The following is a 57,671-nucleotide window of genomic DNA, read 5'->3' on the forward strand; positions in this document are numbered from 1 at the left end:
TTTGCTCCCTCTTGTTTAATTGAACGACTGCATCAATGCAGGCACCTGATTCTCCGGAGCCCGACCATGTTTCCTGTACCGTGAGGTATTCCCGGAAAAGGTCATGCACAGGGGCAAACTGGGCGTCATTTGTATATAGCGTGTTGAGGAATGCATCGAAAAAGATAAACATACCCAACGCTCCGGAATCGACAACGTGAGCATTTTTGAGGACCGGAAGTGTCTGCGTTGTTTGCGATACTGCGGCATGAATTCTTTTCAGAACACCGGGTATCCACGTCCCCCGGTCATCTATGCTGGATTCCTTCAATGCGTGGTTCAGTTCGTCGAAGACACTCAGCATTGTGCCCGGCCGGGGATCCGCTATGGCACGCCATGCCCGTTGTGTCCCTGTTTCAACGGCCTGCGCAAACTGCCCGCTGTTTTCGTAGGACAAAAATCCGGTAAAAAATTGTGCGGCAATGTTTCCGGAGTTGCCGCGGGCCGAGACAAAGAGTTTTTCAACAATCGCAGATCGATCGCGGACCGGAGATTTCAGCGGCAAAAGACTGACCAGCAGGTTGCGGCCGGTGTCGCCGTCTGCAACGGGGAATACATTGATCCTATCCAGAAGGTCTGCCCATACGGAAATCCTTTCAGTACCAGCGCGCAGTGCATCGAAAAAATCAGCGTTCATGGCTGGAGTCCCAGAGCCTCGAGGATTTCACCCGGAAGTTTGTACTGGATTTCTGCTTCCGGCATTTTTAAAACAACTTGTTCCGTGCTGCCGGTTGTGCACCGCTTATCACCGGATTCCATGGTGATTTCGTAACCGATCACAATTTTTTTCTTGGCCTCCAATGCCCGCGCAGTACACACGAATATATCTTTATAACGGAGAGGACGTATAAATTTTACTGCCCCCCGGATAACCGGGAAAATGTACCCGTATTTTACATAAAAACTCTCAAGGTTGATGCCAAGACTTTCAAACAGGTTATCCCTTGCAGCCTCAAAATATTCAAAGTAATGTCCGTGCCATACGACCTGCATGGGATCAACGTGGTGAAACGGCACACTGAGCCTTACGGAGAATGAACGTACTGTTTTGTCTGTCATAGGGAACGCACCAGCTCCGGTAATGCACTGGCGAGGACTTCGATATCTTTATCCATGGGCCGGTCGAAAACCGTGTCTTTTACCAGTTTCCGGACTTCCTTTACCACGGATACCAGTTTCGGTCTCCCGGCCAGATCACCCCGCAATTCGCATGCCTGCACAGAGGCCATGAGATGTATGGCTACAACACGGCTTACCAGTTCACACTGCCATGCAGCATCTCGTGCAGCAATGGTGCCCATGCTCACCTTGTCCTGATTATGAGATTCCGTGGACCTGGAAAATGATGCCGCTGGCATGGTGTTTTTCAAAGCCTCTGCGGTTAAGGCCGATGCTGTAATCTGCATGCCTTTAAACCCGTGGTTGAGGAGCTGTTTTTCCCCTGTTACTTTCACGAGATTTGCCGGGAGTCCCCGGTTGAACCTCTTGTCGACCAGGAGTGCCATCTGGCGGTCCGCCATATCTGCAACCGAGGCAAGTGCACTTTTCAGTGCATCCATGGCATACGCTATATGACCGCCGTAAAAATTGCCGCCCATGAACATCTCGCCGTTCTCTCCGTCTGCCAGCGGGTTATCATTGGAACTGTTCACCTCCCTGTGAACCCATTGCTCAATCCAATCGAAAGCATCATATACAACGCCGAGGACCTGCGGAGAGCAGCGTGTGGAATAAGGGTCCTGCAGATCGTCTTCCTCTCCCGATTCCTTGGGGCAATCTGTGCAGGACAGAAGATTGCGCAGTTTTTCCCCGGTCAGCTGCTGGCCCGGGTGTGGTTTTGAATCGGTTACAGTGGGATGAAAATGCCGTTCATGCCCCATAAGCGCGTGCAGCGAAAGCGCTGTTGCCGCGAGTGCCGCTTCAGCAATGGCCCTGCTCTTTTTGATAGCGATTACGGCAATCCCTGTCATGATAGATGTTCCGTTCATCATACCAAGAGGTTCTTTGGGAAGAAAGCGGTACCGTGAAAGTCCGGCCAGAGAAAGTGCCTTGCCTGAACTCATCCTGCGTCCTTTATATATGGCCTCCCTGTCCCCGGCCAGGCAGGCTGCAAGATATGACATCGGGGTGAGATCACCGGACGCGCCGACAGAACCAAGGGATGGTACAATAGGTGTTATGCCTTTATTGAGCAGCTCCGCCAGGGCGTGCAGCAGGTTAATAGAGACACCCGAATATCCGCGTGCAAAGCACGCCAGCCTGCAAACCATTGACGCACGCGTTTCTTCTATCCCGAACGGGTCTCCGGTACCGCAGCCGTGGTATTTTATCAGATTATTGCCGAGTTCTTCTGTATTATGTTTCTTGATCCTGTTGCCGCAGGCCGCACCATATCCGGTGGTTACTCCGTATATCGGCTCATCAGCATCAAGAGCATGCTGCAGGGTAGTTTGGGACTGCTTCATCCTCTTTATAAAATCTTTTTTTGTGCTGATTTCCACGCGGGCTTTACCACGGGCAATGTCAACAACCTGATCCAGAGTAATGTCACCTTCTCCGATAACGATTTCTTTTTGTAAAGCGCTGTTTCCCGAACGTATATTATGCATAACGACTCCTTCGTTTGTTAAATTCCTTTTATTCCCGCGTCAATAAATTTTTGATGCAGGGTATCGTGTCCGATCAGAGGAGCAAGGACACGGAGTGTCCCCAATGCCGTACCCAGGATACCCGGGGCAAAAACGCTCTGTCCAACCAGATGTAAACCTTCTATTGGGGTACGGTGCAGTGCAGCAGTTTTGAACTTCTGGCTGACCGAGCGGCACACACCATAAGCACCGCCCTCTGGACTGCCCATCCAGTCAAGAAATGACAACGGGGTAAAAGAATCCACGACATACGCACCGGGCATACGCCCCAAAACGTTCGCTGCCTTATCGAGAAGAATATTGACTTCGCGTTCCTTGGTTTCCCGGTAATCACGGGAACGGTGGTCCTTTGTCGTGTTTTCCCATCCCATCCACTTTTCATAAGGGCTTTCTTCAAGCACGGAAACGATGTTCCATCCCTGCTTTGCGGATTTATTCATAGTGATGAAAGTCACCCCTCCATGGAGGGCATGGGCATCGTCCAAAACAAAGGTGTTGTACTGCCGGTAAGAAACCTTGTCATCCGGTACCGCTATATGTGCGGCAAATATTCCGGGTGTTTCCTCCAGTGATGCAATCCTGTTCTTGAATGCAGGCTTGTACGAGTCCTCCGGCAGCATGCGGATCATTATTTTTGGATGTATTGCAGCTATGACCACCGGAGAGTCCAGTGTCTTTCCGGACTTCAGAACAACGCCTTGAACAACGTGATCCCTGACGAGGATCTTCAGCACCGGGTCATCACAGATGAGTTCTCCTCCAAGCTCCCGCAGCCTCGCTGCAAGCGTGTCCGCCATGTGAGCACCCGGATGCACCGGTTTCCATGAGGACATGAGGTATGAAGATATCGAGGAACTCCAGAGGTACAAAGGACATTCCTCCGGGCCAACACCGATCCACGCCAGGGGCACGGACAGTATACCGCGCAACTTCTGCGAACACCCGAGTTTGTCGAAGTAACTTTCAAGCGGCTGCAGTTCCGTGGAGAGATTAAACTCTGTCTTTTCCCCGAAGAGTATTGACGAGAGAGAAAAACGCTGAATTGTACTGCGAATCGTAGCGATAACCCCGGCTATCTGACGGTTTTCCTCCGGAAATGCCCTGTGCAGATTCTCCTCAAACAGATCAACCCCCGGAGGAAAATCGAATGTCATGTCCGGAAGGATGTATCTGTCCACAACCCCCCCGTCTCCCAGGCGAAAGAACGGTATGCGGCCGGATACGCCGAGAAGGTCGAAGATCTGCCGCAACGGCTGGCCGTCATCCATTGCTCCGACATAGTGGACCCCGACTTCACAGTCCATACCTTTTCTGGCATAACTTCTCATCAGACCGCCGGGGAGCTTGTTTTTTTCCACGACCGTTACGCGGTAGCCGAGCTCCGAAAGAACAATCGCAGCGGTCATTCCTCCGATACCGGAGCCTATAACAATGATATGATCCACGGGCTGCATAAATGCCTCAATTATGGATACCGATGGCGGTACAATAAGGGCCGAAGCCCATCACGAGAATACCATTTTTACCAAGAGAAACTTCTCCCGTACCGGTTAATCCGGCAGAAAGAAAACCTTTTTCAATGGTTTTAATCGCCAGGACTACAGCAACCGCAGAGGACGCTGCATATTGTCCTGTATACTTCCGGTAGTCGATAACAGGTCCTCGAAATCCCGAATGAGAAAGAAAATTTGTTAGCTGGTTTCTCGCCATTTCTTCGTATGCCAAAGGAATACCGTAAAAGATTGCACCGTAATGTGCATTGATGTCATCCGAGATATTAAGGTCGTTCATTATCGTCCATCCGGCATCCTTTAGTGCCATTACATATACAAGGGGCGTTACAGTTGGCCCGGATGGTTTGGTGGTTGCAATTGCCATAATCGCACCACCTCCGTCAGAGGGCGTTGTATCAAGAGCTACCGACGGATCAAAAAGCGGAGATAACTCCTTGTGCATCTCGTCTGCCCCAAAAAGCAAGAGCGCTTCTTTCTCGGACGCCAGAAGGCTTGAGATCCAGAGAGCCTGTTCAAAAGAATAATCACCGCCCGATGCCGTCATATTGGCACCTGTAGACTTGAATTCCATGGCAACCTGCCCTGCGGGCGCATTGTGCACAGAATTGATGAAGTCGGTCGGGCTGGCAAATCTCATATCGGACTCGAAAAGTTTTGTTAGAAAATCATACGTTTCAGACAATGGACCCCAGCCTGTTCCAAAATAAATTGAGGAAGGCTTTCCCCCACCGCCAGCATTCTTATGGGCTGCAGTTGCCAAGGCAAGCGCCATGCGTGAAATTCGTTTAAGACGGCGAACATACCTCTGTGACAAATCTTTTGAGATTTCTTCGTTATTTAAAGTACCGGCTATGGAAATACCCTGTGAAAATTTTTGAAAAGAGGCATCCATATCCCCGGCACCTGTCAAACAGGCGAGCCCCGTAACCTGCAGACTTCTGGGATGTGCTTCAGGACGGTCTGGCGGACGTACATCTACAGAGCCGATTATAACTGAGGCATTATTCCCTCCAAAACCAAAAGAATTGGACATGGCAATCTTAACAGGACGGCTTTCCGGTTTCAGAACAGGGAGTATGCCAAGAGAAGAATCGAGATTCATGCATCCTATATTGCCAGGTATTATCCCTTCTGACACAGACAGTGAGCATATCGCGAACTCAACCGCACCGGCTGCACCAAGGGAATGACCTGTCATACCTTTGGTTGAAGACAGCGGTGGAATACGATCACCAAACAGTCTCTTTAGAGCCATTGCCTCCGAAGCATCATTATCCATTGTTGCTGTTCCGTGAAGGTTTACATATCCTATATCGGCAGCATCTATGCCTGCGTCCGCAATTGCATCACGCATTGCTTTTAGTGCGCCATCTCCGGTGGGATGCGGTGCTGTAGGATGATATGCATCGCATGAAATACCCCCGCCTAAAACCTGTGTGACAGAACCTGGCGGCGGATTTTTCGCCCTCTCAATAAGGAACATAGCTGCACCCTCACCAAGGGATATGCCTGCCCGATCCCTATCCAGTGGACGTGCACCTTTAGGATCCAGTAACTGCAGTGATAAAAAACCGAAATATGTAAACCAACACAACGCATCAACACCACCGGCAAGCACTCTATTCGCCTTGCCCTGCCTTATCAGTTCCAGAGCGATTTTTATAGCTACTGTACCGCTGGAACATGCTGTTGATATTGTGAATACCGGTCCATGACATGAGAAATGCTTTGCCAAATATGTGGCAACCGTTCCTGTACCATGGTAAGCAAACTCTTTTGGAGATTTCACACCGGAGTTGAGCAACACTTCGCTTTTAGACATTCCTCCAGTCGTAACTCCAATGACAATGGCGTCCGGCGTACACCTGTGACCTTCCATTGCATCCTGTGCTGCCGCGAGTGCAAGTGCGTGGGTTCTCGGGATGCCGTCTTCAATCTTTAATGGAGTATCAATGTTGGCAACAGGCATGAGTTGATCTGCAGCTACCTCAAAAAGATTGATATTGCGAATGCCGCGTACGGAATTTTTCAACGAGCGCAGTGTTGAAAGATGGCCTCTTCCAAGTGGATTCAGGATGCCGGAACCTGTGATGAATATACCTTCAGATGCCATCATTGGCACATTAAATCAATGTCCTGTTGTCGTATATATATTGTGCCAAAGAGGCAAATGATGCGAATACCTTCTGTCCCAATTCTTTATTATCGATCCTTACCCCATAATCCTTCTCTATGACAGTAACGAGCTCAAGGATGTCAATTGAATCTATGCCCAGTTCGTTGCCAACCAGCGGGGCATTATTATCTATGTCACTCAGGCTGATATCCTGAATGTTAAGGATATCAAGAACCTTTCTTTTTAGTTCATCGATCAATTTTCCAATTAATATCTTTTCGTTAGACAATTCTTCCATTTTCCATTTTCTCCTTAATATACTCTGATATGAGCCGAATATTGGTTAGTCTGGGATAATCCGCCTCTTCTATATTGATGGCAAACTCTCCCTTCAGAACCAGCACTACAGTTATGAGATCCATGCTGTCAATCCCAAGTTCTTCCATCAGGTGCATTTCTGTATCCAGTGTCTCAGGTGTTACATCCTCTAGTTTAAGTTCATCGATAAATATCTCAGAAACCCTTCTCTCAATATCTTTGACGGTTAAATTATTGGTGTTTATTGCCATACTATCTCCTCATTGTTACAATTTCTTTTAAGTAGTTTTTATAAAAAATGTAACGCATTGTCAAGTATTGCGGTGTTACCGCTCCAGTAAAGAACTTAAAGATATTTATAGAGATGGAGGGATGCCGAAAAATTTTTTAGCATAATCCCGTTATGCATGTATGGAAATGGCGGTAATCATTTTAAGGGATCTAAATTTTTCTTGACATAGCTAATCTTAAATATTAAATTTATATTATAAACAAAGGTTAAATAGACAAAAAACCTTATTTTATAAGCCCAGTAAGATTTAAAAAGATGATTAGTATGACAAACAGCATAAACAACAAACATAAGGAGGCTGAGGAACATGCTTTACAAGAACCCCTACAACCACTACTTTGATTATGTAGTCCAGAGGGACACTGACAAGTGTATAAGATGTAAAGCCTGCGTTACACAGTGCTCGTATGGTGCAAACTATTATGATGAAGACAGGGACCTCATCTACAGCCTTGATTATAATTGTGTCGGCTGTATGAGATGTTCAACATTCTGTCCGACCGACTGCATAAGCATTGTGCGGAATCCGGACGCGTTCCGTCTCAATGCCAATTGGAAAGACAACAACATAAAAGACCTCTATAAACAGGCAGGAACAGGCGGGATCATAATCACAGGCATGGGCAATGACAAACCGTTTACCAATTACTGGGAACACATGGTAATAGATGCATGCCAGGTTACCAATCCATCTATAGACCCGCTCAGGGAGCCCATGGAACTGAAGACATTCCTTGGAAGAAAACCGGATAAGCTTGAGGTTGATAAAAAAGGCGACATCACAACAAAGCTCGCGCCACAGCTTGTCCTCGAAACGCCGATCATGTTTTCTGCAATGTCTTACGGCTCGATCAATTATAATGTGTGTGAATCCGTTGCCAGTGCCGCAAGAGAACTGGGCATTTTCTGGAACACGGGAGAGGGCGGACTGCCAAAGGCACTTTATGAGTATGGAAAGCATACGATAGTACAGTGCGCTTCAGGCAGGTTCGGCGTAAGCCCAGAGTATCTGAATGCGGGTGCAGCGATAGAGATAAAGATCGGTCAGGGAGCAAAGCCCGGCATAGGCGGACATCTTCCTGGAGAAAAGGTACTTGAGGGCATATCCGAAACAAGGCTGATCCCTATCGGCACGGATGCAATTTCTCCGGCACCGCATCATGACATCTATTCCATAGAGGACTTGAAGCAACTCATATATGCGTTAAAGGAAGCTACACGCTATGAGAAACCCGTATCCGTAAAGATCGCAGCGGTGCACAATGTTGCTGCAATAGCAAGCGGTATTGCAAGAGCTGGTGCGGATATTATTGCTATTGACGGTTTCCGTGGTGGAACCGGTGCAGCCCCAAAGGCTATCAGAGACAACGTCGGTATACCAACAGAGGTCGCAATAGCTGCCGTGGATGAGAGATTAAGGCAGGAAGGTATAAGAAATGAGGTATCGCTTGTTGCTGCCGGAGGTTTCAGGAACAGCAGTGATATTATAAAGGCAATTGCACTCGGTGCTGATGCCGTATATATTGCCACCTCTGCACTGATGGCTGTCGGCTGTACCCTGTGCCAGCAGTGCCACAGGGGAAGATGCGCCTGGGGCATAACGACAAACGACCCTGAACTCGCAAAACGAGTGAACCCTGAGATCGGGGCAGAGAGACTGGTTAACCTTATAACTGCATGGTCGAATGAGATCAAAGAGATGCTCGGTCTTATGGGTATCAACTCAATCGAGAGTCTGAAAGGGAACCGTGACAGACTAAGAGGTGTCGGGCTGTCGGAGATAGAACTCCAGACACTGGGCATAAAACAGGCAGGCATGTGAGAGGATGATATGAAGGTTGTATATCCAAGAGAACAATGGTGTGTCGCATGTAACCTGTGCGAGGTCGCGTGCATAACGGAACATTCAAAAACAAAGGACCCGTTAAAGGCGTACCTTACAGAAAAGCCAAGGCCGATATCCAGAACAAGGGTTGAATATAAGCCTCCGCTTGCCGTTTCTATCATGTGCAGGCATTGTGAAGAAGCAGAATGTGTTGAGGCATGCAAAAACGGTACACTTACAAGGAATGAAATAACAGGCAGAATAGAACTCAATCAGGATAAATGCCTTGGCTGCTGGATGTGCGTAATGGCGTGTCCGTACGGCGTAATCAGTCAGTTTACCAAGGATGACAGGCCAGTTGCAAACAAATGCGACCTCTGTCCTAACAGAGAAATCCCTGCGTGCGTGGCAGTTTGTCCCAATCGCGCTCTGGTATTTGAGGATAGGGGTTAAAAATGGAACATAGAAAATATGTTATAATAGGAAATTCATATGCAGGTGTGTTCGCGATAGAAGCTATACGCAGGCATGATAAAGAAGGCGATATTACCGTTGTCTCAAGGGAGACTTATCATGCTTATGCACGTGCAGCCATCCATGAATATATGGACGGTATAATCGGTGACAGCCAGATGTATTACAGGGACAGGGATTTCTATGAAAGACACAGGGTAACAACTATACTCGGCAGGGCAGTAACAGGTATTGAACCCAGGGAGAACAAGGTTGTTCTTGATAACAGGCAGAAGGTCGGCTTTGACAGGCTTATGATAAGTACCGGAGGGATCCCTATAACCCCTCCTATCGAAGGTTCGGCAGGACCGGGTATGTTTACCTTTACAACATGGGATGATGCAAAAATATTAAGGGACTGGGTAAAAAAGCAAAAAGAACCGAGGGCGGTTGTCATAGGCGGAGGGCTTATCGGATTACAGTGTGCAGAAGGCTTGAAACATATGGGTGTTGACGTAACCATTGTTGAACTTGCCGACTATGTTCTGGTAAAGGCGCTGGATCAACTTGCGGCACACCGCGTGCAGAAATGGCTTGAGAAAAACGGATTGAAGATTATTACCGGCAGTACCGTTGAATCCGTCAACAGGGTAAAAGGTGTAGTAACCGGCGTAAAGCTCAAGAACGGAGAAAAGCTAAAATGCAACACGGTTGTCCTCAGCATCGGTGTGCGTCCCAACACAGGCTTTACCGAAGGCTCCGGTATTAAGCTCAGCAGGGGTATACTTGTTGATAACGGAATGCAGACAAATATCGAAGGCATATTCGCTGCTGGGGACGTTGCAGAGGCTGAAGATTTCCTAAGAAAGAGGCAGGATGTTATTCCGATAATACCCGTTGCGACCATGCAGGGCAAGATTGCAGGCTCAAACATGACGGGTAAAAAAAGGGCATACCCAGGCGGGCTGCCGCAGAATGCATTTCAATTCTTCGGCAAAAATACCGTTTCAATAGGTAATGTTATCTACATAGATAAAAACGACGGATTTGAGGAGATTATCAGGGATGAAGGAGATGTTTATAAAAAGGCCGTTTTACAATATGGAAAACTGGTCGGCATTCTTTCAATGAACTATATAACGAGAATAGGTATATACAACAGCATTATAAGGGCAAGGATGGATATAAGCGGGATTAAGGACAAAATTTTATCGGATAACTTCGGATTTCTCGATCTTCCAGAGGGATTCAGAGATGAAATGTTAACAAAACCAGGGTAATATTATGGGAATAAAACCTTCTACACCTTATGGAAAAGATTTTGGCGGTTGCGGCTTAGTAGGAATAATAGATAGAAGCGGCAAGTCTGTCTCAGGGAATATGATCGTATCCTCCCTCTGCTCTATGAAGGACAGGGGAAATGGACTCGGCAGCGGATACGCTGTTTACGGTGCTTATCCCGATTTAAAAGACAGTTTTGGTATGCATGTTATGTACAATAACATCGGTGCACGCGGGCCCGTAGAGGAGTTGTTAAAGAAAAAGTTAAAGCTTGTGCATGCAGAGCCTGTACCTGTAAAGAAAATTAATTCAATAAACAATCCGCCCGAGTTCTGGAGATACTTTGTAAATCCAGTTGAAGAAAAAGAGGAAGATGCCATTGATGACGATATCGTTAATATTGTTATGGAAATAAACGAGCGAATAGATAATGCGTATGTTATTTCAAGCGGGAAGAACCTTGCAGTATTTAAAGGTGTCGGACATCCGGATGCGATCGCAGAGTTTTTCAGGATGCAGGATTATTCGGGTTATCTACTGCTAGGGCATACGAGGTTTCCTACGAACACGCCGGGATGGTGGGGAGGTGCGCATCCATTTACCATACTCGACTGGTCGATAGTGCATAACGGAGAGATCTCTTCGTACGGTACGAACAAGAGGTATGTGGAGATGTTCGGATATAAATGTACGCTGCTCACCGATACCGAGGTTGTGGCATATCTGCTCGATCTCCTGATCCGGAAAAAAGGCCTTTCGCTTGCAGCCGCTGCTACGGTGCTGGCGCCTCCGTTCTGGAAAGACATTCAGGAAATGAATCCCTTAAAGAAGGACTATTACACAGCTTTGAGGGTATCTTACGCAAATGCATCTTTAAATGGTCCGTTTGCAATCCTCATGGGTTTTGATAACGGTATTCTTGGACTAAATGACAGGATAAAACTCAGGCCCCTTATTGTTGGACGCAAAGACGACATTGTTGCAATTGCAAGCGAGGAATCAGCAATAAGAGAGATAATCAATGACCCCGAGGATGTATGGGCTCCTAAGGCAGGGGAACCTATTATAGTAACGCTCAAGGAGGACGCAAAACATTAGTATGCCGGACAGAATAAAAATTGATGCACATGGCATGCATTACAAAATCCTGAATCAAAAGATCCATGATGCACTCGGTAACGGTGAAACAGATATTGAACTTTCTAATATTAACGGACAGCGGTATATTGCCGATGGAATTAAAAAAGATATCAGGATCACCATAAATGGCGTCCCGGGAAATGACCTTGGAATTTTTATGAACGGCCCCGTTATTACGGTAAACAGCAATGCTCAGGACGCCGTGGGCAACACCATGAACGGCGGAAAGATCGTCGTAAAAGGTATGGCAGGTGACGTGTGCGGTTATGGCATGAGGGGCGGGAAGCTTTTTATATTAAAAGATGCCGGTTATAGGGTAGGCATTCACATGAAGGGGTACAAAACACTGAATCCAATAATAGTCATAGGCGGGAATGTGGGTGATTTTCTTGCAGAATATATGGCAGGCGGCGTAATTGTATTACTCAGGATGTTTGGCAGACAGAGAGAAAACAACACTATAGGGGATTATCTTGGTGCAGGCATGCACGGCGGAACTGTATATGTAAGGGGCGGGGCAGACAGGAAAAAACTCGGCAAAGGCGTGGCCGCGGCAGAGCTTACGGAAGCAGATAAAACCCTGCTTGAAGGAATAATAAAAGAATACGCTGCGGATCTTGAACTTGATGCAGATAAAATATTAAACGAAAGGTTTGAGAAGCTTGTTCCCCTCAGTACAAGACCCTACGCAAAACTGTACACGTATTAGAGGAAACAAAGGATTCGTCTTTGACACGGTGATCCATAAAATAAATCCATGTGCCTGGCGCGACTTGAACGCGCGACCCACAGCTTAGAAGGCTGTTGCTCTATCCAACTGAGCTACAGGCACATTATTAATTTTTTTAAACATAAAGAATACTTTAAATCAAATCGGGGCGGGTCGATTCGAACGGCCGACCTCTTGCTCCCAAAGCAAGCGCTCTAACCAGGCTGAGCTACGCCCCGTTATAAAATTCCATAACGAACGATTATTTTAATGAAAAAAGATACATATTGCAAGATAAAAATGAGTATATGCTTGCAGTGAACAAATGGACCGCTGTTTGCAGTTAATGAACCGTTACTATTTTAAATGAACTTAGGCTATGAAAGCTTTTCTAATTTATTGACTTTAAACTACAGATATTATTTAAATATGCCAATGCCTGGGTGGCGGAACTGGTAGACGCAAGGGACTTAAAATCCCTCGGGGCATAAACTCCGTGCCGGTTCGATCCCGGCCCTAGGCAGATTTCATATTCTCTGATAATACCTGCGAAAGGAGGTTAATATGAAAAACAAGATCGCATGGCTTGGGCATTCAAGTTTTAGAATTACAAATGGAAAGGTTATTTATATAGATCCATGGCAGTTAAAAAACCCGGAGCCAAAAGCGGACATCATCCTTGTAACGCATGATCATTTTGATCACCTCTCTATCCCTGACATAGATAAAATAAAAAAGAGCAATACCATCATTGTAACGACTCATTCAACAAAACCTAAATTGAGTGGAGATGTTAGAGCCGTGTCACCCGGCGATAAAATAAAGATAGCTGGTATAGAAATCGAAGCAACTTATGCTTATAACCCGTCAAAACCATTTCATCCGAAGGAAGCAATGAATGTAGGATTTATAATTACCATGAACGGAGAGAGTATATATCATACTGGTGACACGGAGTTTATAAATGAGATGAAATCGATAAAAGCGGATGTTCTATTGGTACCTGTTGGCGGCAAATATACATCTGATGCAAAAGATGCCTCAAAAATAGCAAATACCATAAATCCATCGGTTGCTGTTCCGATGCACTGGGGCACGCTTGATGATGTTGCAGGCAAAGAAGCGGCAGATGAGTTTAAGAAATTGGCATAAACAAACGTAGAGATCTTAAAACAAGAGATATAAAGTGATAGCCGTCTTATAATCCGTAATGGTATATTTGTATACCGACCCTGAAATGCATGTATACTATAATACCGTTAATTTAATGAAGATTTGTTTTGCGAGTCTTGAAAAAATGATTCCATCTATGGATGAATAGCAGTATTCCTTTATGCCATCTTTAGAAGCTGATAAAAATGGTTGACATTTATGTCAATATTTTTAATATAAACTTATAGAAAGGAGGGGCAATATGGAATTAGATTATAAAGATTTGAGGGAGCTTGTTGAAAAACGGGCCGAAGAAAGCAAGGACAAACCTTACATATATTTTTATGATGAGGTTATTAGTTTTACACAGTTTAACGAACGGGTAAATCGCTTTGCAAATGGATTGAAATCAATAGGCGTAAAAAAGGGCGATACTGTACACATCTACATTAACAACTCACCCGAATTCCTTTATGCGGCACTTGCCGCAAACAAACTTGGGGCATTAGCAGGCCCTATAAATTGCTGGTGGAGTCCTGAAGAAGTTAAGTTCCTTCTAAACGATTCAGAGGGTAAGTATCTTATAGTAGAATCATCTTACTATTCCAATGTGGAACAAATAAAACCGGAACTTAATTATCTACAAAAGATCGTTTATCTTGGAGAAGATCATCCGGAAGGGGTTTTTCCCTATAAAGAGCTGATGAAAAATTCTGAATTCCTTGAACCGGTTAATATATCTCCTGATGATGATGCATATCTTTTTTATACATCGGGAACCACGGGTAAACCTAAGGGGGCTTTGCTTACACATTCAAATTCGCTGTACGCGGTTATGGGGGTTAGATCGGTGCTTCACTCTGATGAAGAAAAGGGTGATGAGGTCGCACTTATATTTCTACCTTTATTTCATGTTAATGCAATGATGTCCATGATCAGTGCCCTGTATTCCGGTGTCACGGTAGCATTAAGATTGACATTCTCTGCTTCAGAGTTCGGTGAGGTTGTAGAAAAATATAAAGTAACATTTTTTAGTGGAGTTCCTGCGGTATATAATATACTTATCTTTATTGCAGATGATGTGAAAAAACATGACCTGAGCAGTCTCAAGTTTGGGGTATGCGGAGCAGCCCCTCTGTCTGAAGAAACATTCAAGAAGTTTGAATCAACATACAACATAAAGATCATAGAGGGCTATGGGCTTACAGAAGGCACTGTTGTAAGCACATTAAACCCCTTAAACGGTGAACGTAAAATTGGTTCCATAGGTAATGCCTTGCCCGGACAGGATGTAAAAGTTGTAGATGATGATGGGGCGGAACTGCAGAACAATCAGATCGGTGAGATAGTTATAAAAGGTGGTGCGGTGATGAAGAGATATCATAAGAGGCCTGAAGAAACTGCACAAACAGTTATTGATGGATGGCTGCATACGGGCGATATCGGGTATAAAGATGACGAAGGTTACTTTTATATAGTTGACAGAAAAAAGGACATGATCATACGCGGCGGTGAGAATATCTATCCAAAAGAAATAGAAAATATTCTATTCGAGCATCCAAAGGTTATGGAAGCCGCTGTTATAGGTATTGAGGATAGTGTTATGGGTGAAGAAGGTAAGGCATTTATAGTACTCAAGCCGGGAGAAAACGCAACTGAAGAAGAGATTAAAAGCTATCTTAAATCAAGATTGGCTGAATTTAAAATACCAAAATATATTGAATTTATTGACGATCTACCTAAAAATATTATTGGTAAGGTATTAAAAAAAGAACTAAGGGCAAAGGAAAAAGAGAAAAATATAAAAGCAAAGAAGGCTTAATGAAAGATATCTTACAAAAAGCTGCAAAAGCGATAGTCAATAAAAGACACATCGTGGCGTTCACGGGAGCCGGCGTTTCACAGGAAAGTGGAATCGCAACATTCAGAGATCCCGGTGGGTTGTGGGATCAGTTTGATCCCATAGAGTTTGGCACATTAGAAGGCATCGTTAATCTGATAAAGCATGATCCGCAGAAGCTTATTGATTTCCTTAAAAATTCCATTTCCTCGCTTACAAATGCTAAACCCAATAATGCTCATATAGCGATTGCAGAGTTTGAGAAGATGGGTTTACTTGACGGTGTTGTTACCCAGAATATCGATAACCTTCATCAAGAAGCCGGAAACAAGGATGTATTAGAGGTGCATGGAAACATATATAGATTCAGATGTGCAAAATGCGGTGAAACGGTAAAGCTTACAAAGGATAATTTCATAGGTTTGATGAAAAAAGCGATCATCGAACTCAACACCGGCTCTTTACAGGATGTTATAGACATAATGCCGACGTGCAATAGGTGCGGAGGTAAAATGAGGCTTGACGTTGTTTTATTTGGGGAAGCAGTGCAGATGATACCAGAATCATATAAGGCAATTGAACAGGCATCCGTTGTTCTGATAGTAGGGACGTCTGGTACAGTATACCCTGCATCAGAAATACCAAGATACGGCAAAAGTTCGGGTGCCGTGCTTGTTGACGTAAATCCCAAAGAAACATTTTATGCGGATATTGACAATTATTTTCTGAAGGGTCATGCAGGGACAGTTCTGCCGCAATTATTGGAAGAGGTTAAGACATTGATTCAATACGCATGAATGGAGGCTCATATGGAGCTAAGTTATAATCCAAATAATTCGGTATACCATGTAAGCCTTGATCATTGCTTCAAAATATCACTCAATGGAAATGCGCGTATGATTCTATAGACGATATCTATTTATGGATACTATAGAAAAACTTAAGCTCCTCTCGACAGACGCACAACACGATCTTGCGTGTGCATGCGCAACCGGCAAAGAAGATCGCAGAAAACGCGGGCTTGAGGGCAAGTGGCTTTACCCTGTAACGCTTCCGGACGGCGGGTATTCTATTCTTTTAAAAACCCTGCTGTCCAATGCCTGTTCTAACGACTGCAAATACTGTCCACTGCGATCAGAGGCAAATATCAACCGTTGTACGCTTCTGCCTGAGGAAACAGCGAACATCTTCATGGAGTATAAAAGACAAAAAAAGGTATTCGGTTTATTTTTGAGTTCGGGTGTAATAAATAATCCGGATTATACAATGGATAGAATCAATGCTGTTGCCCGTATTTTAAGATATAAACACAACTATAAAGGGTATATACATCTTAAGATTATTCCCGGCGCTTCTGATGCTGCTATTGAAGACTCTATCTCTCTTGCAAGCGCCGTATCACTAAATATAGAGGCCCCCGGTAATACGCACTTCAAAATTCTTTCTAACAGAAAAAATTTTATGAATGATATTATTCGTCCCATAAAGCTTATGAGTAAGCTTACATCAAGAGGAGAAAGGCTTTCGAAAGTAAAATGCACCACACAGTTCGTTGTTGGAGCTTCTGACGAGACTGATTCGGAGATCATAGATTATGTGTTCGGTTTATATAATCGCTTGAACTTTCACAGGGTGTATTTTTCTGCTTATCAGAAAGGTCTTGGAGCCGGGGATATACCGGGCGAAAGGAAGTTCTTGCTAAATCCTGATGAGCACTTCATGCGGGAGCACCGCCTCTATCAAACTGATTTTCTGATCCGCAGATATGGATTTGGCATTGAAGATATTATTCTGGACAACTATGGCAATTTAAGCCTGGATAAAGACCCGAAAGAAAAATGGGCGGAAAGGCATCAAGAATTTTATCCAGTCAGAATTAACAGCGCCGATAAAGAAGCATTGTTGCGAGTTCCGGGTTTGGGACCAAAAACGGTACAGATGATTCTTAAAGCACGCGTGTCAGGGAAGATAAACAGCCTTGAGAGCCTTGGAATAACAGGTAAAAGGCTTTTAAAGGTAAAAAGATATGCGACTTTTGAGCATTGAAGATCCTTTTGACACGGATACTACTTTTTTTGGGCTGGTTTTTAGCTAATGCTATTTCCCATGCTCTTTCAGGTACTTTTCAAGCCCTTTCAATAGATTGACGAAGTTTGGCTTAATAAGCCCTAAAGATATCTTTGAAACCTCCTGGTTGATCCTGTTTTTCAGCAGGAACGGCACGAGTGGATGTTTGCCAAAATCAACGTCAAGGACGCCCGTAACTTTAATGACCGTATGCTTGCCATCTGTTGTATAAAAATTCTTCCCGTGAGCTGAAACATAATCTTTAAAGATCAATGGCTCAAAATCCCAGATGCATGCATACTCACCGCTGATCCATTCTGCCTTATCGAGCCATGCGATTTCGTTTATATTTAATAATTTATTTACGATCACCGGAAGCTGATACTTACCATACCATTTATTTAAGAGCAAAACCCTGTCTTTTGTTTTTTTTCTTTCAACCATTTCAATCTTTTTTACATTTGGCAGATATTCCACAAGTTTAGAAAGGTCATCTCTTAATGCATTAAACACTACATCAATAGGTATATCCGTTTTTAAAGTATATTCAAAATCCATAAACCCTCCTTTTATTTACAACTGCATATCTTTGCATAGATAATGTTATATAAATAATAAATCTTCTTCAAATTATTTGAATTGTAGATTTGCATCCGTACTGTTGATCACCATATCTTTTGTTATACCTGGTGCAAGCTCTTTTAAAACAAGTCCGTTTTCTGTTACATCCATCACGCATAGATTCGTAATTATCATAGATACACAAGACTTCCCTGTTAGAGGATAGGTAAGTTCTTTAACAATCTTAGACTTGCCATCCTTTGTCGTATGGGTCATCATTACGATGATCCTTTTTACCCCGACTGCAATGTCCATTGCACCGCCAATGCTTGGGACCATGCCTGGTGCTGTCCAGTTTGCAAGATCACCTTTTTCTGAAACCTGATACGCTCCCATAATAGCAAGGTCAAGATGTCCACCCCTTATCATGGCAAACGAGATGTCGCTTGGGAAAAAGCTTGCCCCGGGTATACAGGTTACAGGCTGTTTTGCAGCATCGACAAGGTCGGGATGCTTTTCACCGGCAACTGCGAAACCCGCCATGCCCATAAGTCCATTCTCCGTATGAAAAAATACCGTTTCATTTGTTGGTATAAATTCGAGTACATGGGTTGGAATACCAATACCAAGATTAACAAAAAACCCGTCTTTAACTTCCATTGCAGCACGTTTTGCCATATCCCTTTCATTCATACCAGCGGTCATAGTACTCTCCTTTTACTATTCTATGAACAAATATGCAGGGTGTATGTACAGCATCCGGTTCAATGTTTCCCGGCTCAACAAGCTCCTCAACCTCTGCAATTGTCACCTTAGCTGCCATTGCCATCAGAGGATTAAAGTTTGAACCTGTGTACCTATAAACAAGGTTGCCGTACTTATCGCTCTTGTATGCTTTAACAAAGGCAAAATCGGCATCAAGAGGATACTCCATTACATAATGTTCTCCATTGATTGTTCGTGTTTCTTTGCCCTTTGAAATGAGCGTATCTGCACCCGTTTTAACATAGAATGCGCCAATCCCTGCACCTTTTGCCCTTATCCTTTCGGCAAGCGTACCTTGCGGAACAAGCTCAAGTTCTACGAGCCCTCTCTCATAAAGTTCTTTAAAAGACCTTGTTGCCGTCGGGTATGAACCGATAAACTTTTTAACCCTGCCTGCTTTAAATAGCATTGCAAGCCCGTACTCATTCTCGTCAAGTCTTGAGCCTGGATTGTTGCTTATAACTGTCAAATCTTTTGTACCTTTCTCGTACAGCGCCCTTATAAGGTTCTGAGGTATCCCTGCAAGACCAAAGCCTCCAAACATGATTGTTACGCCGTCATTTACATCCTTTATAGCATCAATAGAGGTTTTATAGGTTTTTTCAATCATATATCCTCTTTAAAATAAAAGTCGGTCATTCTTCCATCCCTCTGTTTTCTAAACATTACCTTTACCCGCATCCCGACTTTAACGCTTTTTATATCCTTTACCTCAACGTTTGACAGGATTGCAGTATCAACACCATCGAGCCTTATATACGCAACAATATAAGGCACCTGTTTTATATAACTTGATGTCCCAAAATAAACGGTTGTATAACTCAATATCTTCCCGGTGCCTTTTAATTCGAGCCATTCTGTCCCTTCATAACAATGAGGACACTGTGTACGTGGTGGACAAAATACCTTGCCGCACACATTACACTTCGTTCCCATAAGCCTTTTATGCTCAAGAATTTCCCTGAAAAATCTTGAGTGTCCGCCATATGAATATCTCATTGTTATCCGCATTGTATCGGGTATTTCAAAAGGTGCATTTATATCTTTATTGTCTAACATATCTTTTTCAAATGTCTTTATAATAGACGCAGGCTTTACACCGATACGATTTGCATTGCGTCTTGCCCATTTTAAAAATTCATTCTTATTCATAGATTGTCCCTCTCAAGTACCAGACACACGGTCCATGCGGCACCGGGTCCTCCAATGCTCTGTACCAGTCCTTTTTTTGCATTTTTAACCTGTCTATTCCCTGCCTCATCCCTGAGATGTAATACGATCTCATTTGTCTGCATGATACCTGTAGCACCAACAGCATGACCGCATCCAATAAGTCCACCACTTACATTAACAGGTAATTTGCCATCCTTTTGTACAATGCCTTCATCAATAAGTCTGCCGCCTTTGCCTTCCTCGCAAAACCCGCAATCTTCATAGGCAATGATCTCTGTACCTGTAAATGCATCGTGCAATTCTGCAAGATCAATATCTTCAACGGGATTTTTTATGCCAGCCATGTCATAAGCTTTTTTTACGGCAATCCTGCTTGATTCAAAGCTGTACAGGTCTTTTCTATTGCCAATAACAGCCCAATCAAGAGCAGCACCAATACCCTTGATCCAGACAGGTGCTTTTTTAAATTTTTCTGCAACACCTTCTGCTGCAAGGATAAGTACTGCAGAGCCTTCTGAATAAAGACAATTGTCGTATCTTTTAAATGGATATGCGATCATAGGCGAATTCATTACATCATCTATGCTGAGCTCAATAGGACTCTGGGCTACAGGATTAAGCATTGCATTTTTATGATTCTTTACAGATACCTTTGCCATCTGGAGTTCTGTTGGACTGCCATATTTTTCAAGATGTGCAATAGTCGTCAGTGCGAATGAACCCGCCGCTGTTCTGCCTGTTGGCTGCTCATAAGTCATATCTGCTGTATACGAAATCGCCTTTAACACCTCAGGACTTGACCTGTCCGATTCATAATCAAAACAATCTGCCGACTTCTCAACCCCTACAACAAGACAAACATCGTAAAGTCCTGATGCAATCTGTGCAAATCCGGCACTTATTGCACTTCCGCCTGTTGCACCGCCAGTTGAAACCCTAATTGCCGGCTTTGGTGCCATACCTATGTAATCATGAACGAACAGATCGGGCTGGAACTGCCTTTCAAAAAAGTCATTATAAATCCCATAAACAACACAATCTATGTCATCCTTTGTAATACCGGCATCATCAATAGCCATTTTTACTGCATCATAAGCCAGCTCAAAATATGTTTTTTCAATCCACCTTGATCTGAACTGTGTAGTGCCTATACCAACAACACCAACCCTTCTCATTATAGCTCCCTCGATACAATAAGCTTTTGAATCTCATTCGTGCCCTGTGCAGAGATCCATGAAAACGCATCCCTCAAATACCTTTCAACAGGATAATCAGAGGTAGCGCCATAAGCACCGAGTACCCGATTCGCAAGTTCCACAGATTTTATAAGCGTCTGAGCTGAATAAAACTTTGCAAGCGATGTTTCTTTTCTATGTTTGATGCCATTATCATGCATCATAGCGGCACGGTACGTAAGCATCCTGGACGCATCAATTTCCGCGAGGAGATCTGCTAATGGGAATGATATTGCCTGATTTTCGATGATTGGCTTGTTACCCACAATTCTCTGTTTAGCAAATCCGGCTGCTGCATCGTACGATGCCCTTGCAAGTCCGGTATAACCTGCTGCAAGGCTTATCCTCGTTGTATTAAGTATCTCAAGAGCGAGTTTTAAGCCTTCGTCCTTATTTCCAATAATATTATTTTCAGGAACAAAAAGATTTTCAAGTACAATATTAAAAGCCCTGTGCCCTTTTAGTCCCATCGTTTCAACGTGGCTTTCAAAAACAAGTCCGTCCGGCTTTCCCTCAATAACAAACCCTGATATACCCCTGCCGCCTTTCTCGGGCGATGTTTTTGCAAACAGAATATAAAACTCCGATATGTCTGCAAATGTAACGAGCCTTTTTTTGCCATTAAGCAAAAATCCGCCATGTGTTTTCGCAGCTGTAGTCTTCATACCCGCCGGATCAGAGCCGGGGCCATCATCCGTAAGCGAGTAGCAGCCAACCATGCCTTTTGCCAGTTTAGGTAAAAAATAATCTTTTTGTCTATCATTGCCGCCGTATAAAAGTCCATACGTAAAAAGCTGTGCAACTTCAACAAGCGGTATCAATGCAGGGCATATATACCCGACCTCTTCTGCAACAATACATGTTTCCAGTGTACTTTGATTCATACCGTCGTAAGCCTTTGGTACAGAAAGGGCTGTAAGTCTTAATGGATTTGCAAGAAGTTTTTTTATGAGCTGCTGAGGAATGACATCATCCTCATCAATCTTTTGTACATGCGGAAGAACTTCATTAGTCATATAATCGTGCACATCATTGCGTAACTTAATCTGCGAGTCCGTTAAAAAGATATCGGTCATAAGTCCTCCTGATTAATTGATTTATCTGTCAATAACAAATAGCTACAGATAAGGCAAGCAGATTACAAAATCTTATCATCGATTTTATCCTTATGATGGGTTGATCAGAGGGTTATCATCTATACTTTCATGTTAACCATAAAATATAATGGAGAATCCTGTGAGTTCGCCGCTTGACAAAACAATTTTCTTTACGTCTACGAAACATAGCCGAAGGATTTGCGGGACACAGGGTTATCAACCTTTTTCAAGTTTACTAAGTATGGAGTCTATTTCGTCCACTTCTTCAGGTTTTTCTGTTTTTGGTCCAGATGGTGCAGCTTTAGCGGATGGCGGAGGTTCGGAAGGCTGAGGCTTGTCTATCCTTGCTTTAGACTGTCCCTGCTGCTCTGTGATTTTAGGTTTCTCTGCGTAATCAATCTGCTCCTTAATATCTTCAGCTGTAAACTTTTTATCCTTTTCTCCCTTATTTAAACCAAGGTCTGATGCGACAGCATCAATAATTTTACTATCGATTTGTTTGGCTTTTAGCAAAAAACCCTCGAATAAAGCATTCGATGAAATAATGTTTATCATCCTCGGTATGCCCTGTGAGTATGTATGTATTTTTACCACAGTATCGTCTGCGAATATGGAATCCTTTGAGCCTGCAAGTGATAGCCTGTGTTTTATGTATGCCTCTGTAGACTCATAATTAAATGATTCCAATTTGTATCTCAGTGCAACCCGCTGGGAAAGGGGTTCATCGAGTTTAAGATTTTCCTCTATCTCGGGTAATCCAAAAAAAACAAAGGTTATGAGTTTTCTATCGGACGCCTCAAGATTCAATAATCCCCTGAATTCCTCCATCATCTCTTTATTTTTCAGCATCTGTGCTTCATCAATTAGAACAACGGCTTTTCTTTTCTGTTCGTATAGCTGCGACAATCTTTCGTAAAGCTGGGACAATAATGTAATCTTATTATCGGAAGGAGCTGAAACTCCGAGCTGCATCGAGATTTTTTTTAGTAACCAGTCTGCCGTTATTCCTGAATGAATAATAACAAGCAGCGCAGATTCATACTCCTCTTCCGGAAGGCTGTCCAACATACGTCTTGCAAGAGTCGTTTTACCAGTACCGATATCTCCTATAAGAATAGCAAGCCCTTTCATGCTATCAACCGTATACATAAGCCTCACAAGTGCTTTTGAATGCTGTGCACTATTATAATAAAACTTAATATCTGGAGCACTTGAAAAAGGTTCTTCTTTTAACTTGTAAAATTCTAAATAATTCATATTATTCCTTTATCAAATATAGGATACCTTTTTCTTTGTTTGTTTTATATTATCTTCTTTCTTATTTTGTATAACCCCGGATTCTTCTATTTTTGTACTCTTATCCGGTAAAGGATTGTATTGCTGTATCGGTTCATTATTAGTACCGCTGTCCGGCATTATGTGATCTTCCGATAGGGTTTCCGGTTTCATGATCGATTCCAGTGTAAAAACTTCTTTTTTTTGTTCTTTGTCATTTTCATGTAAATCGATTTGATCAACTTTTACAAATTCTGACAATTTATTCAGCTTTTCTTTTGCATCTCTGAAACTTTCATCCATTTTACTTACATCTTCATAACTCTTGTAAGCGCTTTTCATATCACCATAAGCCTCATAGGCAAGTGCAAGCTCATAAATCAATCCTTTATTCTCAGGGGATACCCCGCCTTTTGTATCTAACGCCTGTAGATAAGCATCTATTGCCTTCCCGGGCAAACCTTTACCCATATAACTCATGCCGAGCATAATAAGTCCATCCGCCTTCTTTTGCGGCGAGCCGATGGCAATGTTAAACTCATTTATAGCTTCATCTATTAATCCCATTTCTTTATACGCAATACCAAGGTTGTAATGTGTTTCTGCGTCTTCCTTATCAACCGTTTTTTCTACACCTCTTTTAAAGGCTTCGAGTACCTCTTCCACACTCACCTGCTGCTCTTCCTCTTTTATGGCAGCCGGCTCTTCCGATGATGCAGCAGTTTGAGATAATTCGTTCTCAAGTGCTTGCGCCAGATCAAAAAGCTCATCAGAAGAAGACACGGAAACAACATGCCGGGCTTCGTACCCTATAAAAGGCTCTCCTTCCTCTATAACAGTTTGCTCTTCTGGAACGGTTTTTTCTTTGTCAATGATATCATTATACATAGCCTTAGAGCGTTCTTCATTCGGATACGCAGTCATGATTTTTTCAAGTATATGTTTGGCCTCGGTTAACAGCCCTTGCTGTCTATAAAATTCTGCCTCATCTAATGAATCAAGGATATCTATATTTGATCCATGATCTAATGCATCACTTCCAACTTCCGGCTCTTTTAAGTTAACGATATCGGCAGAACTTACAGCTCCTATTTCTTTAAGCTCATCTTCTGAAAAATTAAAATCGACTTCTTCTCCAGGTTTATTATCCCCGGCTGTTTTTTGTTCCTGATGTATATCGCTAAACTCAGGCGTAAATTCGATCTCTTCGGGTATGGGAAGTGATTCTTCGATAAGATGCTGCGGCTGTTCTGAAGCATGGATAGATTGTTCGTTCATATTATTTTCAATCCGATTAGCGATATCTTCCATTTGTTTTACAGGTGCTTCATTATGATCGATTTCTACTTCAAATTCTATATCGGTATTAATATCTTTTGATTCAACAGAGGATGATTGTTTCTGCTCCTTTGATATCTGTTGAGCAGTCTCCTCTTTAATTTTTAGCTCTTTCTGTGTTTGAGTAGATCTTTCAATCTCGATATCTTCTGTACCCGGATTGACCTTTTCAACTTTTGTCTTTTCTGATCCGTCTTCTTTTCCTGATGGTGAACTAAATCCTGCCAGTGCCCTTAATAGATCATTTTCAGGGTCGTTTTCAAGGGCCCTTCTTACATACTCCTCTGCTTTATCTATATCTCCATCATTAATAAAGACATTATAAAGTTTTTCCGCAATTCCGGATGCTTCTATAAACTTTTTTCCCTGTATGTAGAGTTCAAAAAGTTCTATAAGTGCTATTCTATTACCAGAACTTATTGTAAGGATTTGATTTAATTTTTCTATTGCCTTTGCGTTTAAACCATAACGCTTGTACACCTGAGCCTCGGAAAAAAATTTCTCTATATCTTCGCCGGATAAAGATGTTCCGCTGCCTTTTTCTGTATCCTCAGTAACTTTTTTTTGCTTAATATCATCCGCTTGTTTTATCAAATTGTCTGCAGCGGGTTTTAGGGGTTCTCTTGATTCAATAGGCTCTGCGTGTATCTCTGTATCCGCTTCCGGAGATGAGTTTTTGGGCAGGCTGCTTCCAATAACAGTCTGGAGAGCTTGTTCATCAGAAGGATCAAGTTCCAAGACCTTTTTATATATATCCACCGCTTCATTTTTTAAGCCTTCCTTTGTATAAAGCTTTGCAACTTCTTTGTACGCGTTGATAGCAAGTGGATACTTTTCTAATGCTGCATAAGCCTTTGCAAGGGCGAGGAGTACTTCTGAATCGGATTTACTTAAGTTTATAATTTCCTTTACCTTTAGAAGTACTTTCTGATAATCACCTCTTTTAAGGTAAAGTTTTATCAATTGTTTTAACACACTTATTTCACCGGGCTTAACAATCAACATTTTCTCATACACGGTTATCAGATCTATTACTTTTTTAGCTTCTATTAATTTTTGTGCGATATTTGAAAGTTCCGTGTACGCTTTATCTTTCATTCCGTTTTTAATGTACAGCTCTGATAGCTTCATCTTGCCTGCAAGATTTGACGGCTCAATTTCCGTTAATCTCTGAAGAATCTGTAAGGCCTCTGTTATTTTACCCTCTTTCTCGTATAGCGCAATTGCGGTTTTATAGTGTGACATTGCATCCGCACCAAGATTTTTCTTGGTAAACAACTCCGCAAGTTTCATATAAATTGTGGGGAGTGTCGGATTTATACTCATGACCTGTCGATAAACAGCTATAGCCTTATCGTAAAAGCCGTTTTGCTTAAATAGATTGGCTGCAAAATCATAGTACTTTACAGCCTCTTCTTTTTGTTCCAATTTTAAGAATAGTTCCGCAATCTTTAAGGCAACCTGATTATTTTTAGGATCAGCCTCAAGAATCCTTTGCAAATCTTTTATAGCTTTATCAAACTGATTCTTGGCTATAAATTTATTTGCGCTATCCAATAATTTATTTTTATCTAAAGCAGCCAACAAGTCTCCTTATCGAATCGTTCCAATAATAGATATAACTTACATGTCGGTAATTGTCAAACCTGTGCAAGCATCAATAAAAGTTATAAAGTTGAAAAATCAGAGAAATAAGTGTCCCCTTAGAAAGTAATAAGGACTAGTGCATCCGATCTGCAATCCTTGATCAGGGACAGACTATCGCGTCTGTCCCTGATATCCTCACTCTAACATACTGACTGCTTGTTCTATACGTTCAAGCCCTTTTTTAATAGTATCAAGGGATGTGGCATATGATAGCCTTATATTTTCTTCTGCTCCGAATGGTGCACCTGGAACAACGGCAACCTTTACCTGATTAAGCAAAAAATCAGCAAAATCAAAAGAATCTTTTATAATCGTGCCTTTAAATTTCTTACCATACAAGGCACTTATATTAGGGAACGCATAAAATGCGCCCTTCGGTGTAATACATTTTATACCTTTTATCTTGTTTAATCCGTCCACGAGATATTTTCTTCTTTTATCGAATTCGTTAACCATCTTGCCAACAGAATCTTGCGGGCCTCTCAATGCCTCTGCACTTGCTTTCATTGCAATAGATGTTGGGTTGGATGTGCTCTGGCTCTGAATATTCTTCATTGCCTTGATGATTTCTTTTGGACCAGCGGTAAAACCAATCCGCCATCCTGTCATAGCATAAGTCTTGGATACACCGTGAACGAGTAGAGTCCTTGATTTCATGTCTTTTGCCTGAGCAATTGTAGAAAATTTCTCTCCGTCATAGATAAGCTTTTCATATATATCATCCGTAACGACAAAAATATTATGTTTTTTTACCACCTCTGCGATTGCTTCAAGATCCTTCTTTGGATAAACAGCACCCGATGGATTACCGGGGCTGTTTATTAATAGAATTTTTGTCTTTTTTGTTATCGCTTTTTCTACCGCCTCCGGTTTTAATGCAAAATTTTCTTCTTCTTTTGTTTTCACAAATACAGGGATGCCGCCAGCAACACCGAACATTTCAGGGTAAGAAACCCAGTATGGCGTAGGGATTATAACCTCATCCCCGGTATTGATCATAGCAAGTGCTATATTGAACAATGCGTGCTTTGCACCAACAGATACTATGATCTCATCTCTTGTGTATTCAAGTCCATTGTCACGCTTAAATTTTTCTATAACAGCATCCTTTAGCTCCGGGATACCATCAACAGGCATATACTTCGTGAACCCCTTTTTGATTGCATCTATAGCTGCTTCTTTTATATTCTCAGGGGTATCAAAATCAGGCTCACCTGCCCCAAAACCAACAACATCGATGCCCTGTGATTTTAACTCTTTTGCCTTTGTATCAATAGCTAATGTAGCCGACGGCTTTATTGCTTTAGCCCTTTCAGATAACATATATCCTCCTTTATTTGTATAATTTTTATTCCCATGAAACTATATCCGATTTCCGCTCTTTCATTTTTTTATTAAATTCTTGAACAACAACATCCGGGGCAAGTCCCTTTACCGATCCTCCGAGTGATAGAATTTCCTTTATGATCGTTGAGCTTATAAAAGAATACTTATCCTCCGTCATCATAAAAACTGTTTCTATATTTCCACTCAAATTCTTATTGGCGAGAGCCATTTGAAGCTCATATTCAAAATCGGTGACAGATCTTAATCCTTTCAATATAACTTCTGCTTTTTTTGCCTTGACATAATTAATGAGCAGGCCATTAAACGGCTCGGTTGTTACACGCTTTTCTTTTTTAAAGAGCTTTTTGATTATATCTATACGCTCCTCTGATGAAAAGAAAGGTTTTTTCCCGGATGAATTACCTGCAACTGCAATAATAATATTATCAAATATCTCCAATCCGCGTTCAACAATATTTATGTGTCCAAAGGTGATCGGGTCAAAAGAACCCGGGTATACTGCTATTTTAGCCATTCCTATTGCCTCTCATCATTGTTATACGGCTATCTCCATACTTATAGGTTTTTATTGTATGACTTCCGACGGTATCCTTTATAGATTCTTCGTTATACCCGGCGTGCTCAATACCGATTATATAGCTTTTATTCATAATGTTACTGTTCAGCAACTTCATTAAAATATTTCCATACACATCTTTCTCGGCATAAGGTGGATCAATATAAACTATATCAACATTGATGCCTTTATTCTTAATATGATCAATGGCATCAAAAGCATCCTTTTTCATAACTGTATATAAATTGTTGTCTGCCATTGCAAGGTTTTTAGACAATAATGTTACTGCCCTTTCTGCTTTTTCCACAAACCATACAAAACCCGCACCTCTACTTAATGCTTCTATACCCATTGCACCCGTTCCTGCAAACAGATCAAGAAATATTGCATCTTCTATACTATGTCCTATGATATCAAAAAAAGCCTCTCTTACCTTTGAAGACGTGGGCCTTATAGAATCATCCTTTAAAGTCTTTATTCCCCTGCTCTTATATTGTCCGGCTATTATTTTCGTGGTAAAGCCTCTTCCATTTCAAGTTTATCCTCCTCATTTGAGCGGCGGCGATCAGAATTCCGGACGATGTCTATAGTCTCTGCAATAACATCAAGAGATGGATCCGATTTATACGATATGGACAGCCTTTTTATCCGTTCCAGCAATTGCGGGATATATTTCATAAACCTATCGTTTCCTTTTACAATTTTTATATATCTGAATCTACCCGCAGCCTTCAACATTCGCTGGATGCTTATGAGTGTGAAAATATCTTTAAAGCCGCTATGCGCATAAGCATTTTTGTAAACATAGTAATCAACCATCTCATCTACAGCATCATCAGTAAGCTCAACATACGCATCTCTCAATAATGATGCTAGGTCATAGTGCGGCGGACCTATCAATGCGTCCTGGAAATCTATCGTGTAAATTTTCTTATGAAAATACATGAGGTTCCTTGAATGATAATCTCTGTGAACAAATGTGTTTGAGTATCTTTCAAAAAGCACTGAAAGCCCGTGAAAAAGTCTCTTTAACTTAGCCATGATATTTGGAGGCAGCTCTACGCCTGCCTTTTCAATCTCATATTCTATAAAATGATTAAACTCAAACTCGTAAAGATTGCTATTAAATCTGTTAGATCTTGCATAGCAGCCATCCGGGACATTGCTTTCTTTTACCTGGAACTTCCGCATCATATCTATTGCATTTTTGTACAATTCGGCGGATGAGCCATCTTTATTGACGATATCACCAAGCATGGTATTCCCGAGGTCCTGAAGGATCAGCATACTATTTGATTTGTTCGTATAATAAATGGAGGGCACATTTACATGCCATTGCAAAAGATACTTATGAATATTTATGAAAGGTAGTTCTGCAAAACCTTTTGAATGCTGTGCGATCTCCTCGGATACGATAGCTTTATCGGTCACTGCATTAACCATCACTATGTAGCTCTTATTTTTATCCGTACTGCATCTATAATAGCTTCTGTTAGATGCATCACCTAAAAGTTTATTTATGGACACAACAGAACCGATTTTAGACTCTTTGAATAAAAGCTCTATGTCTTTAATTATACCATCCATAGCATTGTCTATTTAATAATGTGTTACCAAAAAAATTGCAATAGGAAAACCTGCTTGCTTAACGCCGAGACGGACACCGGATTCCGCGTACCCGGTGCACGGTAGACTCCATCAATCTTGTTCCTGCCCTGATCTGAAATACGGGCAATTAAACGGATAGGTGCAGTCCATCATAATACAAATAGAACTGTTACACGATTGGCTTTAATTTATGACTACCTTGTGATACTATTTAAAAAATTACATCAATGAGGGTTGGTTGTAGCTTAAAGGAAAAATATGGCGGATAATAAAAAATATGTGGAACTGCTCTGGGCGGAGAAATATGATAAATATGAGAAAGGCGAAAAGACGCCTATAGAAAAGCCGAATCTGCCGTTTCAGGTCGTAGAAACAATCAATGAACCAAGGGCAAAGGATATGTCCGGCGGGCTTTTTAGTAAAAATGATTACCCTCAAAATTATCCTAAAGACTGGAAGAACCTTCTCATCTGGGGAGATAATAAACTTGTGATGTCATCGCTCATAAAGCAAGGCTGGGCAGGGAAGGTAAACCTCATTTATATTGACCCACCGTTCTTTACTCGTTCGGATTTTACCGTAAAAACTAAGCTCGGCGATGAAGAGATAGAAAAAGAGCCGTCTATTATTGAAGAACGGGCTTATAGAGATACATGGAGTGATGGTATCGCCTCATACCTCAAATACATGTACGAGCGCCTGGTTTTGATGAGGGAACTGCTCTCCGAAAACGGCTCTATCTATGTGCACCTTGATTGGCATGTAGGACATTATGTCAAGGTTATGATGGACGAGATCTTTGGACCAGATACGTTTATCAATGAAGTTATATGGCAAAAAGTTAGAGCATCTAAAGGGCAATCTAAAGGATTTGGAATAGTCCATGATTCAATTTTTTTGTATAGTCGGAACTATGGCTTTGTTTTTAATAACCTTCGAATTCCACATGCGAAAGAGCGATTAGAACAACATTATACTTATGTTGATGAAAACTCTGGAAGGCGATATCAATTGTGTGATTTTACGCAAAAAGGACCAGGGCCAGCCCGTAAATTCGGAAATAAAACACTTGAGCCCCCGGTAGGTAAACATTGGATATGGTCACAGGAGAAGATAGAGACAGCAATGGAAGAAAATTTAATTGTTTTTACTTCAAGGGGTACACCACGATTGAAACGATATCTTGATGAAGTACAGGGCAATCCACTTGAAGATGTATGGACAGATATAGCACCTATAAATTCACAAGCAATAGAACGGTTAGATTTTGACACACAAAAGCCCGAAACCTTATTGCAACGTATTGTCCTTGCTTCCTCTAACCCAGGCGATATTGTTGCTGATTTTTTCTGCGGCTCAGGTACAACACTAGCAACGGCTGAGAAGCTTGGCAGGCGCTGGATTGGTTCAGACCTTTCCAAGTTCGCCATACAGGTAACGAGGAAAAGACTTTTGGATATCCATAATTCAAAAGAATTACAAGAAGAGTCGGAAGGAAAATACGGCAAACCATCCCGCCCATTTGAGCTCTGGAATATAGGCAATTATGAAACTGTTTATTGGCAAGAGAAGCAGGATGAATACCTTACCTTTATGCTCAAGCTCTATCAAGCAGAGCCTTCAACTGGATTCAGATACCTTCATGGAAAAAAAGGAAACAGGGCAATTCATGTCGGGCCTTTGAATGCTCCTGTTACTATGGAAGAGCTTGAGAAGGTCGTAATCGAATGCAGGTCTAATAATTTCAATAAAGCAGATGTGCTCGGCTGGGAATGGGCTTATGATGTAAATGAACTTGCAAAAAATCTGGCAAAGAAGAATGGAGTTGATTTAACGCTTGTCCAAATACCTTCTGTGAATGAGATAAAATCAGCCCTTGTGGGTTTTGACTTGCAATTATTGAAAGTGCCGGATGAAGTGGTTGAGAAAGCGCTTTTAAAGCATGTGAAATTTGCAGAGGTAGCGTATCTCGAGATAGAAACCAAGATAAAAGCAAGCAATGTAACGCTTATGATTACGGACTTTCAGTTGCCTCCGACAGCGGAACTTGCAGAGATTGCAAGTAAGATAAAGGATTCCAGAGGACTGATAGACTACTGGGCGGTTGACTGGGATTACAAAGGCGACACCTTCCATAACCAGTGGCAGAGCTTCAGGGTCAAAAAGAACCCAAAGGTAGACTATCAAGCAGAGCACAAGTACGATTCAAACGGAGAGTACCAGATCATGGTCAAGGTCGTAGACGTATTCGGTAACGACACGAATAAAGTGATGAAGGTAAAGATAAAATGAGAAAAAAACTTCCGCAAGATATAAAAATAATTCTCCATGAGGTACAAAAGATACTTAAAAAAGTCTATGGTGAGAACCTAAAAAAAATTATCCTCTATGGCTCTTACGCTCGTGGTGATTTTACCAATGGCTCTGATATAGACCTTATGATCCTTTTAAAGGACATGAAAGATCCCATGAATGAACGAGAAAAATATTTTAATGAGATATGGGAACTGGACCTAAAATACGATACCTTGATATCCATAATTCCGCTCAAGGAAGAGGAATACAAAACCAGAAAATTGCCCGTAATCCTCAATGCAAAACATGAGGGGGTTGTTTTATGAGAGTTGAGGAAATTTCAGACCTGATCAAAAAAGCTGAAGAAAGTCTTGATGCTGCAAATCATTTATTAAAGGCTGGACATCCCGACTTTGCTTCCAGCCGTTCTTATTATGCTATGTTTTATACAGCAGAGGCAATCCTATTGACAAAAGACCTCTCGTTTTCCAAGCATAAGGCCGTTATATCAGCTTTTGGCAAAGAATTCGTTAAAACTGGGCTAATCTCTTCCACTCTTCATAGAAGTATTTCTGATGCCTTTGATATACGACAAACAGGAGACTATGGCCCAATAGGCTCAGTTAGCGAAGAAAAAGCTGCCACACTAATCAAACAAACTGAGGAGTTTATTGATACAGTAAAAAAGTATTTAAGAATAAAAGGATACGAGCTTTGAAATAGGGCAGAGGGCGAAAAAATTAAAAGCAGAGATGGATAAACATAATTGAGGTTCTTAAAAACTGAATTAAAATAAAAGAGGTTAGAATTATCTAATGATTGCCAAGATATTTATAAGTCATAGTGTTGCGCCACAGGAATTGGCGTTTGTAAATGGTGTTGCTGACGCTGCTGCACAGAGACAGGCAGTGCCGCTGATACCTGATCGCGCATGGAACCCGTCGGCCGAAGTCCTGCCAAACCGGATCACCGGACAGATTAAAGATGCCGATTATGTTGTTGCAATAGCAAGCAGTTATGGGCAGCATTTGGCATGGCTGAATCAAGAAATTGCCTATGCTAAACAGGTTTTAAAGCCTTTGTTAATCGTTGCCGATGCTGAAATTGCAATTGCTCAAGGTTTTGATCTGATCAGGATAGATCGTGCAAATCCAATTGCTACACTTGCACTGGTCAGCAATAAAATTCAGATGCTGGTAAACGACAAACAGGCACAGTCCTTGCTAAAAGGGCTTGTAATCGGAGGGTTAGTTCTTTTATTCTTAAAAGGTTTAAAAGGGCAATAAATTATGCAAACATTAGATATTACGAAGATATATTCTGTCAAAGAGCAACAGGAACAATATACCCGCATCTTAAAGGAATCAGAATATGCAGATATTTTCTCAGAAATAGAAGCTTCAATTGAATATGATGATTTTCAATTTGCCTACCTTTCTCAGCTTTATACAATCGAGGTACCTAATTCAGTGGTGTCTTTTATCCATGAACATCCTTATGTTTATGAAGTTCTTTTCAAAGCCCCTGACCACATCAAGCAAATCTTCGGTAATGTTGCTCTGAATCTCGAACTGTATCATGATCCAGAAGAAGACTACGCAGGTTTTTTTATTATTATAAACACCCAATTACCTCCTGAGGAATCTTTAAAGCTATTGGATCAATTAGATGATGAATGGTGGCTGACTATAGACGATAACATCAGCAACATTCTTGAAATAATGGTGAGATGAACATGAGTTTTAACTGGAAACTGTATGTAGATTTGGCTGACGAGCTTGCTTCTTATAAAACGAACAACCATTTGCAGGAAGCCTGTCTGCGCTCATCAATTAGCCGGGGATATTACGGAGTGTATTGTACGGCAAGAAATTTTCTCATCCGTCAAGGCAACTCAATCCCTAAAGCTGATTCGCATAAATATGTGCGTGAAGAATATCAGAAATCACAGGATTGGAGAAGAAAGAAGATAGCTAAGAATTTACACCGTTTATTAAATGAGCGAAAAGATGCAGATTATGAAAATTCATCAAATATAGACGTGAAAAGAGTGCAGATAGCATTATCTATATGTAGACAGACTCTGGCAGTATTACATCAGATTGGTGCAAATTAAAATGAATCCCACTGAACTTCTGCATCCCAACAATAGACAGCCAAGCAAGGCATATCTGGTAAACGAGCTTCGCAAGGCTGTGTTTGCGTGGAGGCAGCAAGGCTATCAAGCTGCTACACCAACGACAAAAAGGCTTTTGCAGTTCTGGTTTCAAGAAGATCATCTTCTGAACGATGAGCCGTATCAGTTATGGTTTTGCCAGCGTGAGGCGATTGAAACGCTTATCTACGTTTATGAAGTCATGAAGAAAATAAACTTCATAGACATGGCAAAAGATTTCGGTTCAGGACAAATATATGGTTACGATCCTTCTAACGATCAATACCCTCTCTATGCCTTTAAGATGGCAACCGGCTCAGGGAAAACATACGTAATGGCCTTGAGCATTCTATGGCAGTATTTTAATCATAAAAAAGAAAACAAAGACGACTACACATCTAAGTTTTTGCTGATAGCCGGAGAGAAAAATATCATCTATGACAGGCTTACAAGGGATTTTAAAAGTGGAAAAATATTCAGAGAACTGCCGATCATCCCTACTGAATGGATGGAGGGATTCGATCTGGAAGTAATTCTCAAAGAAGACCCTATCCATGTTATTCCCGAATCGGTTTTATTCTTAACGAACATTCAGCAGTTGCAAGAAAGGAAAAATACAAGAGAGGAAGTTTCAATATATGTAAATCAGGTTATGGAATTGCAAGAGGTTTACAATGTAAATGATATTTATCAGGAAAACAGGATAAAAGAAGTCCTTACATCCTGCCCGAACATAGCAATACTGAAAGATGAAGCGCACCATATCTATAGCTTTGAGAAGAAATGGAAACAAATTCTTATAGAGCTTCACAAAAGTCTTAAATCTCAATTCGCTCAAGGTGTAAATATGGAACTTGACTTTTCTGCAACCCCTAAGAATGAAAATGGTGCTCTATTCCCGTGGATCATTTCCGACTTCTCACTGAAAGAAGCCATTGAAATGAATATTGTAAAACGGCCATTAAAAGGAGTGCTCAAGAACGCAAAAGAGATTGCTTCTAAAAAGAGCGTTGAAAGATACAGGGCATGGATAGATGCCGGTATAAAAAGATGGAGAGAATATAAAAAGGCATTGAGTCCGCTATCTAAAAGGCCTGTTTTGTTTTTCCAATGTTCCGAGAACGAGGAAGCTGATGAGGTGTTTGAGTATGTAAACTCTCTTAGGGACCTAAAAGACAAAGTATTATTGATACATACGGATAGTACAGGAGAAGTGACAAAGAAGGATCTGCCGCAGGCAAGGGAATTTGCAAAAAACATAGATGATCCTGAAAAAAGCCCCTATGAAGTGATAATAAGCACAATGATGCTCAATGAAGGCTGGGACGTGAGGAACGTCAATGTTATTGTGGGTTTAAGACCGTATGGCTCTAAGCGAGAAGTTTTACCGGAACAGGTCATCGGAAGAGGTCTGAGAAAGATGTTTCCCGAAGAAGATGCAAATGTGGACAAATCCATAAATGTACTCGAAGTCATTGGCCCTGCAGGATTAACAGATATTCTTGAAGAATTGGAAAAACAAGAAGGCATAAAGTTTAACGAATTCGATGCAGGAAAACCACTTAATCTGACCACAATATTTGTAGATGAAAACAAGCTGGATAAAAATATTGAAATACCAATCTTGAGCCGGAGAATGATCATAAGAGAGTTCTATCTGGATGATGCAGCAGTTGATAGTCTGCCTGCATTGGCAATTCCTTTAGAGAATAAGATCCTCGAGACAGAATATATCGCTGTAGATATGCTCAATGGCAGAGAAGTTATAAATAGGAAATGGGAACTCCCTGTCCCTCGAGATCCCAAGAGTGTGATTGCTTATTACACAGACAGGATATTGAAAGAGCTAAAAATCGGCGGTGCCTTTGATAGTTTTTATCCATTAGTAAAAAAGTATGTATCAGAGAAATTATTCAACGAGAAGATTAATTTCGCTGACCCAAGAGTACTTTATAATTTGAGTTCTCCAGAGGTGCAAGAGAAGCTCATGCAGTTATTTGTAAATGCATTTCACGAGCTGAGGTTTACTGAAAGAGAACCAGAACAAAGTGATATTATAAAAATATCTGCTACGGCACCTTTTCCATGGACAAAATTAATATTCCCTGCAGATAGATGCATTTTCAACTATGTTCCATGCGACAACGATTTTGAGGTAGATTTTGCCAAATTTTTAGATAAAGCAGAAGATGTAAAAGCTTTTGCCAAGATTGTTTACAAAATCCCTTTCTTTGTAGAGTACAGGGATTCTAAAGGGAATCTTAGGAATTATCATCCTGATTTTGTAGCGGTAAACGATAAGGATAAACACATAATAGTTGAAACAAAGGGGTTAATAGACATTGATGTTGAGCATAAAGATAAAAGGATTAAAATATGGTGCGAGGATGCAACCAACTTAACCAAAGAAAAATGGTCATTCGTACGGGTTAATCAGCAAGATTTTGAGAAGTATAATTTTCAGAATCTTAGCGAACTTGTGGATACAGTTAAGAAATAAGAATAAGATATCGAATAAAACATACCTGTCCATTTATTATAAAAACTAATAAGGAAGATTTATAGTTCGTTGCGATAATTATGAATAATAACTTAAAAGCAGTACTCCTGCTTGCGTTCGGCGGACCGCAGTCCATGGATGAGGTTGAGCCTTTTTTAAAGGCACTTATGGAAGGCAGGCAGGTGCCGGACCGGCAGATAGAGGCGGTCAAAGAACGGTACCGGTTGATCGGCGGCGGTTCGCCCCTGAAGTCTATAACCGCGATGCAGGCCAAAGGCCTTGAAGCCGCATTACATCAATCCGGTCCTTTCTACCGGGTCTTTACGGGCATGAGATATACGGAGCCTTCCATAGACTATGCTGTGAAGCAGATCGTTTCGCTGGGTATCCATGACCTTATTGCTTTGCCGTTATCCCCTTATTACAACAGTGCAAGCACGGGGAAGTATCTGCAGAGGCTTGAACAGTCCCTCGCAGGGACAGACGTGCAGGTCAAGATTATAAAAAGCTACCATACCAACCCGCTTTTTATTAAAGCCGTGGAGCAAACCATCTCGGTTACCGTAAAGGACATTGACAACCCGTTTATCATTTTCAGCGCCCACAGCCTCCCTGTTGCGACTGCAGCGGCAGACGGCTATGTGGAACAACTCGAGCAGACATTGAAATTGATTTTGGAAGACATATCTTTACCTGCATATGCCCTTGCATTCCAGAGCAGGGGGATGACCGGCGGAGACTGGCTCGGACCGGATGTGAAAGATGTTATGGACAGGTGCGCACGGAATAATAAAAAAAATATTGTTGTCGTGCCTTACGGCTTTGTGTCGGATCACGTGGAAACACTGTATGATATCGATATCGTTTACAAGCACTATGCCGGTTCACTCGGCTTGAACTTCGTACGAACGCCGTCACTGAACACAGCAGAGCTGTTTATTCAGGCACTGAAGGATGTGGTAATAAAAATATGAAAAAAAATATTGTGATAATAGGTGCGGGTATTTCAGGTCTTGCATCCGCGTTCAGGCTGAGTAAGTATGAGGAGAGCACAGGTGCCGGCCTTGATATAGTAATTGTTGAAAAAGGGAATCGCATAGGCGGAACGATACTGACGGAAAGAACGAACGAATTTGTTATAGAAGGCGGGCCTGATTGTTTCTATACTGAAAAACCTGATGCATTAAAACTTGTGAAAGAACTCGGCATATCGGACAGACTCATAGGGACAAACAATAATAATCAGGGCACTTTTGTCCTGTGGAAGGACAGACTTCATAAGCTGCCGGAAGGCGTTATACTTATGATACCCACGCGATTTACTTCATTCGCTACAAGCTCTCTGTTCTCTTTAAAAGGTAAATTAAGAATGGGCATGGAGCTGTTTGTTCCGGGACGGAAAGACGGTATTGATGAAAGCCTCTCGGAATTTACGATCAGAAGATTTGGGAAAGAAGCACTGGACAGGCTCGCAGAACCGCTTGTTGCTGGGATTCATGCGGGAGAGCCGGATACGATGAGTGTTAGAAGCAGTTTTCCAAGATTCATAGAGATGGAAAAAAGGTATAGAAGCCTGATCCTTGGCATGTTAAAGGCACGAAAGATGATGCAAAAACATTCCGGCAATAAATCCATTTCAATGTTTATGACAATGCAAACGGGTCTTAAAGAAATCATTGATAAACTTTATGAACAGATGAAAGGCGTGACAATACAAACTGGAGTTTATGCACAGGATATTGAAACCGACAACCATGGCAATTACGGCGTAAAATTATCAGATGGAAAAATTATTTACGCGGATGCCGTTATCATTGCAGCACCAGCTTACTCAGCAGGCTTGCTGCTAAGAAACCTGAATAAAGAATTATCGGAGCTCCTCATATCAATACCATACGTGTCGACAGCAACAGTATCTCTTGCCTACAGCAGGTATGATTTTAATCATCCGTTAAACGGTTTTGGTTTTGTTGTTCCAAGAAAAGAAAAAAGAAACATCATGGCCGGTACGTGGACGAGTTCAAAATTTTCTTACAGGGCACCTGCAAATACAGTGCTTATAAGATGTTTTGTGGGAGGTGCCGGGAATGACGGGATAGTTTTCAAACCGGACCATGAACTTTTAAAACTCATTCAAACAGATCTAAAAGACATTATGGGTATAGAAGCAAAACCAATATTGACCCGTATCTACAGGTGGGATAAGGCAATGCCGCAGTATACAATAGGACACGAGGAAAAGGTAAAAAGTATAGAGCAATACACATCCAATCTCAGGCGTATTTACTTAAGCGGCAGTGCGTATCACGGTATTGGTATAAGTGACTGCATAAAAAGCGGGTATAAGGCATCGGAGGATGCGTTTAAGGATTTGTTTTGACCGCAGTGTTTTTTTGGGAGTAAAGGTAGGGTTATGTCAGAGCATATAGATCCAGTTTGTGAAATGACTGTAGATGAAGAAACATCCGCAGGTTCTTATGATTACGAAGGTAAAACATATTACTTTTGTTCGGAGTCATGTATCAAAAGATTTAAGTCGGACCCGGAATTTTTTTTAAAACCTCGCAATGCAGATGTAAAGATCCCGCTGCATAAAGATAGAAAACCAACCGGTATTATTAAAACGGTTGTGTTGCCGGTTGAGGGAATGTCATGTGCATCCTGTGTTTTAAAGTTAGAAAAATCCCTGTCAAATCTTAATGGTGTAAGTCTTGCAAATGTAAACTTTGGTACCGAAAAAGCTATTGTAAAATACGATCCAGGACTTCTTGATATGGATGATTTTAAAGCGGCTGTTGAATCAGCTGGTGCGTATAAGTTGATCCAGACAGAGGGTGAGAACGGGAATGATAAAGAAGAAGAAATAAGGCATAAAGCCTTTAATACACTAAAGTTGAAATTTATATTCAGTTTTCTAATTGCCATTATCACCATGACGCTCGGCATGAGAGAAATGATCCCGGTCTTCAATAAGATTCCATCTGTTTATGATACACTGATAAACTATACGATGCTTATTCTGACAACCCCTGTTCTATTCTGGGGGGGTGAACAATTCTTCAGGGGTGCTTATGCAGAGGCAAAACACTTTTCATCAAATATGGATACACTCATAGCTCTTGGTACATCGGTTGCTTATGCATACAGTGCGTTTGTCACATTTTTCCCCGCATCAGCCGGTTCACAAAGGTATGTATATTTTGATACGACAGCATGGATCATAGCACTCATATTACTCGGCAGATTACTTGAGGCATATTCAAAAGGTAAAACTACCGGTGCTATAAAGGCTCTCATGGCGTTAAAACCAAAAACAGCAAGGCTTATAAGGGATAATCAAGATATAGAAGTACTTGTGGATAAAGTTAACATGGATGACCTGCTAAGAGTAAAACCCGGAGATAGTATTCCGGTCGATGGTGTTATAGTAGACGGAAGCTCTACTGTTGATGAATCCATGCTTACAGGCGAGAGCATGCCTGTAGAAAAAAATAAGGATGCTGCTGTATTTGCAGGCACTATTAACACGTCCGGCAGCTTTGTTATGAAAACTTCAAAGATAGGTACCGATACTGCCCTATCACAGATCATAAGGATGGTCTCAGAGGCTCAGGGCTCTAAAGCACCCATCGAAAGATTGGCAGATAAAATCTCAAGCTATTTTGTTCCTGTTGTAATAAGCATGTCTATCTTAACAGGCATTTCATGGTATGTATTATCTTCTCAAAACTCGATATCCCTTGCACTAACAAACCTCATATCCGTCTTAATTATAGCGTGCCCCTGCGCACTAGGCTTAGCCACGCCAACTGCCGTTATGGTTGGCATTGGCAAAGGGGCACAGCAAGGCATACTTATAAAAGGCGGGGACCGACTTGAAAAGGCTTATAATATTAGCACCGTAATCTTTGATAAGACAGGAACACTTACACAGGGTAAGCCTGTTGTGACGGATGTTGTGCCAGTAGGTATTGATGAATATACACTGCTATCATACGCCTTATCGATAGAATCATTATCAGAGCATCCCCTTGCACAGGCAGTAGTCAGGTATGCGAATGACAGAGGCGTACAGCCAAAACGGGTAGATGATTTTAAATCACAATCAGGTATAGGGGTGTCCGGCATTATGGAAGACAGGCTAATCTCCATAAAAAAACCATCCGATGATACGGGTAAAGAGCTTGCGGTACAGGGAAAAACGGTTGTAATATTAGAAATAAATAAAAAGCTTGCCGGTATTATAGCTTTGCAGGATATAGCCAAAAATGATGCTTATGAAGCAATCTCTGAGCTGAAGGCAAGCGGTATAAAAGTTGCAATGATAACTGGGGATAACTTCCATACCGCATATTCAATCGCGCAAAAGCTTGGTATAGATGACTTAAAAGCCGGCATATTGCCCGAAGACAAGGCAAGCGCTGTGAAAATGTATCAACAAAACGGATCAAGGGTTGCAATGGTAGGAGATGGTATAAACGATGCACCCGCACTTACATCGGCAGATATCGGTATTGCTGTTGGCTCCGGTACTGATATTGCAATAGAAGCATCAGACATAACTATTGTGGGCGGTGAACTTTCTCAGGTACATAAGGCAATAAAGCTTGCAAATGCCACCATGAGAACAATTAAACAAAATCTATTCTGGGCATTAATATACAACACCATAGCAATACCCATTGCAGCAGGTGTATTATATCCATTCTTTCATGTATTGCTTAACCCTGCAATTGCAGCACTTGCAATGGCATTCAGCTCTGTATCTGTAGTGTTAAATTCACTTCGTCTTAGAAGTAGAACTATTGATTAAAAATTATCATGTTATGCAAAAATTCAACAAAATGTGTGCAAAATTCGTCATTTTATTGATTTTGTTTAATATCCATACGTTAAACTCATTATAAAATAAGTAGTTATCAAATTTTATAAGTGGTATAAAATATGCTACTTAGCCTATAGAGGTTTATTTATAATGTTACGAAGTATTTTAATTGTAGATGACTCAGCAAGTGTAAGGCTGGAGTTAAAGGCTCTACTTGAAGAAACAGGGCTGTTTGATATGTTTTACGAGGCCTCTGATGGTATAAAAGGCTTCAAGATGATGCTTTCTCATCCCCCCGACATAGTAATTTGTGATCTTTTTATGCCGAATTTTGATGGATTCAAGTTCCTTAAACTAAAACAGGCACGCCAGGAGTTTGATAAAATTCCTGTATTGATTGTTACTGGAAGAGACGATCTAAATGATAAGATACACGTTCTCGAGGAAGGTGCACAGGATTATGTAACAAAACCGTTTAACCCGCCTGAACTTGTTGCAAGGGTAAAATCTCACCTGAGAATAAAGTTGCTTCAGGATGAGCTTATATCAGCGAACGAAAAGCTTGAAACACTATCCAATATCGATCCTTTAACAAGCCTGTATAACAGAAGATATTTTATAAATGCCTATGAAAGGGAATTCGAAAGGGCAAAAAGGTATGAAAGGGCATTGTCATTATTAATGGTTGATCTGGATCACTTCAAAAACATAAATGATACATACGGGCATTTAGTCGGTGATAAGGTTTTAATAATAGTTTCACGTATATTAAACACGGATCTTAGAAAGATAGATATATGTGCAAGATACGGGGGTGAAGAATTCATTACAATGCTTCCCGAAACGGACTTAAAAGGTGCACTCGCCGTTGCGAACAGAAACATAAGTGATATGAAAGAGCACGATTTTTCCGATATCTGTTATAATACAAAAACGATTACATTTTCTATCGGTATCGCCTGTCTTCCCAATAATCAGATCAGCAGTGCAGATGATCTCCTCAAGGCTGTTGACGATGCACTGTATGAGGCAAAAGGGCTTGGCAGGAACCAAATTGTTACATACAAAGAAATAAAACCCAGAAACAATCCGGTTGCTTTTATTAAAAAATAATCACGTTGCCGCCTGCAAAAATAGATCAAATAATAGATGGGGTTAAACTTCTGATAGAACCAAGAACGTCATCTATATAGAAAAGAGATGGTAATAAAAATGGTGATATATTTAACAGCCCTATTGTTCAAAGATATAAAAATTTGGCTTTTGTTTTTAAAGAGTTAAGACAGCAATTGGATTATAGGAGATATAAGGAAACATTCATTAAAAAGTAATGCTTGATACTGTTTTAAATATACATTATTTTAATCTTATAAAAAAAGAGGTGCGACGTGGAGTATAAAGATTATTATAAACTGCTTGGTGTTAGCAGAAATGCAACACAGGACGACATAAAAAAAGCCTTTAAAAAACTTGCCAAACAGTATCACCCGGATCTAAACCCAAACGATAAGAAAAAAGCAGAAGAGAAATTTAAAGAGATAAATGAAGCATATCAGGTGCTCGGTGAGCCCGAAAAAAGATCCAGGTATGATCAGCTTGGTTCTGATTGGGAAAGGATATCAAGTCAGGACACATATTCAGGGGCAAGGGCCCAGCATTTCGGGAACAGTACATTCTCTGATTTTTTTGAGACCTTCTTTGGCGGACAGAATATAAATAATATGGAGGATCTCCTCGGCGGGCTTGGCGCAAAGCATGCTGCCCGCTCTTATGAAATAGATCATGAGTATGATATAGAGATTACTCTGAGGGATGCCATAACCGGAAGTAAACAGGTACTGAATGTTCCATTTAATGATACGTGCCCTGCATGTGGAGGCACGGGATATACGGTGAAAACAGCAGCGTATAGAGGCAGAAACATATCAAGTCAGTCTCCATGCCCTAACTGCGGCGGCTCCGGGGCTGTCCGGAGAAACAAAGCAATAGAGGTTAAAATCCCAAAAGGCATAAAGCAAGGTGCTAAGATCAGACTATCAGGTGAAGGAGGTGTCGATCCAAGGACGGGTAAAAGAGGTTCTATATATCTTAATATAAGGATAAAACCTCCATACCCATTTATGTCAAAGGAGCAAGATCTGTATCTTGATGTTAAGCTGTACCCTTTTGAAGCAGCACTCGGGAAAAGCATAGACATTCCATCACCAACAGGAGGGACTATAAGTCTTAAAATTCCTGCGGGTACACAAAATGAGCAGATGCTAAAGCTAAAAGATAAAGGCATACCATCTTCTTCAGGCACCGGAGACCTTTATGTGAAAATCCATGTTGCAATACCAAAAGACCTCTCACAGGAAGAAAGACTGCTACTTGAGCAATGGGACAAACTTAGATCATGGGATAATCCAAGAAAAGGTCTTTAATGAAGAAGCTTTACCACCTTAGAATAAAAACAAAAGACATGTCAAAGCTCGTTATTATGCCGGGTGATCCGCACAGATCAAGATACATAGCCGATGTATTTCTTAAAAATGTAAAAATCATTAATACAAACCGCGGCATCGACGCGTATACTGGTACATACAAGAACAAGACGATCTCTGTTGTTACATCGGGCATGGGTGCTCCGTCTGCTGCAATAGTTGTAGAAGAGCTCAAAAGGCTTGGAGTCGATACAATTATAAGGACAGGTACATGCGGTGGGGTTAATAAATGCATAAAGCCTGGTGACATGATAATCCCTACTGGTGCCGGTTCTATGATTGGGTTTAAACGGGTATACGGCATACATGAGGTTCCCTCATCCCCTGATTTTTATGTAATGCAAAAACTGGTGAGTAATGCAGATAAAAAGGGCATAAGTTTTCACACAGGTCCAATTGTAACATCGGACTCATTTTTTTCAGAAAAGTCTCATGCAAAGATGCTTGAATCAAAAGGCATTCTTGCAATGGAAATGGAGTGTTCCGCACTCTTCGCACTCGGCATTGTAAGACACATAAAAACGGGCGCGGTTTTACTCTCAACAGGCAATATAAATTATGCAGAGCAGGTTATGGATACGCCGCGGATAAGGAGATCTATGGATATCATGATTGAGATTGCACTTGATTCAATTGTAGCTTAAAATTCAACAACAAAGGATAAATCCTATGAAGAGGATAAAGCAGTTTAAATCAGCTAAAGAGGTTACAGAATTGCTTAAGAAAGTGGGTTATATTCCAGATGAAAACATATCGACAGCAATCCATATAGCCAATATGCTTTCAAAACCGCTTCTCGTAGAGGGACAGCCGGGCGTTGGTAAAACAGAACTTGCAAAAGCGCTCGCCGCATCGCTCGGTCTGGAGCTTATAAGGCTACAATGCTATGAAGGACTCGATGATACAAAGGCATTGTATGAATGGGAATACTCAAAACAATTGCTTTACTCGCAACTTCTCAAGGATAAGATTGATGAACTGATAAAACGTGCTCCGGATCTGACATCGGGCATGAAAAGGCTTAAAGAATTTAACAGTACATTTTTCTCAGAAGATTTCCTTATAAAAAGGCCTATCCTTAGATCAATAACATCTTCTGAACCTGCGGTACTTCTTATAGACGAGATCGATAAAGCAGAACCCTCTTTTGAAGCATTACTGCTTGAAGTATTAAGTGATTATCAGGTTTCCATACCAGAACTCGGGACAATAAAGGCAAAATCAATTCCTTATGTTATCCTCACAAGTAATAATGCAAGAGAGCTCTCTGATGAACTGAGGCGCAGGTGCATCTATTTATACATTGATACGCCTGATCAGGGAAGGCAGATGGAGATAATAAAGGCAAAATTGAAAGATAACATATCCGATGACTTATTAAAAGGCATTTCCGGTATTATAGCATTGATCAGGGAACAGGGTTTGAAAAGGCAGCCAAACCTCTCCGAGATCATTGATTGGTCGGAAACATTGGTATCTTCCAATATTGATATAAACAATATTCCATTATCTGCGTTTAGCAGTCTTCTCAAAGATAGCTCCGATCAAAATAAGGCTTTTCAAGCATTATGGAAGTTAAAGAATCATTAAAATTTACTACAAACCTTTATGCCTTTCTTAACAACCTCGGTATGCATGTCCAGCCTGTTGAGTTTGTACAAACAACTTTTGCAGTTAAGCAGATAAAACCAGACACACCGGAGGAGTTTAAAAATGTTATTATCCCCATAATGGCCAAGAATATGAATCAGGCAGTACTCATAAGGCATGCGATAGATTTTATTCTTACGACATCCGGGAATTGGGATGCGATCAAGGATACGATTTCGTTTGATCAAATAGATCAAGGCATACTTAAAGAGGCTGCACCGACAATAGCAAAGATGGCAGATTGGATCGAAAATCCGGATCTTTTCTATAAGATGCTTGAGCAGCTTTATCGCAAACTTTATGAACAGTATGATGATAGGGCAATACGATCAGGGTATACAATGCTTTCAGATGCACTTGAGCTTAATAAACCCGAAAAGGAAATTGTTGCACTTACAAAGGTGCTTGAACTCAATGGATGGTGTTCTGAGGATATAGCAAAGATAAGAAGCATTATTGAAGGTATGGTGATCTTTATAAGACGTAATATCTCGGAATTCCTGATCAGTGCATCAAAGGTAATCTCAATGACAGGTTTTATGCATCCCTCGATGCCAAAATCCGGACAAAGGGATCTATGGGATATTCCGCTATTTTTTCTTTCAAGAAAAGAACTCGAACAGGTAAACGTACTCGTGAGGCGGGTTGCATTGCGATTCAGAGATAAGTTAAGACAAAGGCAGTACGGCCTAAATACGAATGAGGTTTCAATAAGAAAAACACTAAGGCTTAACACGGGCATGGATAATATCATCCACCTTGATTATAAAAGGATTAAGAAACTCGAATCACCCCTGATAGTTCTTTGTGATGTATCAAGCTCTATGAGAAACTATGCAAGGTTTTTTTTACAATTTTTATCCGTCGTCAAAGACGTGTTCAGGAAAGTAAAAGTGATAATATTTGTTTCAAGTATTCATGAGATAACCTCTCTTATCAAGACAAAACCCGACGACGAGGTAATTTCTACTATTTTTGCAGAGTATCCTGAGGCAAGAACATACACCGATTATGGCAGCGTTTTTAAACAATTCGTTGAACAGTATTTCGGCACTGTTACGGCAAAAACACGGTTACTCGTAGTAGGGGATGGCAGGACAAATCATCTTTATCCCGGGGATGAAGAGCTTGGAATGATAAAAAAAAAGGCAAAAGAGATTATATGGTTTAACCCTGAAGAAAATTATAACTGGTATCTTGGTGATAGTGAGATGAGCTTATACATGCAATATACAGACAGGATATTTACCGTAAGAACACTTAGAGAACTCATATCGGCATTGGAGAGTATAGCATAGCTGTTATTAACCAAAATAATGTGTTTCTCGGGTTATGATAGGGTAGTAACTTGTTTCTCAACAATCTTTAGTTCTTCTGTTTTAGGTTTATCAAGCCTGTGTTTTTTGATAAACTGAATGCTCTTTTTTATAATACTATCCGGAAATTCAGCAAGTGCATAGTGCGTTGCATCTGGCAGTACATATAGCTCACTATGCTTTATTTTGTTACGCATGCTCTCTGCAACAGACGGAGGTGTAAACAGGTCCTTTTCGCCTACCACTATTAGTGTTGGGGCCTTAATATTAGTAAGAACATCCTCAGCAGAGTGTTCTCCAAGCTTAAAAAGCGAATCAAAGTAGACTTTAAAATCGAGATGCCTGAAATCTTTAATAATATTCATAAATATCTGTTCCGAACATGGCTTTGCGACAAGTCCAAACATTTTTATCAGATAAAAGAAAAACGGCAGCTTCGTTGCAGCTTTTACAACTTTGGAATCAAGGGAAGATATATGCTTTAAAATGAGCGTCATAAACCTTATGGCGTCTCCCTTTAATCCTTTCGCGGTTTCAAATGGATAGCCGGAAGCACCGCTTAAAACTATAATACCTAAAAACGCATCGGGGTGCGTTCTGTAAAATTCAAAATTAATCTGAACTCCCATGCTCCATCCTACAAATAGTGCCTTTTTGATGCGCAGTTTCTCTAAGAGTATTTCCAGATCTTTAGCCTGAAATGGGACTGTTAATGTGTGCATATTGTAAGGCATACCGGATCTGTAAAGCCCTCTATAATCCCATGTTATGAATAAATATTTATCTTTTAAAGCGTCAATCATTGACGCCCATGCTGCTATGTTGCCGCCGAGTCCGTTAGATAAAATGACCGGCATACCCTTTTTATTCCCTATGGTGTAGTAAGCAATCTTCACCCCATCAAAGCTCTTGAATGTTCCGCGTTCCACCATCGGCGCCTCCTTAAACATTTTTGTAATACATACAACAAAATGATTTTGAATACAACAAACATCCCTCGTATCTCAAACTCCAAAATTAAGCAGCAGACCGGTCCCACACACAGTGCATGAACTTGCGGTTTGAGTCCCCAAGTTGATTTCCATATATCATGGAACGTATTATGCGGTTTAATCTTTTGGCAACAGGGATAAAGCCTGATTCAATAAAAACTTTAGTTTTTCTATATCAATACTGCTCTTTTTGGCTTTTTCCTGAAGTGACTGATAATTGCTCTGGAGCTCCTTTAACTCTTTCATTATGCGTTCATAATCTTTTTTAAGTTCTGTATTTTCTTTTTTTAAACCATCAACCCTGTCATTTGCTTCTGTAAGCCATTGATCTATGACCTTGGTATGGCTTTTGCTCTCGCTTAATTGTTTTGACAACTCTTCTTCGCGATTTTTACTTACACCGAGTGCATTTTGAACGCGATCAACTTCTTTAAGTTTATTGCTCAGTTCCTCCTTCTCTTTTTCAAGTGTACCTATCCTATCGTCGAGTATAATCTTTTCCTGAATAAGTGCATTGAGGTGTTCCTGCATAAGCTCAAATTCATTCTCTGATATGTGAAAACCTATCAGGTTTTGTACCTTTGATAAGATAACATCATCGCTGAATGGCTTTAGCAAATATTCATCCGCCCTTATTTTCAGTTTTCTATGCTGTTCAAAATCCTTTGGGCTTGCATCCCTTGATATAAGAATGACAGGGATGCTTTTTAATGTTTCGTCCTCTCTGAATTTTTTGCAAAGTACATATCCGTTTGAGTCGGGTAATTCTACTGCCAGAATGATGATGTCCGGCGGATTTTTCTTGGCAATCTGGAATCCACTTTCACCATTACCAGCATTGTTGAGCCGTAAATTAGCAGATTCCAGGGCATTGGATATAAGTGCCTGATATTCTAAGTCGTCATCTATAAGTAAAACCTGTTTTGATGTCATTGCTTTATCCCAAAAAATCCTTTCATTATTGCAACAGCCTCCATTGCATCTTTGGCATAGAGATCGGCACCTATCTCATGTGCATATTCTGCCGTAAGAACAGCACCGCCGACAGCAACAGGGATATTGAGCCCTTCCTGTTTTATAAGTCCTATAACATTTTTCATCTCAACCATCGTTGTAGTCATAAGCGCACTTAACCCTATAAGATCGACTCTGTTTTCTTTTGCACGTTTCACAATATCCTTTGATGAGGCGTTCTTTCCCAGATCAATCACGTCAAAGCCGTTGTTCTCAAGCAGCGTTATAACAATATTTTTCCCTATGTCATGAATATCGCCTTCCACAGTTGCCATAAGGATTTTTTTTAATCCTTTCCTGCCTGAGGGCATCTCTTTTTTAAGCCTTGTAAATGCCTTTTTCATTGTTTCTGCAGAAAGCATAACCTGCGGTAAAAAGATCTTACCTGTTTTAAACAATCTACCTACAACATCCATGCCTGGGATTAGCCCTTTGTTGCTTATTATTAATGGGTCATACCTGCTTGAAAGTGCCTGCTCTACCATATTTACAATATTTTCGTCGTCTCCTTTTATTATGGCGTCCTGGATAAGTTTGAATATATCCATTTTCTCAGATTCAGGAGTGACAGCGGCTTCTTCTTGGCTATTTGAGAATGCCTTTATATAATTTGCCGCGTTATTATCCCTGCCAAGCAATAGTGATGCGGACAGACTGGCTTTTTTTATCTCATCATCAAGCACATTAACGATGGCAAGCCCAAGCCCGCTGCCCATTGCCATTGTCAGAAAATGCGCATTAAGAATGCGCCGTTCTGGCAATCCAAAAGAGACATTGCTCAAACCTATCACAGCGGGCATACCAAGCTCTTCTGTTATTATCCTTATTGTTTTGAGTGTTTCAAGCCCTCCACCTGGTTCTGCACTTATCGTAAGCGTAATTGCATCTATTATTAAATCCCTCTTGTTTATGCCAAGCCCCCGGGCTGTTTCTATGATTTTTTTTGCGATGGCAATTCTATCCGAACTTGTCTTTGGTAAACCATTATCATCAACAGGGAGTATAATGCCTGCAGCACCATATTTTTTTATTAGTTTTAATGTTGGAATAAGCCTTTTAATCTCAGCCGTAACAGAATTGACAAGAGGTTTTCCGTCAACTGCTTTAAGCCCATGCTCAATTGAATCAATGTTTGAAGAATCTATAGATACCGGGAGTACGGAGGATTCGTTCACAGCAAATACCGCTTTTTTCATCATAGAAGCCTCATCAATACCTGGTGTGCCAACATTTATATCAAGCAAATCTGCCCCTGCTTCTTGTTGAAGTCTTGCCTGTTCCCTTATGTACCGTGTCTTACCGGATTTCAGTTCCTCTGAGTATACTTTTTTCCCGGTAGGATTAATCCTTTCTCCTATAAACAATGTTCCGTGAGAAGGCTCTACACTTTTAAACTCTGTTCTGCTTGCCAGATATAACCTGTCATTATGTTTGAGCTCAAAAGAAAGATTATGTTTAAGAGCTAAACCCGTTTCTGATATCAGTTTTATATGTTCTGGGGTTGTTCCACAGCAGCCTCCGTAAACCCTAACGCCGAGTGCTATCGATTCCTCCATACGTTCTACCATCTGCTCAGGTGTTGCAGGGAAGGTTGTTAATCCATGTTTTAAAATAGGCATGCCCGCATTTGCTTCTGAAATCAGAGGGAGATTTGTTACCCGCGACATCCTCTTTATCACATTGTATATGCCCTCCGGACCTAAACTACAGTTAGCACCGATAACATCAGCCCCAAGTGCTTCAAGCACAATGGCAGCAACCTCCGGTGAGGTCCCTAGCGTTGTCCTGTAATCATCATTAAAAGTCATCATTGCCATAATGGGAAGATCGCATAGCTCTTTTATTGCTGCGACTGCTGCCTTAATCTCTTTTATATCCATCATGGTTTCGATTGAGAAGAGGTCAACCCCGCCGTCAAGTAGTGCCCTAATCTGCTCTTTGAAGATATCCACAGCTTCATCAAACTCTAAATCACCCACTGGTTTTATAAATTTACCGGTAGGACCAATGTCCCCTGCAACATAGGCCCTGTTAGCTGCGGCTATCCTTGCATTTTCCGCAGCGTGTTTGTTTATTTCACTTACCCGTTTTTCAAGACCAAATTCTTTAAGCTTGATCACGTTTGCACCGAATGTGTTTGTTTCAATTATGCCGGCGCCTGCATTAACATACTGCCTATGGATATTTTGCAGAAGATCCTTGTTTGTAATATTGAGGAGTTCAGGCGCCATACCTGGTTTTAGAACGCCCGACTTTTGCAGCATGGTACCCATTGCACCATCCATAATAAGAAGGTCTGATAAGAGGTGTTCTCTAAAGGGTTTCATCAAACTATGGATAGGTTGCAAGCCCTATACGCCAGTGTGTTCCATCATAGTATGAAAGATATAGAAACATGGTTCTTAATATAAAATCGGGTGATTGAACTCCACTGCCGTAAGAAAGCTTTGGGTTTGAAGTAGATTTAAACCAGGTTATTCCGTCGGTTGATGTTGCATAATTAAGGGTGAGATTCCCGCTCGTATCTATCCCCGTGTAATACATCTTATAAACATTTTCATCCTTTACAACGGTTGGGGCGTATACACCCGAACTATCTGCACCCGAACTGGATACATCAATTACCGGCAGCTCTGTTCCATTATAACCGTACTTTGCCCAGGTTATTCCGTCGGTTGATGTCGCATAACCGATGCGCCATGTGTTACCGTCATAACCGGAATACCACATCTTATAAACGCCATTATCATTTATAACAGACGGCTCAGTAACCGCTTTGTAATCCCATAAGCCTGTTGAACCTGTAATTAAAACCGGGCTGCTGTCAACTGTCCAAGTTATGCAGTTTGCCGACGTTGCATAACCTATATTGGTGTATGATCCTTCTGAGCCGGAAAACCATGTCTTGAACATGCCATTCTCATACATAATACTTGTTGCCAATACACCAGAAGCATAAAAAGTACCTCCTGTTTTGATAACAGGGTTGTACGTAGATTTTGACCATGTAATACCGTCGGCAGATGTTGCAAGTCCGATGTTCCATGATGTACCGTTACTGCCCGAATAAAGCATATAAAATTCGCCGTTTACATATATAACCGATGGAAAACTAACATGCGTATTGTCCCAGCCTGTACCGGAGAGATCAACGTCCGGGATATGCCCCAGTCTCCATGGTATCGAGAGCACATTTATGGCAGCGGCCGATGTTGCATACGGTGATGTTGTATCAGAAAATGAAATAGCCGCAGGCCCTTCTCTATTAACCCATGCACTAAATGTCTTTGTGCCGCCCGAGAAAGAAGAAACGGTTGTTGGTGTAATATCGCCCCAGCTTGAATCCAGATTAACTGTGCCCGAGTATGTGGGTAGTATATTATTATCAAGCATTGCTGAGACGGTAATAGTGAATGGCTGATCCTCGATAGCCGTAAACGGGGTTTTAACGGAAAACGATGTCGCGAGTATATCCAGAACCATCGGCGATGCTTTTAGAGTTTGTCCGGGGTTTAATGTTATTTGCTGGTATGCAGATGCGTAACCCGTTTTCGACGCATTAAGCATATACGTGCCGGCAGGGATATCGGTTATTGAATAATTACCATTTACATCCGTATAAACAATGTACGGCTCACCACTTATATAAACAAGAACATCCTTATACACGTTTTGTCCCTGTAAAATCACAGAACCCGTTATATTGCCTGTATACGTTGTTTTTGTTGTTACTGCCGATGAACTGCAGCCTGCAAGGATAGATATAAACCCTAAAAATAAAAATCTTTTTATATTCATTTACAACCTTCTGTAAACAGCATACTTTAAAGCCTTGTTCGTGTAATCTCTATAGCTTATATGTGCATAATTGTTTTTATCAAGCTTTAGAGAAGAGTAAAGCCCCACAATACCTTCGCCATCAATAACATCAATGTTCCAGCCAACTCCGTTATACCATGCGTACTTAAGGTCTCCGTTTACTCCGTCAAAATAGCTTATGTGGGGATAACCATAGCTGTCCAGTGCAATGGATGTATCGGTCCCAACACCCTGCGCAGGATCAACGATCTGTATATCCCATTGTTTATTTGTATTATCATACCATGCGCATTTTAATTGTTCATTCGTTGCATCATAGTAGCTTATAAACGGTGTACCATCCCCTCTTAATGCAAGCGATGCATACCTGCCCTCATCATCACCGTTACCGCCGTCAACCGTCGTTATGCTCCATGCAGAGCCTGTAAAATGTGCAAACTTTAAAGCTCCGTTTGATGCATCGTAATACGCGATTGCAGGGTTACCGTTTTGATCGAATGCAAGTGATGTGTAGAGCCCGACCTCTCCTAAAAAATCCACTGTTGTTATGTTGAACCCTGTTACCGTTTCCTGTGCAAATTTTAAATCTCCCTTTGTAAAATCATAATAACTTATAGCAGGATAATCATTTTTATTTATTGAAAGAGACGCATATCCACCAACCCTATCATTAGAGTTCCCATCAACAATACTTATGGAAAAGCCCGAGTCACTACCGATTGCGAGTTTTAAGTATCCGTGTGTGTTGTCATAGTATGCTATGACAGGTTCGCCATTATTAAGTGAGAGTGAAGAAAACATGCCCGCATCATCACCGTTACCGCCGTCAACCGTCGTTATTATCCATGCGTCTTTATTCGCTGACCATACTGCAAGCTCGAGGCTCTGCATCGTTACATTATAATAAGATATATAGGGGTTCCCCGAGCTATCAAGCGCAAGTGATGTATACTCGCCAACATCCTGGCTATTATCAACCACACTGGCAGCACTAAAAAGTTTTTTCGTTTGTTGTAAACCTGACAGGTCTTTCCCGCATCCTGCGGTAAAGAGTATTATTATTATAAAGAAAGCCAGCCTTTTCATCATTACCTCTTTATTATCTTGAACTCCACACGCCTATTCTCTGCCCTGCCGATCGGTGTTTTATTAGAAGCTATAGGTGATGCCTCGCCAAACCCTTTTGCAGTTAGACTGTCTGGAGATACGCCTCTACCTATAATATACTTCATAACAGACTCTGCTCTTGACTTGGATAAGGCTAAATTATATTCGGGTGAACCGATGTTATCGGTATAGCCCCCGATCCTAACACGGATAGACGGATTATCCTTTATGAGCGTTGCAACATCATTAAGCACAACATAAGAATCTTTCATAATCACAGAGCTATTCAACTTAAAATGTATTGCCTGTGTGATGATTATCCTTTTCCCAAACTTTTCGATATAAGCATATTTTAGCTTCTTCCTAATCAAGGGGGCGGGTGTTGGTGCTTCCGGTTTGATTGCAGGATGCACAACGCTCGTTACAGGCATCGGTTTGGGAGCCTGTTCTCTGATAATTACGGGCTTACATGGTAAAATCTTATAACCTAATTCAATGTATGAACTCCATGGGACAGCGGTATAGGCGGTCGTTGTTATGAAAGATGATTTGTTCATAAGTCCTATATCAAATGCAGCAAGCACATAAAGTCTGTTTGGGAACACAAGTTTTATGCCCGGTGTAACGTATACGGGATTCTGGAAAAAAGATGCATTGGAAAGCGATGGAAAGCTCGCTTTATAATATTCGTACGTGGATGACTGTTCTGTATAAAATTCTATAAAAGGGTGTAAAAGCTTTTTAAGCAAAACCGCTTCAACCGCGACATCTCCGATAAGTCTGTTATCACCTCTTATCCCAAGACCGTAAAGCCCGTCAATACTATACGTATAAGAAGTATCAAGCAGGTTTATAGAGTTATCAATGTAATATCCGAGATTTATATGGAAAAACAAGGGCGTGAATTTTGATAGGTCTGTAAGGTTAAATGACAACAGCAAAAGTCCCAAATAGCTTGTTGCACTCGTTTTAAAGCCAAAACCATTTACTTCCGAAAGAAATCTTGGCTGTATAAGTACGCCCGCACTGATTAGGTTTGAAAAGTCATAAGAATACTTGATATTAAGCCACAGATCTCCGTTGTCGTGATAAACATTTTTATCTAAGGCGAAAGTGCTTTGATAAAGGTTTAAACCAAGATCAAGTCCTTTAATAACAGAAGCGTAGCCAAGCGCGATGTGTGAATTTAATGTTTGGAATGTATTGGATGGACTTAACAGGTTGGATGTGTTTGCATAGCCAAGCCCGCCCAATTCGTAAAATCCAGGCAAAGAAACAAATGCATCGGTTGTATGTTCAAGCCCATACCCGCCGATCTCGTTACTGTATGCTTTGGTTGTAATAAGCAACAAGAAACCGATTGATACAATAAGTATTCTTTTCATTAAATTTAATCCCCGAAGATTTTTTATACTTTAGCCATCAAGCTTTGTCAATACTGCTTTTGCAAGTTCTAATGCTTCTGTAAGTGATTCTTCTCTTATGTTTTTTATTGTATCCTCAAAATTGTGCCAGTGCCCCGGTAATCCGGTTGAATCAAGCCTGATTATGCTTGTTGCCTGAATACCTTTTCTGCTAAACGGAGTCGCATCGGTATTACCGAATGGCAGTGTTGAAGGTTTATTATTTATGTGTGCATTGTTCCCTGCATCATTAACAAAGCTCACGAACGCTGTTGAGTGCTTACTATGTACTTCAAGCTCCCTTTTTATAATACGCAAAGTTCCATCCTCTCCGATCATATCGAAATTAAGCACATAAGTCGGGATAGATTTTAATTCCTCGATATGCTTTTTAACAAAGGCCTGCGAACCTTTTGTATTTGGTTCTTCCGAACCGAATGCAATACACATAACCTCTGTATTCTTGGGCTTATTGCTCTTGAGGTACTCTGCAAATCCAACCGCTACAGCAACGCCGGATAGATTGTCATTTGCACCTTCAACGGCATTATCCGTCACAAGTCCTTTCCGCATAATCTGTGTTGCAATAACACCTGCAAGACCTATCAACACAGACCCGCCCCATATTTTATTTGGGAAATACGGGAAAATCCATCTGCCTCTTGACATTGCATATACAGAAATGAATGCCATTACAACGCCTGCTAATGTTGAAAAAGCCTCTAAAATGGGAGTAAGCCATACAAATCGCCTGCTCAGAAGAGGCATATTAAAAGCAGAGTCTATGTGCCCTGAAACAATAAACCTTCGCTTAGTCGTATCCGTCGGCTTTATAATTCCAATCAAATTATGAGATGTCCGTTTCTCCATGTACTTTTCTACAAGATCAAAATCATACCATCTGGATAAAACGACTATACCCAGGTTTGTTGAGGCTATGAGCAACGAAAAGATTGGTGAGAGAAAAAACAAGATGAACATAGCTATAAAAGCATATGCCGTTAGTTCTGTGAGTCTTTGAAGCACCTTTGGGGCTACATTAAATGCCTCTATATCAACCTTATCGCAAGTACCCGATAATATGTTTCTTGTAATTTCAACAGCCTTGGTCTCTTCTTCAGAGCCTGGAACCCTGGGACCGCATGATTTTACAATGTTCTCTATATACCCGTTTAACATAGTTCCTCCGATTTTTTACCTTTTTCTCTGATAAAGATTTACATAATAGTTATGACTTTTTAATGTTCTCGTAAACATGTGGGTCCCATTATTTTTTGAAACGAAATAAAGATAATCCACATGCGCGGGGTAGAGTGCCGCAAGTATAGAATCTTTACCCGGGTTACATATAGGACCAGGCGGCAAGCCGCTTATTGTATAGGTATTGTATTTATTTTTCTCTCTTAGATCGTGCATGGTAATCCTGCTGTTCTTTAAATGTAATCCGTATATAACGGTAGGATCCGATTGCAGCCTCATATGACGTTTAAGCCTGTTATAAAAAACTGCGGAGACCAGGTACCGTTCTTCAGGATTGCTTGTTTCTTTTTCTATCATAGAAGCAAGCGTGATAATCTGAAGGTCCGTCATTCCAAGCTGTTTTGCTCTCTGCTGCATTGCAGATGTATACTCTGTCTTAAATTGATCAACCATTTTTATAAGGATATCTTTAGGTGATAGTCCTTTACTAAGCTCGTATGTGTTCGGGAAAAGGAAGCCTTCAAGCGAAGAAGCGTGTACGCCGACGCTTGCTATGAAAACCGGATCATGCGTTAACTTTATAAAATCATTTATATTTTTGAGTAATCCTCTTTGATGAAGTGTTTGCGCTATTTCCTCATCCGTATAACCTTCGGGGATTGTTACTTCATGAAGCATAACCTCGCCATTCAACAGTTTATCCATTATCGTAGTAGGTCTCATAGAACTGCTTAGCAGATACTCCCCATATTTGGTTTTGTGTGTGGCTCCCATTAGATACCCGAGCAGCTTAAAATTAACATAATCACGTACTATACGTTTCCTTATAAGTAATTTAGAAATACTGCTGAAAGATATACCCTGGGGTATTTCTATGACTGTAAATGCGGTGTTACTTTTTGCCGGGAAAATAAGG

51 protein-coding genes and 3 tRNA genes (1 of these 54 running past the window's edge) are annotated in these 57,671 nt (G+C 41.2%); 25 read left to right on the plus strand and 29 right to left on the minus strand.

Annotation, left to right across the window (positions count from 1 at the left end):
• The 7 genes from M1381_00005 to M1381_00035 all read right to left on the minus strand — a co-directional run.
• On the minus strand, positions 1-676 hold a 676-nt coding region (locus tag M1381_00005; GenBank protein MCL4477474.1), incomplete at its 3' end, for a DAK2 domain-containing protein.
• A complete protein-coding gene (locus tag M1381_00010; protein MCL4477475.1) occupies positions 673-1,098 on the minus strand; it encodes an acyl-CoA thioesterase in 426 nt (141 codons plus the stop codon). The genes M1381_00010 and M1381_00005, both read right to left, overlap by 4 nt.
• Positions 1,095-2,648, minus strand: a complete 1,554-nt coding sequence (locus tag M1381_00015) for an aromatic amino acid ammonia-lyase (GenBank protein ID MCL4477476.1) — start codon at positions 2,646-2,648, stop codon at positions 1,095-1,097. The genes M1381_00010 and M1381_00015 overlap by 4 nt, the downstream gene beginning before the upstream one ends.
• A gap of 17 nt (positions 2,649-2,665) precedes the next feature.
• The gene (locus M1381_00020; GenBank protein MCL4477477.1) at positions 2,666-4,141 is read right to left on the minus strand and encodes an NAD(P)-binding protein; all 1,476 of its coding nucleotides are present in this window, start codon (positions 4,139-4,141) and stop codon (positions 2,666-2,668) included.
• Between the two features lie 7 nt (positions 4,142-4,148).
• The gene (locus M1381_00025; GenBank protein ID MCL4477478.1) at positions 4,149-6,317 is read right to left on the minus strand and encodes a beta-ketoacyl-[acyl-carrier-protein] synthase family protein; all 2,169 of its coding nucleotides are present in this window, start codon (positions 6,315-6,317) and stop codon (positions 4,149-4,151) included.
• A 7-nt stretch (positions 6,318-6,324) separates the two neighbouring features.
• Positions 6,325-6,615: a phosphopantetheine-binding protein gene (locus M1381_00030; protein MCL4477479.1), complete on the minus strand. Its 291-nt coding sequence runs from the start codon at positions 6,613-6,615 to the stop codon at positions 6,325-6,327.
• Entirely contained in the window at positions 6,599-6,886 is a 288-nt protein-coding gene (locus M1381_00035; GenBank protein MCL4477480.1) for a phosphopantetheine-binding protein, read from the minus strand. Before M1381_00035 ends, M1381_00030 begins: the two co-directional genes overlap by 17 nt.
• Before the next feature lie 348 nt (positions 6,887-7,234).
• On the opposite strand from M1381_00035, the gene M1381_00040 reads away from it, so the two are divergent.
• Genes M1381_00040 through M1381_00060 form a run of 5 tightly spaced genes read left to right on the plus strand, consistent with a single transcriptional unit; the run spans position 7,235 to position 12,335 of the window.
• Positions 7,235-8,749 carry a glutamate synthase-related protein gene (locus M1381_00040; GenBank protein MCL4477481.1) on the plus strand — a complete coding sequence of 505 codons (1,515 nt, stop codon included), beginning with the start codon at positions 7,235-7,237 and terminating at the stop codon, positions 8,747-8,749.
• Between the two features lie 9 nt (positions 8,750-8,758).
• Positions 8,759-9,205, plus strand: coding sequence for a 4Fe-4S dicluster domain-containing protein (locus M1381_00045; protein ID MCL4477482.1), 447 nt, complete (start codon positions 8,759-8,761; stop codon positions 9,203-9,205).
• Positions 9,206-9,207: 2 nt separating this feature from the next.
• Complete coding sequence (locus M1381_00050; protein ID MCL4477483.1) at positions 9,208-10,485, plus strand: FAD-dependent oxidoreductase; 1,278 nt, start codon at positions 9,208-9,210, stop codon at positions 10,483-10,485.
• 4 nt (positions 10,486-10,489) lie between these two features.
• On the plus strand, positions 10,490-11,584 hold the full coding sequence (locus tag M1381_00055; GenBank protein ID MCL4477484.1) for a glutamine amidotransferase family protein: 1,095 nt from the start codon (positions 10,490-10,492) through the stop codon (positions 11,582-11,584).
• A gap of 1 nt (position 11,585) precedes the next feature.
• Positions 11,586-12,335: a hypothetical protein gene (locus tag M1381_00060; protein ID MCL4477485.1), complete on the plus strand. Its 750-nt coding sequence runs from the start codon at positions 11,586-11,588 to the stop codon at positions 12,333-12,335.
• A gap of 49 nt (positions 12,336-12,384) precedes the next feature.
• On the opposite strand, the gene M1381_00065 is transcribed toward M1381_00060, so the two are convergent.
• Positions 12,385-12,458, minus strand: a tRNA-Arg gene (locus M1381_00065).
• Positions 12,459-12,499: 41 nt separating this feature from the next.
• Positions 12,500-12,574 (minus strand) — tRNA-Pro (locus M1381_00070).
• Positions 12,575-12,772: 198 nt separating this feature from the next.
• Here M1381_00070 and M1381_00075 point away from each other — a divergent pair.
• The 5 genes from M1381_00075 (at position 12,773) to M1381_00095 (ending at position 17,373) form a co-directional block, all read left to right on the plus strand.
• A tRNA-Leu gene (locus M1381_00075) sits at positions 12,773-12,858 on the plus strand.
• A gap of 41 nt (positions 12,859-12,899) precedes the next feature.
• Entirely contained in the window at positions 12,900-13,487 is a 588-nt protein-coding gene (locus tag M1381_00080; GenBank protein ID MCL4477486.1) for an MBL fold metallo-hydrolase, read from the plus strand.
• Between the two features lie 262 nt (positions 13,488-13,749).
• Positions 13,750-15,309, plus strand: coding sequence for a long-chain-fatty-acid--CoA ligase (locus M1381_00085; protein ID MCL4477487.1), 1,560 nt, complete (start codon positions 13,750-13,752; stop codon positions 15,307-15,309).
• The gene (locus tag M1381_00090) at positions 15,309-16,124 is read left to right on the plus strand and encodes an NAD-dependent deacylase (protein MCL4477488.1); all 816 of its coding nucleotides are present in this window, start codon (positions 15,309-15,311) and stop codon (positions 16,122-16,124) included. The genes M1381_00085 and M1381_00090 overlap by 1 nt, the downstream gene beginning before the upstream one ends.
• Positions 16,125-16,248: 124 nt before the next feature.
• Complete coding sequence (locus tag M1381_00095) at positions 16,249-17,373, plus strand: radical SAM protein (GenBank protein MCL4477489.1); 1,125 nt, start codon at positions 16,249-16,251, stop codon at positions 17,371-17,373.
• A gap of 51 nt (positions 17,374-17,424) precedes the next feature.
• On the opposite strand, the gene M1381_00100 is transcribed toward M1381_00095, so the two are convergent.
• The 12 genes from M1381_00100 to M1381_00155 all read right to left on the minus strand — a co-directional run bounded on the left by M1381_00100 (position 17,425) and on the right by M1381_00155 (position 29,975).
• A complete protein-coding gene (locus tag M1381_00100) occupies positions 17,425-17,952 on the minus strand; it encodes a hypothetical protein (protein MCL4477490.1) in 528 nt (175 codons plus the stop codon).
• Positions 17,953-18,024: 72 nt separating this feature from the next.
• Positions 18,025-18,660, minus strand: a complete 636-nt coding sequence (locus M1381_00105) for a 3-oxoacid CoA-transferase subunit B (protein ID MCL4477491.1) — start codon at positions 18,658-18,660, stop codon at positions 18,025-18,027.
• Positions 18,641-19,330 (minus strand): 3-oxoacid CoA-transferase subunit A, encoded by a 690-nt coding sequence (locus M1381_00110; protein MCL4477492.1) that lies wholly within the window; start codon positions 19,328-19,330, stop codon positions 18,641-18,643. Before M1381_00110 ends, M1381_00105 begins: the two co-directional genes overlap by 20 nt.
• Positions 19,327-19,872: a Zn-ribbon domain-containing OB-fold protein gene (locus tag M1381_00115; protein ID MCL4477493.1), complete on the minus strand. Its 546-nt coding sequence runs from the start codon at positions 19,870-19,872 to the stop codon at positions 19,327-19,329. The genes M1381_00110 and M1381_00115 overlap by 4 nt, the downstream gene beginning before the upstream one ends.
• Entirely contained in the window at positions 19,869-21,068 is a 1,200-nt protein-coding gene (locus tag M1381_00120) for a thiolase family protein (GenBank protein MCL4477494.1), read from the minus strand. Before M1381_00120 ends, M1381_00115 begins: the two co-directional genes overlap by 4 nt.
• Entirely contained in the window at positions 21,068-22,204 is a 1,137-nt protein-coding gene (locus M1381_00125) for an acyl-CoA dehydrogenase family protein (GenBank protein MCL4477495.1), read from the minus strand. Before M1381_00125 ends, M1381_00120 begins: the two co-directional genes overlap by 1 nt.
• 237 nt (positions 22,205-22,441) lie before the next feature.
• Positions 22,442-23,482, minus strand: a complete 1,041-nt coding sequence (locus tag M1381_00130) for an AAA family ATPase (GenBank protein MCL4477496.1) — start codon at positions 23,480-23,482, stop codon at positions 22,442-22,444.
• Between the two features lie 12 nt (positions 23,483-23,494).
• Positions 23,495-26,422 (minus strand): tetratricopeptide repeat protein, encoded by a 2,928-nt coding sequence (locus M1381_00135; protein MCL4477497.1) that lies wholly within the window; start codon positions 26,420-26,422, stop codon positions 23,495-23,497.
• A 198-nt stretch (positions 26,423-26,620) separates the two neighbouring features.
• Positions 26,621-27,808 carry a pyridoxal phosphate-dependent aminotransferase gene (locus M1381_00140; protein ID MCL4477498.1) on the minus strand — a complete coding sequence of 396 codons (1,188 nt, stop codon included), beginning with the start codon at positions 27,806-27,808 and terminating at the stop codon, positions 26,621-26,623.
• A 25-nt stretch (positions 27,809-27,833) separates the two neighbouring features.
• Positions 27,834-28,346 (minus strand): pantetheine-phosphate adenylyltransferase, encoded by a 513-nt coding sequence (gene coaD / locus M1381_00145; protein MCL4477499.1) that lies wholly within the window; start codon positions 28,344-28,346, stop codon positions 27,834-27,836.
• Complete coding sequence (gene rsmD / locus M1381_00150; protein ID MCL4477500.1) at positions 28,339-28,866, minus strand: 16S rRNA (guanine(966)-N(2))-methyltransferase RsmD; 528 nt, start codon at positions 28,864-28,866, stop codon at positions 28,339-28,341. The genes coaD and rsmD overlap by 8 nt, the downstream gene beginning before the upstream one ends.
• Before the next feature lie 26 nt (positions 28,867-28,892).
• Positions 28,893-29,975: a phosphotransferase gene (locus M1381_00155; GenBank protein ID MCL4477501.1), complete on the minus strand. Its 1,083-nt coding sequence runs from the start codon at positions 29,973-29,975 to the stop codon at positions 28,893-28,895.
• Between the two features lie 279 nt (positions 29,976-30,254).
• Here M1381_00155 and M1381_00160 point away from each other — a divergent pair, with 279 nt between their 5' ends.
• The 15 genes from M1381_00160 (at position 30,255) to M1381_00230 (ending at position 47,202) form a co-directional block, all read left to right on the plus strand.
• The gene (locus M1381_00160; GenBank protein MCL4477502.1) at positions 30,255-32,288 is read left to right on the plus strand and encodes a site-specific DNA-methyltransferase; all 2,034 of its coding nucleotides are present in this window, start codon (positions 30,255-30,257) and stop codon (positions 32,286-32,288) included.
• Positions 32,285-32,617 carry a nucleotidyltransferase domain-containing protein gene (locus M1381_00165; GenBank protein ID MCL4477503.1) on the plus strand — a complete coding sequence of 111 codons (333 nt, stop codon included), beginning with the start codon at positions 32,285-32,287 and terminating at the stop codon, positions 32,615-32,617. Before M1381_00160 ends, M1381_00165 begins: the two co-directional genes overlap by 4 nt.
• Positions 32,614-33,009: a HEPN domain-containing protein gene (locus tag M1381_00170; GenBank protein MCL4477504.1), complete on the plus strand. Its 396-nt coding sequence runs from the start codon at positions 32,614-32,616 to the stop codon at positions 33,007-33,009. Before M1381_00165 ends, M1381_00170 begins: the two co-directional genes overlap by 4 nt.
• A 97-nt stretch (positions 33,010-33,106) precedes the next feature.
• The gene (locus M1381_00175; protein MCL4477505.1) at positions 33,107-33,577 is read left to right on the plus strand and encodes a TIR domain-containing protein; all 471 of its coding nucleotides are present in this window, start codon (positions 33,107-33,109) and stop codon (positions 33,575-33,577) included.
• Positions 33,578-33,580: 3 nt separating this feature from the next.
• A complete protein-coding gene (locus M1381_00180; protein ID MCL4477506.1) occupies positions 33,581-34,024 on the plus strand; it encodes a hypothetical protein in 444 nt (147 codons plus the stop codon).
• A gap of 2 nt (positions 34,025-34,026) precedes the next feature.
• Complete coding sequence (locus M1381_00185) at positions 34,027-34,407, plus strand: hypothetical protein (protein MCL4477507.1); 381 nt, start codon at positions 34,027-34,029, stop codon at positions 34,405-34,407.
• Between the two features lies 1 nt (position 34,408).
• Complete coding sequence (locus tag M1381_00190) at positions 34,409-36,946, plus strand: DEAD/DEAH box helicase family protein (GenBank protein ID MCL4477508.1); 2,538 nt, start codon at positions 34,409-34,411, stop codon at positions 36,944-36,946.
• A gap of 80 nt (positions 36,947-37,026) precedes the next feature.
• Positions 37,027-37,920, plus strand: a complete 894-nt coding sequence (gene hemH, locus M1381_00195) for a ferrochelatase (GenBank protein ID MCL4477509.1) — start codon at positions 37,027-37,029, stop codon at positions 37,918-37,920.
• Positions 37,917-39,326: a protoporphyrinogen oxidase gene (hemG, locus tag M1381_00200; protein MCL4477510.1), complete on the plus strand. Its 1,410-nt coding sequence runs from the start codon at positions 37,917-37,919 to the stop codon at positions 39,324-39,326. Before hemH ends, hemG begins: the two co-directional genes overlap by 4 nt.
• A 33-nt stretch (positions 39,327-39,359) precedes the next feature.
• Positions 39,360-41,759 carry a cadmium-translocating P-type ATPase gene (cadA, locus tag M1381_00205; protein ID MCL4477511.1) on the plus strand — a complete coding sequence of 800 codons (2,400 nt, stop codon included), beginning with the start codon at positions 39,360-39,362 and terminating at the stop codon, positions 41,757-41,759.
• 162 nt (positions 41,760-41,921) lie between these two features.
• A complete protein-coding gene (locus M1381_00210; protein MCL4477512.1) occupies positions 41,922-42,884 on the plus strand; it encodes a diguanylate cyclase in 963 nt (320 codons plus the stop codon).
• Positions 42,885-43,159: 275 nt separating this feature from the next.
• Complete coding sequence (locus tag M1381_00215) at positions 43,160-44,194, plus strand: DnaJ domain-containing protein (GenBank protein MCL4477513.1); 1,035 nt, start codon at positions 43,160-43,162, stop codon at positions 44,192-44,194.
• On the plus strand, positions 44,194-44,898 hold the full coding sequence (locus M1381_00220) for a nucleoside phosphorylase (protein MCL4477514.1): 705 nt from the start codon (positions 44,194-44,196) through the stop codon (positions 44,896-44,898). The genes M1381_00215 and M1381_00220 overlap by 1 nt, the downstream gene beginning before the upstream one ends.
• Positions 44,899-44,923: 25 nt before the next feature.
• On the plus strand, positions 44,924-45,844 hold the full coding sequence (locus M1381_00225) for a MoxR family ATPase (GenBank protein MCL4477515.1): 921 nt from the start codon (positions 44,924-44,926) through the stop codon (positions 45,842-45,844).
• Positions 45,823-47,202, plus strand: a complete 1,380-nt coding sequence (locus M1381_00230) for a VWA domain-containing protein (GenBank protein ID MCL4477516.1) — start codon at positions 45,823-45,825, stop codon at positions 47,200-47,202. The genes M1381_00225 and M1381_00230 overlap by 22 nt, the downstream gene beginning before the upstream one ends.
• Positions 47,203-47,234: 32 nt before the next feature.
• Here M1381_00230 and M1381_00235 read toward each other — a convergent pair whose 3' ends face one another.
• The 8 genes from M1381_00235 to mltG form a co-directional block, all read right to left on the minus strand.
• Positions 47,235-48,152, minus strand: a complete 918-nt coding sequence (locus M1381_00235) for an alpha/beta hydrolase (protein ID MCL4477517.1) — start codon at positions 48,150-48,152, stop codon at positions 47,235-47,237.
• Between the two features lie 177 nt (positions 48,153-48,329).
• Positions 48,330-49,145 (minus strand): response regulator, encoded by an 816-nt coding sequence (locus M1381_00240; protein MCL4477518.1) that lies wholly within the window; start codon positions 49,143-49,145, stop codon positions 48,330-48,332.
• The gene (locus M1381_00245; protein ID MCL4477519.1) at positions 49,142-51,553 is read right to left on the minus strand and encodes a homocysteine S-methyltransferase family protein; all 2,412 of its coding nucleotides are present in this window, start codon (positions 51,551-51,553) and stop codon (positions 49,142-49,144) included. Before M1381_00245 ends, M1381_00240 begins: the two co-directional genes overlap by 4 nt.
• 4 nt (positions 51,554-51,557) lie before the next feature.
• Positions 51,558-53,024 (minus strand): carboxypeptidase regulatory-like domain-containing protein, encoded by a 1,467-nt coding sequence (locus tag M1381_00250; protein ID MCL4477520.1) that lies wholly within the window; start codon positions 53,022-53,024, stop codon positions 51,558-51,560.
• Positions 53,025-54,131, minus strand: coding sequence for a hypothetical protein (locus M1381_00255; GenBank protein ID MCL4477521.1), 1,107 nt, complete (start codon positions 54,129-54,131; stop codon positions 53,025-53,027).
• 2 nt (positions 54,132-54,133) lie between these two features.
• Positions 54,134-55,537 (minus strand): OmpA family protein, encoded by a 1,404-nt coding sequence (locus M1381_00260; GenBank protein ID MCL4477522.1) that lies wholly within the window; start codon positions 55,535-55,537, stop codon positions 54,134-54,136.
• A 30-nt stretch (positions 55,538-55,567) separates the two neighbouring features.
• Positions 55,568-56,734 (minus strand): M28 family metallopeptidase, encoded by a 1,167-nt coding sequence (locus M1381_00265; protein MCL4477523.1) that lies wholly within the window; start codon positions 56,732-56,734, stop codon positions 55,568-55,570.
• A gap of 15 nt (positions 56,735-56,749) precedes the next feature.
• A protein-coding gene (gene mltG, locus M1381_00270) for an endolytic transglycosylase MltG (protein MCL4477524.1) crosses the window boundary here: on the minus strand, positions 56,750-57,671 show its 3' portion. Its footprint extends 80 nt past the window's final position; only the last 922 of its 1,002 coding nucleotides appear in the window; the start codon falls outside the window, past its right edge; the stop codon is at positions 56,750-56,752.

Source organism: Deltaproteobacteria bacterium, from assembly GCA_023382265.1.
GTDB lineage: Bacteria > JAMCPX01 > JAMCPX01 > JAMCPX01 > JAMCPX01 > JAMCPX01.

Excerpts from the sequence above, each read along its gene's own strand:
- M1381_00255 (MCL4477521.1), bottom strand. The coding sequence starts at position 54,131 with ATGAAAAGGCTGGCTTTCTTTATAATAATAATACTCTTTACCGCAGGA.
- M1381_00235 (MCL4477517.1), bottom strand. The coding sequence starts at position 48,152 with ATGGTGGAACGCGGAACATTCAAGAGCTTTGATGGGGTGAAGATTGCT.
- M1381_00060 (MCL4477485.1), top strand. The coding sequence starts at position 11,586 with ATGCCGGACAGAATAAAAATTGATGCACATGGCATGCATTACAAAATC.
- M1381_00260 (MCL4477522.1), bottom strand. The coding sequence starts at position 55,537 with ATGAAAAGAATACTTATTGTATCAATCGGTTTCTTGTTGCTTATTACA.
- M1381_00225 (MCL4477515.1), top strand. The coding sequence starts at position 44,924 with ATGAAGAGGATAAAGCAGTTTAAATCAGCTAAAGAGGTTACAGAATTG.
- M1381_00115 (MCL4477493.1), bottom strand. The coding sequence starts at position 19,872 with ATGAATAAGAATGAATTTTTAAAATGGGCAAGACGCAATGCAAATCGT.
- M1381_00110 (MCL4477492.1), bottom strand. The coding sequence starts at position 19,330 with ATGATTGAAAAAACCTATAAAACCTCTATTGATGCTATAAAGGATGTA.
- M1381_00175 (MCL4477505.1), top strand. The coding sequence starts at position 33,107 with ATGATTGCCAAGATATTTATAAGTCATAGTGTTGCGCCACAGGAATTG.
- cadA (MCL4477511.1), top strand. The coding sequence starts at position 39,360 with ATGTCAGAGCATATAGATCCAGTTTGTGAAATGACTGTAGATGAAGAA.
- M1381_00085 (MCL4477487.1), top strand. The coding sequence starts at position 13,750 with ATGGAATTAGATTATAAAGATTTGAGGGAGCTTGTTGAAAAACGGGCC.
- M1381_00185 (MCL4477507.1), top strand. The coding sequence starts at position 34,027 with ATGAGTTTTAACTGGAAACTGTATGTAGATTTGGCTGACGAGCTTGCT.
- hemH (MCL4477509.1), top strand. The coding sequence starts at position 37,027 with ATGAATAATAACTTAAAAGCAGTACTCCTGCTTGCGTTCGGCGGACCG.
- M1381_00080 (MCL4477486.1), top strand. The coding sequence starts at position 12,900 with ATGAAAAACAAGATCGCATGGCTTGGGCATTCAAGTTTTAGAATTACA.
- M1381_00055 (MCL4477484.1), top strand. The coding sequence starts at position 10,490 with ATGGGAATAAAACCTTCTACACCTTATGGAAAAGATTTTGGCGGTTGC.
- hemG (MCL4477510.1), top strand. The coding sequence starts at position 37,917 with ATGAAAAAAAATATTGTGATAATAGGTGCGGGTATTTCAGGTCTTGCA.
- M1381_00050 (MCL4477483.1), top strand. The coding sequence starts at position 9,208 with ATGGAACATAGAAAATATGTTATAATAGGAAATTCATATGCAGGTGTG.
- M1381_00090 (MCL4477488.1), top strand. The coding sequence starts at position 15,309 with ATGAAAGATATCTTACAAAAAGCTGCAAAAGCGATAGTCAATAAAAGA.
- M1381_00155 (MCL4477501.1), bottom strand. The coding sequence starts at position 29,975 with ATGGATGGTATAATTAAAGACATAGAGCTTTTATTCAAAGAGTCTAAA.
- M1381_00035 (MCL4477480.1), bottom strand. The coding sequence starts at position 6,886 with ATGGCAATAAACACCAATAATTTAACCGTCAAAGATATTGAGAGAAGG.
- M1381_00025 (MCL4477478.1), bottom strand. The coding sequence starts at position 6,317 with ATGATGGCATCTGAAGGTATATTCATCACAGGTTCCGGCATCCTGAAT.
- M1381_00140 (MCL4477498.1), bottom strand. The coding sequence starts at position 27,808 with ATGTTATCTGAAAGGGCTAAAGCAATAAAGCCGTCGGCTACATTAGCT.
- M1381_00125 (MCL4477495.1), bottom strand. The coding sequence starts at position 22,204 with ATGACCGATATCTTTTTAACGGACTCGCAGATTAAGTTACGCAATGAT.
- M1381_00120 (MCL4477494.1), bottom strand. The coding sequence starts at position 21,068 with ATGAGAAGGGTTGGTGTTGTTGGTATAGGCACTACACAGTTCAGATCA.
- M1381_00210 (MCL4477512.1), top strand. The coding sequence starts at position 41,922 with ATGTTACGAAGTATTTTAATTGTAGATGACTCAGCAAGTGTAAGGCTG.
- M1381_00240 (MCL4477518.1), bottom strand. The coding sequence starts at position 49,145 with ATGACATCAAAACAGGTTTTACTTATAGATGACGACTTAGAATATCAG.
- M1381_00015 (MCL4477476.1), bottom strand. The coding sequence starts at position 2,648 with ATGCATAATATACGTTCGGGAAACAGCGCTTTACAAAAAGAAATCGTT.
- M1381_00020 (MCL4477477.1), bottom strand. The coding sequence starts at position 4,141 with ATGCAGCCCGTGGATCATATCATTGTTATAGGCTCCGGTATCGGAGGA.
- M1381_00105 (MCL4477491.1), bottom strand. The coding sequence starts at position 18,660 with ATGACCGCTGGTATGAATGAAAGGGATATGGCAAAACGTGCTGCAATG.
- M1381_00100 (MCL4477490.1), bottom strand. The coding sequence starts at position 17,952 with ATGGATTTTGAATATACTTTAAAAACGGATATACCTATTGATGTAGTG.
- M1381_00130 (MCL4477496.1), bottom strand. The coding sequence starts at position 23,482 with ATGAATTATTTAGAATTTTACAAGTTAAAAGAAGAACCTTTTTCAAGT.
- M1381_00165 (MCL4477503.1), top strand. The coding sequence starts at position 32,285 with ATGAGAAAAAAACTTCCGCAAGATATAAAAATAATTCTCCATGAGGTA.
- M1381_00010 (MCL4477475.1), bottom strand. The coding sequence starts at position 1,098 with ATGACAGACAAAACAGTACGTTCATTCTCCGTAAGGCTCAGTGTGCCG.
- M1381_00245 (MCL4477519.1), bottom strand. The coding sequence starts at position 51,553 with ATGAAACCCTTTAGAGAACACCTCTTATCAGACCTTCTTATTATGGAT.
- M1381_00045 (MCL4477482.1), top strand. The coding sequence starts at position 8,759 with ATGAAGGTTGTATATCCAAGAGAACAATGGTGTGTCGCATGTAACCTG.
- M1381_00220 (MCL4477514.1), top strand. The coding sequence starts at position 44,194 with ATGAAGAAGCTTTACCACCTTAGAATAAAAACAAAAGACATGTCAAAG.
- M1381_00160 (MCL4477502.1), top strand. The coding sequence starts at position 30,255 with ATGGCGGATAATAAAAAATATGTGGAACTGCTCTGGGCGGAGAAATAT.
- M1381_00250 (MCL4477520.1), bottom strand. The coding sequence starts at position 53,024 with ATGAATATAAAAAGATTTTTATTTTTAGGGTTTATATCTATCCTTGCA.
- M1381_00095 (MCL4477489.1), top strand. The coding sequence starts at position 16,249 with ATGGATACTATAGAAAAACTTAAGCTCCTCTCGACAGACGCACAACAC.
- M1381_00265 (MCL4477523.1), bottom strand. The coding sequence starts at position 56,734 with ATGTTAAACGGGTATATAGAGAACATTGTAAAATCATGCGGTCCCAGG.
- M1381_00190 (MCL4477508.1), top strand. The coding sequence starts at position 34,409 with ATGAATCCCACTGAACTTCTGCATCCCAACAATAGACAGCCAAGCAAG.
- M1381_00230 (MCL4477516.1), top strand. The coding sequence starts at position 45,823 with ATGGAAGTTAAAGAATCATTAAAATTTACTACAAACCTTTATGCCTTT.
- M1381_00170 (MCL4477504.1), top strand. The coding sequence starts at position 32,614 with ATGAGAGTTGAGGAAATTTCAGACCTGATCAAAAAAGCTGAAGAAAGT.
- M1381_00040 (MCL4477481.1), top strand. The coding sequence starts at position 7,235 with ATGCTTTACAAGAACCCCTACAACCACTACTTTGATTATGTAGTCCAG.
- M1381_00180 (MCL4477506.1), top strand. The coding sequence starts at position 33,581 with ATGCAAACATTAGATATTACGAAGATATATTCTGTCAAAGAGCAACAG.
- coaD (MCL4477499.1), bottom strand. The coding sequence starts at position 28,346 with ATGGCTAAAATAGCAGTATACCCGGGTTCTTTTGACCCGATCACCTTT.
- M1381_00030 (MCL4477479.1), bottom strand. The coding sequence starts at position 6,615 with ATGGAAGAATTGTCTAACGAAAAGATATTAATTGGAAAATTGATCGAT.